Raw genomic sequence first — 57,671 nt, forward strand, 5'->3', positions numbered from 1 at the left:
CTATATCCATTAAATATATATTGTTTGTAAGCTCTCTTTTGTTTGTTATTTTATACATTTCTGTTCCCCCTATTTTTTATAAATATCTTTTAGTAAAAAAGTATATTTTATAAAAGAGTTTTATCTGGTGTTACTAAAATTTTAACATGTTTTTTCTTTTCTGGACCTGTTAATGCTCCAAATCCTTCTTCTACTATATCATCTAAATGTATTCTCTTTGTTATATATCCTTCAGCTTTTATTCTTCCATCATTCATTTGAGCCATAGTCGCTGGGAATTCATGTCTATAAGCTAATGTTCCAACTATTTTCTTTTCAGTAAATACTAAAGCATTAGGATTAAAATTAACTCCATTTTCCCATATACTTGTTATAACCATAGTTCCTTCAAATTTTAAGCTGTTAATTCCTGTATCAAAGCCTATTTGAGCACCTGTAGTTTCAAATGCAACATCAATACCTACTCCATTAGTAAGTTTCTTAACTTCTTCTGCTATATCAACTTCATTTGGATCTAATACTACATCTGCACCGGCTCTCTTAGCATATTCTTGTCTTATTGATTTTCTTTGTAAAACTACAACTAATTTTGCACCTGCTGCTTTTAAGCATTCTATAGTTGCTAATCCTATTGGACCTGATCCTAAAACTAAAGCTGTATCTCCTATTTTAAAGTTTGCTATTCTGATAGAATGTAAAGCTACTGCCATTGGTTCAACCAAAGCAGCTTGTTCATATGACATTTCATCTGGAATCTTATGTATAAATTCTTCTGGGAAAACTGTATATTCAGCAAGTCCTCCACCACTTCCACAAAGTCCGTGGAATCCTAATGATGAACATAAATTATATTTTCCTTCTAAACATGCTGGACATTTTCCACATGCAACTATAGGTTCAACTATTACTCTATCCCCTACTTTAAACTTAGTTACACCTTCTCCAATTTCTACAACTTCTCCTGAAAATTCATGACCTAAAACTACTGGTGCAGTTGTTCCACTTAATGGATGAGGTTGTCCTACTGGAATGAATATAGGTCCTCCTAAATATTCATGTAAATCTGATCCACAAATTCCACACCATTTTACTTTTATTTTTACGTTATTTTTTGTAACCGTTGGTTCTTCAATTTCCTCTACTCTAACATCTTTCTTTGCATACCATAATGCTGCTTTCATATAAAACATCCTCCCTAAATATATTGTTAATTAATTCACATACTTATATCAAGCAAGATTCATGCCAAAATTATAATTATGTTATTTAATCTTAACTTTCTTAATAATAATGAGTATTTTTTATTCTCAGTCAAAATCAAGGTTTACCGTGTGTTAAATAGTATATTATAATACCCACATCTCTTAATATATTTGAAATTACATAAACTTGATGAAATAAAAATGACTACATCATTTCTTAATAAACAATTTATAATTTTAAATTTTTTAATCTTAAGTTTTATTATATTTCTAAATTTTAAAGATCCTATAAATTTCTGCAAATAAAAATATGTATCAAAATGAAACATATTTTATTCTCATTTTGATACATATTTATTTAATTTCTCATTCTGATACACTTATATTATATTTTTTAATCTTTCTATATAATGTAGCTCTACCTATATTTAATAACTTTGATGCCCTTTGAAGATTTCCGTCACATTTTTTTATAGCGTCCTTTATAGCATTCTTTTCTAAACAATCTAAAGGTATTATTTTTATATCTTTTTCTATAACTTTGTATTCTATTAAATCTTCACTAATTTCTGCATAACTTATATTATTTACATTAATAAGTTCATCATCACTTAAATAATAATCTCTCTCAACTACATTTCTAAGTTCTCTTATGTTTCCAGGCCAATTATATTTTTTTAACTCATCTATATAAGAATTTTCTATTTTAATAATTTTATTTCTATTTTTTATGTTTAATTTATCTACAAAATACTTTACTAGTACATCTATATCATCAATTCTTTCTCTTAGAGGAATAGTTTTTATATTCATCACACTTAATCTATAATATAAATCTTCTCTAAAATTCTGTTTGTTAATTTCATTTTTTAATACTCTATTAGTGGCACCAATAACTCTCACATCTAGTTGCTTTTCATAAGTTCCACCAACTCTTATAAGTTTCCCATCATCTAACACTCTAAGAAGTTTACTTTGAGCATCTAATGGCAACTCCCCTATTTCATCTAAAAATATAGTTCCACCATCAGCCAATTCAAATTTGCCTGGATGACCTTCTTTTGATGCTCCAGTAAATGCTCCCTTTTCATATCCAAATAATTCACTTTCTACTAACTCTCTCGGAATAGAAGCACAGTTTACTGCAACAAAAGGCCCTCTTTCTCTTTCACTATAATTATGTATTGATTGTGCTATTAATTCTTTACCTGTTCCACTTTCCCCTTCTATTAATATATTAGAATCAGTTCTAGCAATTTTTTCAGCAAAAGCTATCATCTGCCTCATCTTTATATTTTCTGTTATAATATCTTCAAATTTGTATTGAGCCTTATATCCTACAAGTTTGTTTACTAATTTATGTACTCTTTTAACTTCAGTAAAAGTTATTACCATTCCAGTATTTTTACCAATTATATTTAATGGAATCATACTTGCTACACATTTTATCCTATTATTTCTTATATAAAAATCACATTCTATATTATTTAATTTTTTCTTTTCATTTAATAATTCATTAAATCGAATTTCATTTAATAAAGTATTTATATTCATTTTCATAGCTTCATCTAAAGATATATTTAATATTTTTAATGCTTTTCCATTAACCTTTTTTACTTTCATATTTTCATTAATAACTATCATACCTTCTGATATAGAATCAAATGTCACATTAAGTAATTTATATGAAAGAATTAAAGCCATTTGTTTTTGAATTGATTGAGCTGCTGCAGTTACTATTCCTAAAGTATGAGAATGTGCATTATAATAATTTCCAGACATATTTATACAACCTATTAAATTTCCATCTTCATCATGAATAGGAGAAGCTGAACAAGTCCAAGAATGTTGGCTTTTGCCATAATGCTCTCCTCCTATAGTCTGCATGGGTTTATTAAGATATAGTGCTGTACCTATAGCATTTGTCCCAACAACATTTTCAGTCCAAAGTTCTCCTTTTAAAAAGTTTAACTCATTAGCACTTTCCATTATATCTTGATCCCCTATTATCTCTAATAAATAACCATCTTTATCTGATAAAAATAAAGCAAAGCCTGAACCTTCAACCATACTATATATGCTTTCCATAATAGGTCTAGCCACTGAAATAAGTTCAATATTACTTCTTATTAGTTTATCTATATCTGGATGCTTAACACTTCCTTTTCCATTATTCGGATCAACACCATATTTTCTACACCTTATCCATGATTCTGCTATTTCACTTCTGACTTTTGAATCTACTTTTCCAGTAATAATAAAATTTTTCCAGGCACTATCCATAAAACTCATATAATTTTCCATATGTATTTCTCCAATACTTATATATTATTTTCTTTTTATTCTTTAGGTTTTATTTTTAATCTTTAAGCAAAAATATAATCTACGTTATCAGCCGATTTTTTAAAATATAATTTCCTAAAAAACACTACATTAAATATGTGTTCATTAATGCACTACATAATAATATTATACTTAATTTTTATATAAAAGTTTATGTTAGAAATATAAAAAATAAAGTAACTAAACTAAATTCTCTATACAGTTAAAAGGTATCTTAAAATAATTAAATATTATCTTAAGATACCCTATATTATTTTTTAATCTTCTTAATTACTAAATTTTATTAATTTATTTATAAAAAATTATTTATAAGATTATTTATAACATCCTCTTCATTATGATCTTTTTCTACAATATCACTAACAGATTTATACCCTTTTCTATCTATTAGTTTACTACCATTTGAAGTTACAACTAAATGTACTCTGCTTAAAGAAACATTTTCTAAAAACTTTCTAATAGCGGGTGTTATTTTACCTGCCCATAAGGGAGTAACTACAATAAGTTCATCATAATTACTTAAGTTATGATTCATCTTTATATCAACATTTTTATTTTTTAAAACATAATATCCACCTTTTATAAATCCTAAAAGCCCCTTCCAATTAAAATTATCTGTAATTTGTATATTTTCGCAATTAAGTTTATTTGATATCTCTCCAGCTATCCTTTTACTCCTCCCTGTTCTAGTAAAATATACAACCTTATAATTCACACAAACCTCTCCTTTATATACTTTAATTTCACAATATCCTATTTTTATTATACTTTAAAATTTTCAATTAATTCATTTAATTCTTCTGCAATAATAGCCAAACTTTCACCTGAATTTGCAATTTCTTCAATATTAGCTGATTGTTCTTGCATTGAAGCTGCTGTTTCTTCTGTACTTGCCGCTTGTTCTTCTGAAATAGCAGATAAATTCTGTGTAAGTGCTATAATCTCATTTTTGTTATTAATCATTAATTCAGCTGAGTTATTTAATTTTTTGATAATATCTCTTACTGAATCTATTGCCATTGATATTAGATCAAACTTATTTTCTGTATCTTTGACACTTCTTGCTTGAGAATCTACAATATTTCTTACCTCTTCCATAGTTTGAACCGCACCTTGAGATTTTGACTTTAATTCATCAATTACTACTTTAATATCATTTGTAAAACTATTTGATTGTTCTGCAAGTTTTCTAATTTCATCTGCAACAACTGCAAAACCACGTCCTGCCTCTCCTGCTCTTGCTGCTTCTATTGCTGCATTAAGTGCTAAAAGGTTAGTTTGATCAGCTATGTTTTGAATCATACTACTAGCATTTTCAATTTTTTCTGCACTCTCACTATTTTCTACTATAATTTCATATACTGACTTTGCTGACTCATTACTTTGATCTGTCTTATCTACTAGTTGTGTTAATATATTAAATCCTTCTTCTTTTTGAATATTTATATTAGTTACAGCCTTATTTAACTCTTTAATATAATTTGAATCTTCTTCAATTATTCTTCCCATTTCTTCTATATTTTTAGCAGTTTCTTCAGTATCTTTTGCCTGTGCACCTGCTCCATTTGCAATTTCTTCAATCGTCTTTGCAACATCTTCAGAAGTAGTAACAGCTTGATGTGATACAGCTGTTAATTCTTCAGATGAAGCTGCCACTTGCTGTGCCACATCTGAGGTTTTTATAATAAACTTACGTACATTATCATCCATTATTTTAATAGAATTTACCATATTACCGATTTCATCGTTTCTTGTTATATAACTTGTCACCTCTGATTTTTCATCAATAGTAAAATCTAGATTTGCTTGTTTATTTATAAGTTTTGTAATTACTGTTATTGGTTTTACAATTGACGTTCCTACAAAATAACTTATAACTGAAACTATTACTAACACAAGAAGTACTAGTAATGATACAGATTTAATTGTAGATGCTAACCCATTATTAATTATTGACTCAACAGACTCAATAGATTTACCCACAAAATAGATTCCAATAATCTTTTTATCTTTATCATACATAGGTGCATACTCTGTTATATATTGTTTTCCAAGAATATTTGCTTCACCAAAATATACCTTTCCTTTTGATACTTCTTCATATGCTTTTCCTTGATTATCTAATTTGGTACCAACAACTCTCTTACCATTCTCATCATTAATTGTAGTAAGTATTCTTGTATAATCATCTCCATTTTTAACAAATACAGTTGATACAATATCCATGCCTTTAGATAACTTATCTATATATTCAAATCTTCCCTCAACAGATTTTCCATAGCTATCCACTAATTTACCATCACCATTAATACTTAATGATCCAAACTGCTCATTAAGATATAATTCAAGCATATTATTTGCTGAAGTTAATTTATCCTCAAATTGTGCCTGAACAGTTTGTTTAGTTACATCAAATCCATTTATTACTCCTATAGTAACCGTTGCTAATGATGAAACTATAACTAAAACTAAGATAATACTTATAATTTTTCCTTTTAAACTTTTCATGTTTAAATTGCCCCCTTTTATAAAAGTTTTATTATATAAAAGCTATTGAATTAAATTTTAATTCTTTAATACCTTTATTCTAATATTTCTTATATTTTATATATACTAATTATTTTATTGTCGAATAATATACACTAATGTTTAATTTATTATTATAATTTTCTAATAAACTTAATAAAAATATTTTCTTTTTATTCTTTATGTGGCACTTATAATACCTTTATAAAAAAAGATATTCCAGAAGTTATCCTCAGATTTTAAAATATATAATTTTTTAAAGAATAAAAAGAACTAAGAGATTTTCCCTTAGTTCATAAAAAAATTATTCTACATTTTAAATAAATTATTATATCTACAAATTTTATCTGATAGCTAGGAGCTATAAATAATAACATCTTAACACTCATATACAGAATAATCCTTTAGTATATAACGAATTCTAGTCCTCTCAGTTAAGAAGAATCTTTATCTAGTGCTTAGAATTCTATTTATACTATAATATCAACATTATTTTAAACATAATCACTATTTTAAATTAAGCATTTAATATATATTCTTACTAAAGTATCTGTCTCCTCTATCTGGTAGTAAGGTTACAATGTTACCACTCTCTATTTTATTTGCTAGCTTAATAGCTGCTGCTACTGCTGCTCCAGAAGATGTTCCAACAATTAATCCTTCTTTTAAAGCAAGCTCTTTTACCATATAAAATGCCTCTTCATCATTAACTTTTATAACATCTTCCACATAATTCATGTCCATAGTTTCAGGAATAAAGTTATTTCCTATACCCTCTATATCATAACAAGCTTCTTCTCCACCTCCCATAGTTGAACCCTCCGGATCTACTAAAACGCCTTTTATATTAGAATCTTTTTCTTTAAAATACTTTAATATTCCAGTATAAGTTCCCCCACTACCTGCTCCAGAAAGGAAGTAATCTATTTTTCCATCTAAATCCCTATATATTTCAGGACCTGTAGTTTCATAATGAGCTAATGGATTAGATTTATTCTCAAATTGTTTTAGCGTTATAGAATTCTCTATTGTTACTAAAAGTTCATTAGCCTTTTCAACAGCTCCTAACATCCCTTTTTCTCTAGGAGTATTCACTATTTCTGCCCCAAGAGCTTTCATTAATGTCTGCTTTTCTATAGAGAATTTTTCTGGTACAACAAATATTACTTTATATCCTTTATTTATGGCTGCTAAAGCTATGCCTATTCCTGTATTTCCTGCTGTAGCTTCTATTATTGTATAGCCCTTTTTAAGCAATCCTTTCTTTTCAGCATCCTCTATCATATACATACCTATTCTATCTTTAACACTTCCACCTGGGTTTAAAAATTCTAATTTAGCAAATATATTTACCCCAGGCTTTATTCCCATATTATTTAGTTTTATAATAGGCGTATTTCCTATATGACTTCTAATGTCATCTATATATCTCACTACTAATCCCCTCTTCTAATACTAATTTAATATACTCTTTTGCTGCAAATAATGAATGATCTCTATAATTTCCACATTGAAACTTGTTTGCTGCTGGTATTTCTTCTATACCCAATATTTTATTTAATGAATAATTTAATGCTTCTATTACTTGATCAACTGATGGATTTCCCCATGCAACCATATAAAATCCAGTTCTGCATCCCATAGGAGATATATCTATTATTCCCTCTAATTTTTCTCTCATATATCCAGCTAATAAATGTTCCAATGTGTGCATTGCTCCTGTTGGCATTTCTTTTTCATTTGGTTGTAAAAACCTTAAATCAAATTTAGAAACTATATCACCATTATCCCCTTTTTCTGCACCACACTTTCTTACATATGGTGCTTTTACCTTTGTATGATCTAATTCAAAACTTTCTACCTTAACCATTAATTTTTCCCCCTTCTAATGCTTTTTCTAAATCCTTAATAATATCCTCAGCACTTTCTATTCCAACTGAAAGTCTTATTAAATTATCAACAATACCAACCTTTTGTCTTATTTCAGATGGTATTGCCCCATGAGTCATACTTGCTGGGTGGCATACTAAAGATTCAACCCCACCTAAACTTTCTCCAAAAGTTATAAATTCTAGTTTTTCAAAGAATTGTTTATAGTCATATCCATCATTTAATACAAAAGATATCATTCCACCATACCCTTTTGCCTGTTTTGATTGAATATCATATCCTGTATGCTCTTTAAGTCCTGGATAATAAACTTTATTTATTTCTGGTCTACTTTTTAAAAATTCTGCTATAGATTTAGCATTTGAATTATGCCTATCCATTCTAACTGCAAGAGTTTTTATCCCCCTTATAAGTAAGAATGAATCAAATGGTGATAGCACTCCCCCTGTAGCATTTTGTATAAAGTGAATTCTTTCTTTTAAGTCTTCACTATTAACTACTACTAATCCAGCAATTAAATCACTATGGCCTCCTAGATACTTAGTTCCACTATGAATAACTATATCAACTCCTAATGTTAGTGGTTTTTGTAAATATGGTGTCATAAAAGTATTATCCACTATTGTAAATAGATTATTTTCTTTAGCTATTTTAGCTACTTCTTCGATATCTGTTATATCCATTAATGGATTTGTTGGTGTCTCTATATATATTGCTTTAACAGTATCATCAATAGCTTCTCTAATTTGCTTTAAATCTGTTGTATTTACTATCTTATATCCTATATTAAAATTTTTAAAAATTTTATCTAATACTCTAAAACTTCCACCATATAAATTGTCTGAAATTATTATATTATCTCCTGATTTAAAAAGAGAAAATATTGCTGTTATTGCTGCCATACCTGAAGAAAATGCAAATCCAGCAACACCTTCTTCTAAATCAGCTATAAGCTTCTCAACTGCTTCTCTTGTAGGATTACCTGTTCTTGAATATTCATATCCTTTATTAATTCCTAAACCCTCTTGTTTATACGTAGATGTTTGATATATAGGCACATTTACCGCTCCTGTAAATTTATCTCCGTCAATTCCTCCGTGTATTAAAATTGATTCAAAATTCATAATATCTTTCTCCCTTCTTATAACTTTTTAGCACTTGCTATAAATATTTTTGTTTCTGTGTATTCACCTTTACTTGAATACCCTTTGCAATATAAATCTGTATTTTCTATTTCTATATTTTTAAAATTATATTTACTTAACCAATTAGTTATTTGGCTGTTTGAAAATCCTAACCATTCATCGTACATTTCCTCTTTTGCCCATTCACCATCATGTTCTGTTACATCTGAAATTACTATACTTCCACCTTTTTTTAATACTCTATAAATTTCTGATATAGCTTTTTCTATATTAACTACATGATGTAATGCCATATTTATAAATACAACGTCTACTGATTCATCAAATAATACGATATTTTCCATATCAGACCTAATTGGATATATATTGGTTATATCTCTTTTAGAAACTTCTTTTTTTAATTCCTTTAACATATTATTAGATTGATCTAATGAAAACACTAAGTTTGCTTTTTCTGATAAAGCTAAAGATATAAATCCTGTACCACATCCTAGATCTGCTGCAATTTTATTTTCTATTGATGCTTTAGATAAAACTTTATATTTTAATTGTTCCTCAAAATATTCACTTCTTATTACATTCCAACTATCTGCTATAGAATCAAAGTATTTTAATGATTTCATAATTAATCTTCCCCCTATTTTATAACTCTTAATTCTTAAATATTTTTAAATTCTTATACTCTATTGTTTGTGTAAATTCTCTGAAATTCAGATAAATATTAATACTATTTTTAAAAATTTTGTTTTAATTCTAGAATTATTTAATAAGCTTATATATTAAAAACGTATATACTTTTTATAAATTTTACATGTTTATATAAACAAAAAAACTCCTACCTCATTTAGAGGCAGAAGTTATATTCCGCGGTTCCACTCTAATTATTATATTTTTAAAAAATATAATATCTCTTGCTTTTATTGGTACAAACATACCTCAACGCTATAACGTGCGTACACGCTGTCGCCTACTAAAAATAAAAATGCATTATTTTTTCGGGACAGTGCTCAAAGATGCATTCTCATAAGTTACAACTAAAGTCTTTTTCAGCCTAGAAGACTATTCTCTGAAAGTTTCCCTTATGATACTATTTCTTTTCTTCACATATCACAATATACTATTTTTCCTCAAAACATATTATTCATATAAGATTACTCTGCTTTATATTTAATAATATATCCTCATCTTTTAAATTTGTCAACATCTTTTTAATAAAAATTAAAAGCACAATTTTTCCTATATAAGGAAATAATTGCGCTTTATTACTAATTCTCTCTAATTTAAATATACACTCAATTTACTTGAATATATTATTTAATATTAAACATTATTATTATATTACAGTTAATAAATTTAAACTTAATTTTTTCACTTAACTCTTTAGCTCCTTAATCCCCCGCAAATCTTATATACCCTTCTCATTTAGGAAATCCTTTAATAAATTAATACATACTCTTTTTCTATATTCTGCTGAAACTCTACCCCTTGTAGGAATAATTTTTTGTTTATATGCATTAATGAAATCTTCTTTTATCTTGCTTGCTTCTGGTAGTGTTTTACCTATCATCATTTTCTCTAATTCTTTAAACCTTAATACTGTACCTGATACTGCTCCAAAAGCAATTGCAATATCTTTTATTTTTTCTTCATCAATTTTTATTACTCCACCAAATGAAACACGAGATATAGCTAATGCATTTCTAGCTCCTACTTTTTTATAGTAATAATCTTCTATCCCTGTTTTAGGTAATAGAATTTCTATAATTAATTCATCTTTTCCTAAATCTAGCTCTTTTCTTCCCTTATAAAAATCCTCTATTTTAACTATTCTAGTTTTTGATGCAGATGCTAATACTAACTTTGCATCTGTAACATATTCAATTAATACAGAATCTGCCTTTGCTGAACCATTTCCTATATTACCCGCCATAGTTCCTGCATTTCTTATAGCAGGTGCAGCAATTTTTGAAACAGCTTGTTTCATAATTTCAGGAACAATATCAGATTCTAATACTTCAGTAAAAGTACATGAACCTCCTATTCTAATATACTCATCATCTTCAACAATCAATTTCATTTCAGGAACTTTATTTAAAAATAAATAATTAACATCTTTTTTTCCTTCAATCATTAAATCTGTTCCCCCACCATAAGGAACAACATCATAAGTAGAACGAATATCTAAAGCTTCTTTTAAAGATCCGGGCATAAAACCATTTACCATAACCCTTTTCCCTCCTCTGCTGAACTTTTAATTGCTTTTACAATAGCATTATATCCTGTACAACGACATAGATTTCCGGAAATCCCTTCCCTAATTTGTTCTAATGTAGGATTTGGATTCTTAGATAATATAGCTTCTGTTGCTAAGACCATTCCTGGAATACAATATCCACATTGTACTGCTGAAACATCCCCATAAGCTTTGTCAATTACTTTAAAACGCTCTGTTTCTCTAAAACCTTCTATAGTCGTAATTTCACTTCCCTCACATCGTCCCATGGCTACCATACAAGAATTAATTAGTTCACCATCCATAAGAATAGAACATGCTCCACATTCCCCCTCTTTACAACCGCACTTTACACCTTTTAAGTGATAATAATCACGAAGCACATCTAATAATCTATCAGTAGCATTTCCATCATATAAAACTTCTTTGCCGTTTAATTTGAATGTTATCTCATTATTCATTTTACTTCTCCTCCATTAAAACTTTTATTGTATCCTCTGCTGTAAATGGTACATGATTAACTTTTGCTCCATGTCCAAGTGCCTGTTCAATAGCTTCACCATAAGCCCCTGGTGCTCCAACTAAAGGTAACTCCCCTGCTCCCTTAGCTCCATAAGGTCCATAAGGATATTTTTCATCTACATACATATCTGCCTTAAGATTAGGTACATCAACTGCTGTTGGTATAATATAATCTGAGAAAGAATTGTTTCTAATACGACCTTTATCATCTGCTACCATATATTCTGTTGAAGCATATCCTATCCCCTGTAAAAATCCACCTTCCATTTGACCAACAGCAATGTTATAGTCCATAGGTGTTCCTATATCAAAGCATCCATATGCTCCTAGTATTTTTGCAAGTCCTGTATAAGTATCAACTTCAACTTCTATTGCATTAACTGCCCATGAATAAGTAGGATAAGCATCCCCTTGGAATTTATCAATATAAAATGGAATCATAAAATCTGGTTCCTTATAATGCTCTTCTATAATTTGATCTTCTCCTTCTATCCACTGACCACGAAGTTTTATAGCTGCACGACGTAAAAGTTCTCCAACAGTCATTAAACTACGAGAAGCAACTGTAGGACCTGAATCTGGCACTACATCAGTATCTGGATATTCATAAAATACCTTTTCTATAGGAAGATTTAGCTCTTTTGCTACTATTTTAGGAAAAGTTGTACGAAGTCCTTGTCCTATATCTGTATTTGAAGCAAGTATTTGAATTCTTCCATCAGGATATTTGTGCAATTTAGCTACTGCTTTAATAATGTCTCTTTCACCTGAACCTGTAAAACCTGCTCCATGAAAATACATGGATATTCCTATACCCTTTCTATATCTTCCATTTTGATCTTTAGAATATTCTTTATGTTTTCTTCTAAAGTCACAAGCTTTATCAACACGTTCAATCATATTTGGAATTGGTACTGGAAAATGATATTTACCAGAAGTTGAAGTGCTATCTCCTTGTTTTACTAAATGCATTTCTTTAAATTCTAAAGAGTCTTTTCCTAAATCTTTTGCAATATGATTCATCATCATTTCAGCTGAGAAAAAAGTTTGTGGTGCTCCAAATCCTCTATATGCTCCACTAGGAGTTGTATTAGTTTTTACAGCTCTTCCACGTACTTTAAGATTTGGAATGTTATAAATTCCATTTGAGCATATTATTCCTCTTTGAAGAACTACAGCTGATAAAGTTGTATAAGCTCCTCCATTGAATTTTATATCTATATCCATAGCTGTAACTTTTCCATCCTTCACAGCTACTTTATAAGTATTTAGTGAAGGATGCCTTTTTGATGTGAACTCTAAATCCTCTCTTCTATCAAAAATGCAACGAACTTTTTTTCCTGCCTTTTTTGCAGCTACAGCAACTTGACATGCTAAGATAGACGGAAATGCTTCTTTTCCTCCAAATCCTCCTCCTGTAGCATCTTGTGCGATTCTAACTTTATCTGGACCAAGGTTCATAGCTCTCATTACTGCACCCTTAACATAATAAGGACATTGCATAGAACCATGCACGTAAACCTTTCCATTTTCCATAATTTCAGCCATAAGTCCTTGAGTTTCTAAATAAGTTTGGTCTTGATAACCTGTTTCAAACTCTTCTTCATATATTTTATCTGCTTCTGAAAATGCTTTTTCAACATCGCCTTTTCCAAAACTATAATCAAAAAATACTGTATCAAAGTCTCTTATATTAATAATAGGTTTTAATTCTTCATAAACAACTTCAATTTCAGATAACATCTTATTCACGATTTCTTCATCAGGTCCACAAATCATACCTATAGGCTCCCCGATATACTCTACAGTATCTCTAGCATAAACAGGTGTGTCATCTTTAACTATATTTACATGGTTATCCCCTGGTACATCTGTTTTATCCACATAATAATATCCATCTGGTAATTTAGGTATTTTTACATTAAGAATTTTTGCTTTTGCCTTTGTAGACCTTAGCATCTTACCTATTAAAATATTATCTTCTTCATAGTCTCCTACGTAAATAGCTTTTCCTGAAATTTTTGAGTTATGGTCTCTCTTAACAACTGATTGACTAATCTTCTCCATATATACCTCTCCTTTGCCTTTTAATACCCTAACACCCTTGTCAATATATGTTAATTATATTTCAACAAAAAAATAGCATCAAATTCTTTTTCAAAAGAACTTGCTACTATTTCACAAAATGCTTATTTAAATTCTTCAAAAATATCATAAAAATGCTTAGATGCATATTCTCTAATATCATCTTCATATCTTTGATATTTTTTCAAGAAATTTTCTCCTTCTAAAGTTAAATTTGTCTTTCCTCCTCTACTTCCTCCATGTCGTCTTTCCACAACATTATATCCTAATGATTTCTCCATTCCATTTAACATGTTCCAAGCCTTTCCATAAGAAAGTGCCATATGTTTACATGCTCTTTTTACCGAATGTGTTTCTTGAATCAAAAGCAACAACAACTTTGCTCTAGAATTAAAAAATAATGACTCTTTCTCAATACTAATACGTATAAAAGGATGCAATAATTTGTCATTGTAATATTGTAAAACTTCATCTAATTTTTCTATTTCATCCACTTCCAAAATAATACCTTTATCTTCTACTTCTAAATATTCTTTTGTAATACCTATGCTGTTAATAGCTCCGCGCATTCCCCTTTTTCCATTGTATGAAACAAGCTTAGTAATTAAATTACTTTTTATAAGTAATGGATGCCCCGCTCTTCCTTTGTAGGATGGAACTATTAATTGTTTATCTATTTTTATAAGTTCACTCAAAGTATTTGAAGTATACATAGGAATTGTCGCTGATGTAAAAATAACTTGTTTACATTTATCTTTTAAAAAATTTAGTCCTATTTTAGCAGAATCAAATTTTTCAGTAGAATCATAATTATCATTCTTTAAAAATATAACTTCATAATCTGCTAAGTGCTGTTCAATCTCCAGTGACTGGTATCCTGTAATTACAACAATAGGAGATATCTTAGCTTGTTGAAATGTTAAAATAATGCGCTTTATAATCGAGATTGAACCTATTTGAAAAAGTGGAGATACTCCGCCATTATCATTTATTTTTCCTGCTGCCACAATGATTCCACCTGTATTATCCATCTTCTATCATCTCTTCTTTATATTTTATCTTTTTCAGTAGATAAAGTATCATTCAATTAACCAACCACTAAACCTACTTTATTTTTACTATTTTAACACAAAAAAGATGTTTTTTTCAAATTTACCATTAATGATATTTTCATCATAAATATCTATTAATTAAAATAAGGCTAGCTCATCACTACATATAAATAATATATTTTTATTAAATCTTAATATTATTAAGATGAATAGTGACAGTAGATAATTTTATTTTTTATACAAAATTATCTACTGTCAACTACCGTCCTATTTCTATATATACAGGTTAAATTCCATACTTATCGGATAATTTACTAGTTTTTATTTTATAAAAAAATTTAAAAACTATTTCTCTTTATTAATCTACAAACTTCTTTATTTTTTCATATATCCCTTGTGCATCTAATCCATATTTTTTAATCAATAAGTCTGCCGGACCTGATTCACCAAATACATCATTTATACCAATGCGAAGCATTTTTATCGGGCATTTTTCAACTAAAACTTCTGCAACTGCTCCACCAAGTCCACCAATTACTGAATGTTCCTCTACAGTAATAATCTTTCCTGTTTCTTCTGCTGCTTTTACAATTAAATCTTCATCAATTGGTTTAATTGTATGAATATTAATGACTCTTGCATTAATTCCATACACTTCCAATTTATTGGCTGCTTCTAATGCCTCTACTACACAAAGTCCTGTGGCAATTATTGTAATATCTTTTCCATCTCTTAAAATAACACCTTTACCAATTTCAAATTGATAATCTACACTATCATTAATTATAGGTGTAGCAAGCCGTCCGAATCTTAAATAAACAGGACCATCAAGTTCGTATGCTGCTTTTACTGCCGCTCTTGCTTCTATATTATCTGAAGGGCTGATAACTGTCATATTAGGAATCACACGCATCAATGCTAGATCTTCATTACACTGGTGGGTTGCCCCATCTTCTCCAACTGAAATCCCTGCATGTGTTGCTCCAATTTTAACATTTAGATGTGGATAACAAATAGAGTTACGCACCTGTTCATAAGAACGCCCAGCTGCAAACATTGCAAATGTACTAATAAAAGGAACATATCCACAAGTAGACATTCCAGCTGCAATTCCTGTCATGTTTGCCTCTGCAATTCCACAGTCAATATGTCTTTGTGGAAAAGCCTTTTTAAAAACACAAGTCTTTGTTGCTGCTGCCAAATCTGCATCTAAAACAACTAAGTCATCATGTTCTTTTCCAAGTTCAACAAGCGCATTTGCATAACTTTCTCTTGTTGCTATTTTCCTTACTTCTGACACAATGCTTCACCCGCCTTTTTTAGTTCTTTCATTGCCACTTTATATTCTTCATCGTTTGGTGCTTTTCCATGCCATCCTATATTATTTTCCATAAAAGATATTCCACATCCTTTTATAGTATGAGCAATAATTGCAGTTGGTCTTCCTTTAGTTTCTTTTGCTTCATCAAATGCCTTTTTAATTTCATTAAAATCATTACCATTAATATTAATTACATGAAAATTAAAAGATTCAAACTTTTGATCTATTGGATATGGGGAACAAACATCCTCTACTTTACCATCAATTTGTAGCCCATTATTATCTATAATAACACATAAATTATCCAGTTTTCGATCCCCTGCAAACATTGCTGCTTCCCAAATCTGTCCTTCTTGAATTTCACCATCTCCACACAAACAATAAACATGGTAATCTTTCTTTTTCATCTTACCAGCTAATGCCATTCCAACTGCTGCTGAAAGTCCTTGTCCTAATGAACCAGAAGACATGTCCACTCCTGGTATGTGTTTCATATCTGGATGTCCTTGTAAATAAGAACCGATATGACGCAAAGTCAAAAGATCTTCTACTGGAAAATATCCTCTCTCTGCTAAAGTTGCATAGAGTGCTGGTGCTGTATGACCCTTTGATAATACAAAACGATCTCTATTTTCATATTTTGGTTTTTGTGGATCAATATTCATTTCTTCAAAATATAAATAAGTAAAAATATCTGCTGCCGAAAGAGATCCGCCTGGGTGTCCAGCTTTTGCACTGTGTACTGAAGATATAATTCCTTTGCGGATTTCAACAGCAGTTTTCTGAAGTTCAAGCTTATCCATAAATTTTCTCCTTTCTTTTATTAGATCTTATATCTTATTCTGCCAATGACTGAAATAATTCTTTCATTGCAGGATAAATCTGACGGAATTTCTTATACCGTTCATCATATTTTTTTACTAATATTGGTTCAGGTTTTACAGTATCAACTATCTTTACCAGTTTACCTGTGGCTTCTTCTACTGAAGAAAATTCACCACATCCAACTGCTGCAAGAATAGCACCCCCATAACCGGGACCTTCCTCACTTTTGACAACATCAACTGTTAAATTAAGCACATTTGCAATTATCTTTTTCCATAGTGGACTTTTTGCTCCACCACCACAAATTTTTGTACTTTCAATTTTAATCCCAAGACTTCTTGCCACTTCCAACGAATCTCGTAACCCAAATGCAACACCTTCTAATACTGCTTGTGTCATTTCCTCTCTATTAGTATCCATTGTCATTCCAACAAAAGTTGCCCTTGCATTTGAATCATTATGTGGTGAACGCTCTCCCATCAGATACGGTAAATAAAATACCTTATTTTCACCAAGTTTTAAAATTCTTTTCTGTTCTTCTTCATATTCCTTAGTATTAAGAATTTCATCCATCCACCATTTATTACAAGAAGCAGCACTAAGCATACATCCCATTAAATGATAATACCCATCAGCATTAACAAATGAATGTAGTGCATTATTATTATCCACACTAAAAGTTTTACTAGAAATAAAAATTGTTCCTGAAGTTCCTAATGAAACATTACACATGCCATCACCTACTGTTCCAGTTCCAACAGCAGCTGCTGCATTATCTCCAGCTCCTGCAATAATTTTTACATTTGATGAAAGCCCCAACTTTTCTGCAATATTATGTTTTAATTGTCCCACAACCTCATAGCTCTCATATAATTTAGGCAACTGATTTTCTGTCACACCGCATATTTTCATCATTTCTTTTGACCAACATTTATTCTTCACATCAAGTAATAACATTCCAGAAGCATCTGAATAATCTGTACAATGAACACCACTTAGGCAATATGCTAGATAATCTTTTGGAAGCATAATTTTTGATATTCGTTCAAAATTTTCTGGCTCATGTTTCTTCATCCAAAGAATTTTTGGAGCAGTAAATCCTGCAAATGCAATATTTGCCGTATATTCAGAAAGTTTCTCCTTTCCTATAACTTTATTCAAATATTCTGTCTCACTTTGACTTCTTCCGTCATTCCATAAAATTGCTGGACGAATCACCTTATCATGCGCATCTAAAACAACTAAGCCATGCATTTGCCCTCCAAAGCTAATACCAGCAATTTCTTCCTTTTTACAATCCAAAATTAGCTCTTTAATTCCTGCCAAAGTCTGTACATACCAATCCTCTGGATTCTGCTCTGACCAACCTGTATGTGGGAAATACAACGGATATTTCTTAGAAACAACATTATGTATTTTCCCTGTTTCATCCATTAATAATAATTTCACAGCTGATGTACCAAGATCAGCTCCAATATATAACATATAATACCTCCAAAAATAAGAAACCAGGGATTTAGAATATAATTTAACTAAATTATTCTTAACCGATTTCCGTCTTTCTCTGTAAAATTTTACTCCAAATCTTAATTTAGCAAGCACATTTACCAATTAATATAAACTTTATATGTCTTTAATTTATATTATAATTCTATTTATAATCACAAATTAATTTACTTTTAGTTTACGGTAATCCTTTTCAAAGAGCACCTCTGAAATTCTCACAAAGTCATTCCAAAGGTGTTCTTAAAAAATAGAATATTATTTCTACTTTCCTTCAGAAATACGAATAACTGCCTTTACAATATCCGCTTTGTTATTTACACTATAATCCATTGCTTTTTGGGCTTCATCCAATGTGAATATATTTGTCACAATCCCTTTTAAATTTACCTTTCCAGCTGCAACTGCGTCAATTGCCATTGGATAAATATGACGATAACGGAATACAGTTTTAAATGTCAGTTCCTTATCCAATGCTAGACTCATTGGCAATGTCATTTCTCCTGTCTTACTATAACCTACAAGTACAATAGTCGCATCTTTCTTAGTCATGTGCATAGCCTGTATTGTTGTAGTCTGTGTTCCTGCTGTTTCAATTACCAAATCACAACCTTTTCCATTAGTAAGTTTCATAATTTCTTCAACAGTATCCTTTTTACTTCCGTTAATAATAGCATGTGCTCCTAATTCTGATGCTTTCTGAAGACGTTTTTCCATGATATCCACAACATATACCTTTGAAATTCCCATTGCCTTTAATGCCATCATTGTAACTAAACCTATACATCCAGCTCCCATAACTACCGCTATTTGTCCTGATTTAGCATTTCCCTGCATAGCAGCATGGAATCCTACTGCCAAAGGTTCTATCAATGCACCTTCCATCGTACTTACATTATCAGGTAACTTAAAACAAAGACTAGCATCATGAGCAACATATTCTTGAAAAACACCATCTATTGGTGGAGTAGCAAAGAATTCCACGTCTGGACAAAGATTATATCGTCCTGTTTTACAGAATTCACAATGTCCACATGTTTTTCCTGGTTCCAACGCTACCCTATCTCCAACTTTTAAATCCTTTACATTTTTTCCAATCTCTATCACAATTCCACCTGGCTCATGTCCAAGAACAAATGGTGGTTTAACCACATAATCACCAATAGCACCAGTCTCATAATAATGCAAGTCACTTCCACAAATACCTACATATTCAAGTTTTACTAGAACTTCATTATCTTTTGCTTTAGGAATTTCACGTTCCTCAAATTTCATCTGACCAATTCCAGTCATAACTGCAACTTTCATTTTTCCTTCCATAACCTTTCCCCCTTTTTTACTTTTAAAAATACTTTTTAAAACACTTTTATTATGTGTTTATATTTTATTATATACACACATATTTGTCAATATATAGAATTACAGATTTTTTGTATTATGTCACCTTACATATAAACAGTTAATAAACTATTAAAATTTATAAAGTGTCTGCGCCACGTTTTAATTGACAGTTGACAATTATGCTTGAAAGCCTTTGACTTTCTAAAAAATATATATTTTAGAAATCACAAGGTGATTCCATCCTAAATTGTGAATCATCCATTGTCCATTGTGAATTCACAATATCTTATTTAGCTTAAATTTTATCAGCCTTTTAAGCTTAAGAAATTCTATACTTTCCTCGTATTGGAAAATACAAGACCAGTTATAAAAAAAAATTGAATTTTTTTATAACTGGTCTAAACATGAAAAAAGAGTTCTCTGTTACGAGACCTCTCTTTGAGCACATTTTAACATTATACCTGTTTAACAAATGATTCTATTACTTTTAACGCAGCCCCAAAAGCTGCTGCACCAACTTTAAAATTACACGTTTTTACAAACATACCATCTTCCGAAAATGTATTTCTTTGTAACACTTTCTGTCTTATGTCATTAATATGATTTTCTAAATAACTTCCTACGTATCCTCCAAGGATAATATCACAATCTAAAACCATATGAATATTATTAATAGCTACTGATAGATAGGTGGTATACTTATCCCATATATTAAGGATTTCTTTTTCTTCTTGTTCTAATCCTGTAAAGAAAAGTGACAATTTACCCTCTGTAACATCAGACAGATTTTTTGCTGAGCAATATACATCTAAACAACCTAATTTTCCACAATAGCATGGTACTCCATCTTGAATAACCGTCATATGTCCAACCTCTCCACATCGGAAATTATCCCCATGGATTAGTTCATCACAATTAAAAATAGCTCCTCCTACTGTGTTGCTTAATGATAAATAAAAAAATCTTTTTTTTAATTCCTTATTAAGCCCTTCCGCATATGCTCCTGCATTAGCATCATTAAGAAAACAGCATGGATAAGAAAAGAATTGGCTTACTTCTGCGAATGATAACGCTTGTAATCCCAACATATGGGAATATGAAATAATCTCTTTCTCTAAGTTTACAATCCCTGGAAAAGAAATTCCAATTCCAAGAATTGTTTCCCTATCTCTAAGATTCTTCCCCAAAAATTTCTCTATCTTTTTGTCTATCTCACAATAATAGAGTTTTTCATTACTATATTGATAATCGAAACGTTCATATCTCAAAATTTCCCCTTTAAGATTTGTCAACAATAACCCAAAATGATTTTTTGTAATATCCAAGCCGACTGCTAATCTAGAATCAGAAATAACAGAAAATGCTTTTGCTCTTCTTCCTCCAGTAGACTGAAACTCTCCTATTTCTTTAATCAAGCCACGCTCCATTAACTCTTTAGTATTCTGTGCTACTGTAGGCAAACTCATCTTAAGTTCATAAGCAATTTCAGAATTCGAAGTCTTATCACATTTACAAAGATATCGAAAGATACGATTTCTATTATTCTTTTTTACTTCCATATTATTAACTTGTTTTTTAATCATCACACACCTCTATACTTTATAAAAGTAGTTTCTTTAGTATAGCATTTCTATATTTAAAGTGCAATTTATATTAACTAATGTCCATTTTTCATTAAATCAATTACAACAGGATCTTTTGATGATACTCTTTGTATCTTTAACTCATTAATCTTTTCTTTAAATTGTGGAAGATATTTTTCATCTGCAACCAACAATTCATCAAGTACTTGCTTTGCTTTACTTCTATGTTGAACTAATAAATTTATTGTAAAAGCTTGTAGTGCCATTCCATAATCACCTAATAATATTATTATCTTTATATACACTATAAAAACGTTAGATTTAGTTAAATAATTTTTATTTATTATTTTTTATAAAAATTACTACAAGAATTTTTTCTTGTAGTAATTTTCATCTCAAGCTTGGCTATTCTTTTACACTTTAGACAAATTTATAGATGATCTTGGAATTCAGAATTTTTTAGAAAGATATTTTTTTACACTATTTATATCCTTATTGTTTCCTGAATTATTTATTTCATTGTCCAGATTAGTGTCAATAGCAAACTGAGATATAAAAGACGGTATAAATTTATATTTTACACTTTCTATAAATACATATGATTTATAGAGATTTAATTTATAAGCAAGCATTTTTTACCATAATTATTGTTTTTTCAATTATTATGGTAATATGTATATTAATACAAAATAAAAAGGAGAACTCATTATGTTGGAAATTCAAAGTGACCCACGTGGGGTTAAAGAACTATTGATAGATTTAGTTGAAAATTATAAATTTGAATTAATTTTTTTAAGTAAAATTACAGGTGTTAATATAAATTCCTTAGAAAATCTCTATACTGGTCAAACTGATTTGCTAGAATTAGCTTTACCTATTGAACAAATGTCTAAACTTATGAATACTATCTCAATGTTATCTACAGGCATATCAATGGTAGACGATGACGATAGAGTACAGGGAGTAATTAAATATCTAACAATTCAAGGGGTTAATCTTAATTTAGAAACCATTGCTATTTACGCTGGAATTTCTATTGAAGATTTAGAAAGTTTCATGAAAGATACTAGTTCAATTTCATATGAAAAAAGATATAAACTAGCGACCAAAAGTCTATTTCTACATTTTCTATTTAAGGAAGTATCTCAAGGTAAATAGCTTTTTATAACATAATAAATTATATGGGAACACCTAAAATTTAACTATAATCTTTGTGGCTACTGATAAAGTTTCAGTAGCCTATTTATTTGCTAAATTCATAAAATGTACATGTATTATCTGTATATCATTTATACTCTATTCCCTTCTTGTAATTTCAATTATTATAATCAATTAACCCCCTTGAGTTTCCAAGGGGGTTAATTATATTATAATTAAAACAATCATTTTTTCGGCACTATCTCCCAAAATTAGGTTAACTTAAGAACTTACTGTTTCCTAACTCTGTTTTACGAAACATATATAATTTTTTTATTTGCTAAACCAATCAATTTCAACACATTAGCTATGTTTCCTTTGTAGCTTAACTACAGTCTCAACATGACTAGTTTGTGGAAACATATCTACAGGCTGTACTTCTACTGTTTTATAACCTTGTTCTTCTAATATCTTTAAATCTCTAGCTAATGTACTTGGATCACATGATACATATACCACACTCTCAGGTTTTACTCTTCCTATTGATTGTAGTAATTTTATATCACATCCTTTTCTAGGTGGATCAACAACTATAACATCTGCCTTGATATTTTTATCTATAAGTTCAGGGATGATTTCTTCAGATTTACCCACAAAAAATTCTGCATTACTCACATTATTAAGATTTGCATTTTCTCTTGCATTAATAATTGCTGGTTCTATTATTTCAACACCATACACTTTTTTAGCTTTTTGAGATAAAAATAAAGTTATTGTTCCTGTTCCACAGTAAGCATCAAAAACAGTTTCATTTCCTGTTAAATTTGCATATTCCAATGTCTTATTATAAAGGACTTCTGTTTGAATAGGATTAACTTGAAAAAATGATAATGGAGATATATTAAATTTAAAGTCTCCTATGTAATCTTGAATAGTATCTTCACCATATAATGTTATACACTTTTGTCCTAAAATCACATTTGTATTATTAGGATTTATATTTATTACTATACTTTTAATATCATCTATGTTTTCTAAGATTATATTTTTAAACTCATCTAAATTAGGAATATTTGAAGTAGTAGCAACAAGTACCACCATTACTTCTCCTGTTTTAAAACCTCTTCTTATCATTAAATGTTTTAAAATTCCGTTAGTGTTAAACTCACCATCAATTGTTGATGGTTCTATATTATTTCTTTTAATCCACTCTTTAGTAAGCTTTGCTACTTGATCTGCAACTTTATCTTGAATTAAACAATAATCTAAATCTATTATGTTATGGCTTCTTGGTGCATAAAATCCTAATACAATTTCTCCATTTACTTTACCTATCGGAAGTTGAACTTTGTTTCTATATCTATATGGGTTAGATTCCATACCTATTGGATAATTCACTAATTCTTCTGATAAACCTCCAATTTTTGATATGCAGTCTTTTACTCTCTCCCATTTAAACTCCAATTGTTTTTTATAATTCATATGCTGGATTGAGCATCCTCCACATCTTTTATAATTTGAACATTTAGGTTCTTCCCTATCATTAGACACATTTATTATTTCTTCAATCTTTCCATAAGCATAACTTTTTTTAACCTTTATAATTTTAGTTTTAACAGTTTCACCTTTTAATGCACCTTGAATAAATATAGGATAGCCATCTATTTTAGCTACGCCTTCACCTTCATATCCTTGTGATAATATATCTAAAACATATTCTTTATTCTTTTCTATCAACTTAAAATCCACCTTTTTTATTATAACTTCTATAAATTATATCATAAATTTAATATGACAACATCAAGTGATTCTTATACTTAGGATCATTTAACAATAAAAATTTTATTTTCATTTATATATTAACTTAGGTGATTTTAATTATTAATTTTTATCATTTTATAAAAGTTTCACATTTAGCCTTAAATGCTTCATTTGAATCTAGTATAATTGAAACATTTCTTGCATGACAACTTCCATATAAATTATAAGAACAATTTTGGGCATGACAATTAATTTCTGGATTCATTCTTACCTCGTCCATAGAATAAAATGCTTCACTTAAACCACTTATATAATTAGTATTTTCTATTGCTTTCGCCTCATTTTCATCTGTACTTTCTCTATAATTTACACAATAAGTTTGAGAAGTAGTTTGAGATTCTTGACTTTCAATTAGAATATATCCTGCCTTGCACATACCAAACTGATTATGTACACAATTCATAGCAGTACAATTTAAGTTAGTCATAATTATCACCCTTTTCTATATTTTTCTTAATATTAACCAATAAACTTTATTAGAACTTCTATATTACTTATTCTGTTCAATATAGAAAAAAATATACTTAATTCAAAAAATATATAAATAAGGTTTTTATTCCAAATTAACTACTATCAATTTTTGCTTAAAAATAAAAAAAGCACCCATTTGGGTGCAAATACAGAATCAGTTGCCAATTAATTCCTTATGTTAATTATTGCTCATTACAATAAATAATATACATTCTATCTTAACATAAGATATTTATTTTGTGAATTATTTATAAATAATTTATAAAATTGATTATCAATTTTATAATAATATGACATTTTTTCATTATATTATAGAAAATATATAAATTCCAATAAAGGAGAACGTGTCTATGCCATATTTCAATTGACAATTGACAGTTGATAATTGACAATTAAGATTAAAAGCCTTTGGCTTTCTTAAAATTATATATTTTAGAAATCACACAGTAATTTCATCCTACATTGTCAATTGTCCCTTGTCTATGGTAAATTTAAAAATATAATTTTTAAAGAATAAAAAAACTCTCGATTAAATCGAGAGTTTTTATTAAGTACTATATTATTCGCCTACTACGCTTACTTTTAATAAGTTAGTTGTTCCAACTTTATCAACTGGAACTCCAGCAGCGATAACTACTGTATCACCATTTTCAACGTATTTATGTTCTTTAGCTATTTCAACTGATTTTACCATCATTTCATCTGTTGATGCCATTTTTTCAGCTACTATTGGGTATACTCCCCATGAGAATGCTAATTGTTTAGCTACTACTTCGCTTGGAGTAACAGCTATAATTGGACATTCTGGTCTGCATTGAGAAATTCTCTTAGCAGTTGCACCACTTTGAGTTGATGATATTATAGCAGCTGCATCTAATTCGTTAGCTGCATTACAAGCTGCTCTTGAAATAACTCCTGACATTGCAGGTATGTGAGATTTAGCAGTTGAAACTGCAACTTTATGAGTTAATTGCTTTTCAGTTTCTTCAGCAATTTTAGCCATAGTGCTTACTGCTTCTACTGGGTAAGTTCCGTTAGCACTTTCTCCTGATAACATTATTGCATCAGTACCATCTAAGATTGCATTAGCTACGTCTGAAACTTCTGCTCTAGTTGGTCTTGGGTTTCTTATCATTGAGTCTAACATTTGAGTTGCTGTAACAACTGGTTTTCCAGCAGCATTACATTTTTGAATAATCATTTTTTGAACTGCAGGTACTTGTTCTATTGGAATTTCAACACCTAGGTCTCCTCTAGCTACCATTATAGCATCTGAGATTTCTAAGATTGAATCTATGTTATCAACACCTTCTTGATTTTCGATTTTAGGGCAGATTAAGATATTTTCTCCACCATTTTCATCAAGAACTTTTCTTATAGCTTTTACGTCTGCTGCTTTTCTTACGAATGAAGCTGCTATCATAGTAACACCCATTTTACATCCGAAGATTAGGTCTGCTGTATCTTTTTCAGTTAAAGCTGGTAATTGAATTGAAACTCCTGGTACGTTAACTCCTTTATGAGTTCCAACTAATCCAGTGTTTTGAACTTCACATTTAACTGCGTTTCCTTCTACTGATTTAACAGTTAATCCTACTAAACCATCATCTATTAAGATTGTGTTTCCTGGCTTAACATCATTAGCTAATCCTTCGTAAGTAACTGCACATTTTGTAGTGTCTCCAACTACTGACATGTCTCCTGCATATACTGTAAATTCTGAACCTTTAACTAATTCAACTTTGTTTGGTTCGAATTTTCCTGTTCTGATTTCTGGTCCTTTTGTATCAAGAATAATAGCGATTTCTTTGTTAAGTTTCTTTGATAATTCCTTAACTTTTTCTATTCTTCCTCTATGTTCTTCGTGATCTCCATGTGAAAAATTATGTCTTGAAGCATTCATACCTGCTAACATTACTTTTTCTAATATTTCTTTGTCTTCACTTGCTGGTCCAATAGTACAGATCATTTTAGTCTTTCTCATGCACTTAACACTCCTCTTTGTTTTAATTGATTCATAAAAAATTTATATAAATAAAAAATTTATTAACGTGATAATATGTCAGCTACTTCATATAATTTTTCATCAAATTTGCTTTCAATAGCTAAAGCTTCATCTATATCTTGATCTATAATCTTATTATCTTTAATTCCTATAACTTTTGAAGTTTCTCCTTCTAAAAGTACTTCTATAGCTCTTGATCCTAATCTTGAAGCTAAAACTCTATCTGATGCTGATGGTGCTCCACCTCTTTGAATATGTCCTAAAATAGTTGCTCTTGTTTCTATTCCTGTTAATTCTTCAACATATTTTGCTAATTCAAAAGCTCCACCAATTCCTTCTGCAAGAATTACTATGCTATGCATTTTTCCATTGTTTTTTCCTTCTAATATTGTTCTGCAAAGAGCATCTTTATCAAAGTCTCCCATTTCTGGAACTATGATACTTTCTGCACCACATGATAAACCTGCATGAAGAGCTAAATCTCCACAATCTCTTCCCATAACTTCTATTATTGAAACTCTTTCATGTGAAGTTGAAGTATCTCTAATTTTGTTTATTGCATCTACAACAGTATTTAATGCAGTATCAAATCCTATTGTAAAATCAGTATAAGCTAAATCATTATCAATAGTTCCTGGTAAACCAATTGTTTTAATTCCAAGCTTTGATAATAACTTTGCACCCATGAAAGATCCGTCTCCACCAATAACTACTAAAGCATCTACACCATAAGCATTTAATATTTTAGCAGCTCTTTTTCTAACTTCTTCTTCCTTGAATTCCGGACATCTGGCTGTTCTTAGTATTGTTCCACCTCTTTGAATTATATCTGATACTGAAGTTTTGTCCATTGCAAATAGTTCACCATTAAGTAGTCCACTATATCCTCTTTGAACTCCCATAACTTCAAGACCATTAGCAATTGCAGTTCTTACAACCGCTCTAATAGCAGCGTTCATTCCTGGTGCATCTCCACCACTTGTTAAGACAGCTATTTTTTTCATAATATATTCCTCCTCAAACAACAACTAGGACACCAAAAGTCCTACTTGTGCAAAATTTATCCACATCTCATTAACCAATAATAATTGTACATAAAAATTTGATATTTATCAATCATATTTAGATAAGTTTTGATATTCCTCTATCAATATCATGAAAATTCATAAAATCTTTCTAAGGGTTTTAGACAATTTTCTAGTTAATATCTATATTTTTATAATTTAAATTTATTACATAATAAATTTGTATGGTTTAAATAGATATTAAATAATGCACAATATATATTATAACCAACTAACTTAAAAATCATATAAAGTTCTTATATTTTTATAATTTTAATTATTGTAATATTTTTCATTTACTTAATTAATATATAGTAATAGGTATTCTTGTAAAGATTATATGAAAATCTTAAATTTTCAAATTATAATTCAACTATTTTTACATTTTCATCTCCCAAATAATTCCTTAACCTATTCATCACCTCACTTTCCAATGATACCCATCTATCTCTAGGAACTCTAAATTGTTGTCTTTGTTCTGCTGCAAAAATATAGATTGGTGTATCTCCTTTACAGTCATTAATTAAATTTTTTAAATTATTGTTAAGTTCCCTAGCTTTGATTGTATTATCTACCTTTAGATATATTTTAGAACTATTTACTTTTTCTAAAGGTTCTATACTTTCACATATTAGTTTGGGCAATTCTTCAGCTTTTAAACTTATTCTTCCCTTAATTATAACTAAGCTATCTTCTATACATAAATTTCTAACTCTATCTAATGTTTTAGGAAATACTATTACTTCTATTGTTCCTGACAAATCCTCCAACTTTAAAAATGCCATAATTGTATTATTTCTAGTTACTTTTTTATCCACTTGTGTAAGTATTCCACCTAAAATAACTCTATCATTATCTTTTATTCCGACTTCATTATTTATTAAAATATCTTCATTCATATCTAGTTCAATTGGTGAATCTAAGCTTTCATGAGTTGAGAATATTTTTCCAATTTCATTTGATGTTTGCATTTTAAGACTTTGAGCATAATCATCTAATGGATGACCTGATATATACAATCCTGTCATTTCTTTTTCCATCGTTAAAAGACTTCTTTTGTCAAATTCATTTATATTAGGATATTGTATCTCTGGTTGTTTTAAATCATCTGATCCAAAAAGACTTATTTGTCCATCAATATTTCTCTTTCTATCATTTGAAACATTATCCATCACTTTTTCATATACTGCTAAAAGCTTTGATCTATAAATTTTGAAACTATCAAATGCACCTGCTTTTATTAAACTTTCTGTTGCACGTTTATTTATTGCTGATAAATCAATTTTATTTATAAAATCTACTAATGACTCAAACTTTCCTTTAGCTTCTCTTGTATTAACAACACTATTTATTAAGTTTACACCTACATTTTTTATAGCTGCTAACCCAAATCTTATAGTATTATCTTTAACAGTAAACTTTGAAAAACTCTCATTTATATCAGGCGGAAGTACTTGTATTCCTAATTCTTCTGCCTTAGAAATATAATATACAACTTTTTCACTAGTTCCCATAAATGAATTAAGCATTGCTGCAATCATTTCTACTGGATAATATCTCATTAAATAAGCTGTTTGATATCCAACAACTGCATATGCTGCTGCATGTGATTTGTTAAATGCATAAGATGCAAAATCCATCATTGAATCAAATATTTTATTTGCAGCTTCTTCACTTATTCCATTTCTTACGCAACCTGGTACTACTACTTCATCATTTTCAACAATTCCATAAATGAAATTTTTTCTTTCCTCTTCCATAACTTTATGTTTTTTCTTTGACATAGCTCTTCTAACTAAATCACTTCTACCCATAGAATATCCTGCTAAATCTCTAACTGTTTGCATAACTTGTTCTTGATAAACTAAACAACCATAAGTTACTTTTAATATTGGCTCTAGTTCTTTTGTAATATAAGTAACTTTTTCAGGATTTCTTTTTCCATCTATATATTTAGGTATTTCAGCCATTGGACCTGGTCTATATAAAGATATTCCTGCAATTATATCTTCTAATGAATCTGGCTTTAAATCCTTCATGAACGATACCATTCCTGGAGATTCTAATTGAAATACTCCTGCTGTCTTACCTTCACCGATCATCTTATAGACTTCTTTATCAGCAAAATTTATTTTATCTAAGTCTATATCTACGCCTCTATTTTCTTTAATTATCTTTATAGCTTCATTCATAACAGTTAATGTTCTAAGACCTAAGAAGTCCATTTTAAGCAATCCAAGTTCTTCTAACTCTCCCATTACAAATTGTGTTACTATCATTTCATCATTTTTTTGAAGTGGCACATATTCAACCAATGGATTAGATGAAATAACAACTCCTGCTGCATGAGTTGAAGAATGCCTTGGAAGTCCTTCTAGATCCTTTGACATGTCTATTAATACTTTTACCCTATCATCAGTATCATAGATTGCTTTAAGCTCTGGATTAAGCTCTAAAGCCTTTTCTATTGTAATACCTAAAACTGTTGGTATCATTTTAGAAATTTTATCAACTTCGCTATAAGTGTAATTCATCGCTCTACCAACATCTCTTATGCAAGCTCTAGCTGCCATTGTTCCAAATGTTATTATTTGAGATACATTGTCTGCTCCATACTTTTCTACTACATAATCAATTACTTCTTGTCTTCTTTCATAGCAAAAATCGCTATCAATATCGGGCATAGAGACTCTTTCAGGATTTAAAAATCTTTCAAACAGCAAACTATAATTTATTGGGTCTATCTTTGTAATTCCTAAAGTATATGCAACTATTGAACCTGCTGCCGATCCTCTTCCTGGGCCTGTTGGTATTCCTTTTTCATTTGAAAACCTAATAAAATCCCAAACTATTAAGAAATAATCAACATATCCCATTTGCTTTATAATTTGTAATTCGTATTCTAATCTATCTATATAATTTTTCACATTTTCATTTGATTCTTTTAAATTATTAAGTTTATCATAATCTAAAGATTTTTCTCTGAACTCTTTAAATTCCTCATATCTATCAATCAATCCTATATAACACGTGTCTCTAAGATATTCATATGGATCTTGGCCTTCTTCTAATGGGAATTTAGGCAACTTAGATTTATGAAATTCATACTCATAATTGCACTCATCTGCAATCTTTATAGTATTTTCTAACGCTTCTGGTATGTACGAGAACATATCCCACATTTCCTCAGGAGACTTTAAATAAAACTGATCTGATGGGTATCTTCTTCTATTAGTATCATCTACAGTTTTTCCTGTTTGAATACACATTAATATATCATGAGATTTTGAATCCTCTTTTTTTATGTAATGAACATCATTTGTTGCAACTAATGGAATTCCAGTTTCTTGTGACATCTTTATATTCAGTTCATTTACTTTTCTTTGTTCATCCATTCCATGATTTTGTATTTCTAAATAAAAATCTTCCTTAAAAATATCTTTATATAATAATGCAACCTCTTTAGCTTTATCATAGTTTCCTATAAGTTCATAATGTTGTACCTCTCCTCCAAGACAAGCACTTAAAGCAATTAATCCCTCACTATGTTCTCTCAAATACTCATGATCAACTCTTGGTTTATAATAAAATCCTTCTATAGATGCTGCTGAGACAATTTTCATTAAATTTTCATATCCTGTTTCATTTTTAACTAATAAAACCAAATGATGTGTAGAATTATCTTTATCCGGTTGTTTTATTTTCATTGATTTAGCCGCAACATAAATCTCACATCCCAGTATTGGTTTTATATCATTTTCTACAGCTGCTTTATAAAAATCAACTAATCCATATAAAACTCCATGATCAGTAATAGCTATACTTTTCATGCCAAGTTCTTTTGCTTTTTTAATAATTTTTTCTACCTTACCAGAGCCATCTAGCAAACTATATTCAGTATGAAGATGAAGATGGCAAAATTCTTTTTTATTCAAAGTGTCTCACCCCCCAATTTAATTAAATAAAGTGGCTATGCCACGTTTCAATGAACAGTTGACATTTGACAATGGACAATTGTGGTTGAAAGCCATAGGCTTTCTTTAATATATATTGTTTACAAATCAATTTGTGATTTTATCCTAAATTGTACATTATAAATTTAAAAATTCTCTAACCCTAAAATTAAAAACATAATTTTATAAATTATCCACAGAATTTTTAGGCACATTAAAGAAAATAACAAGTCCAAAATGCGATGTATATTTTGCGTCAGGCAAGGAAGCATAATGGTTTAATAGCGAGCTATTAGGTCATTATTCTAACGTAAAATGACACAAAATAGACTAGCATATTAATTTGTTATTTTTTTGAATGTGCCTTATCACCTCTAACATATGTGTTAATAATATGTGATTATAGCTTATATACTACTTCTAAAACTTTTAAAAATAGTGTTGATATTGTAGTATAAGGGCGAACTGGCATTGAAATTTTCTTTTTAGAACTCTTAATGAAGATTTGTACAATTAATTGCTTGTCAAAAGTAAGAATCCAAATTTTATATTTGGTTCTTCGAACTTTCACAGCGTACAATCTTGGATTGAGAGCATGCATTAATTGGACTAATATTTATTTTAGAGTTCTTAAAGAAAATTTCCCTGTTCATGAGCTTTATACTACAATATTAACATTCACTTATTAAAAATCTAGTGATTTACTGCACTCTAAATATGGCGCTATAACTTTCTTAACCTTCTCTACATGAAATTCATTTACATCATATGCAAGACAATCTTCCTTTGAATCAAACCTTGTTATAATTCCAATATCAAAACTTCTCTCACTTCTTATTACATCTATTCCCACTTCTAGTTCTTTTAATTCCTCTATGTTACCATTCATGCTTAATAAAGCTTGTTCTACAAATTTTATATTCTCCTTTGTGGGTTCCTTAAGTTTAAAAAATACTATGTGTGTAAACATAATCCCATCTCCCTATCTTCAAATTAGATTATATTTTTAGTATACTGTTACTATTTTTGTATAAGGGCGAATTGGAATTAGAATTTCCTTTTTAGAACCCTTAATAAAGATTTGTACAATTAACTGCCTGTCACAATCTTTGATTTGGAACATGCATTAATTGGACTAATATTTATTTTAGAGTTCTTAAAGGAAATTCCCTGTCCATAAGCTTTATACAAAAATAGTAACATTTATTTAAAATATAATCTTTTATTAAAAGTACTTTCTAGTTCCCTGTTCTTAGTTCCTCAGCTATTTTTTCTATTTTTCTTAATCTATGATTTATTCCCGACTTTCCAACTGGAGGATCTAACATCTCCCCTAATTCTTTTAAAGATTCTTCAGGATAATTAAGTCTTAATTCTGCAACTTCTCTAAGATTTTTAGGTAATCTTTGAAGTCCTATTTTATTCTGTATTAATCTTATGCTTTCAACTTGCCTTACTGCCGCATTAACTGTTTTTGATAAATTAGCAGTTTCACAGTTAACAAGTCTATTTACATTATTTCTCATTTCCTTCATTATTCTTATATTTTCTAGCTCTAATAATGATGAATGAGCTCCTATTATATTAAGTAAGTCTACAATTTGTTCACCTTCCTTAATATATATTATGAAACTACTTTTTCTTTGAATAACTTTAGAATTCAGCTTAAAAGTATTTATAAGATCTTTTAAATCAAGTGCGTACTCTTCACTATGAGTTACAAATTCTAAATGATACGTTCTTTCAGGATTGCTTATACTTCCACCACCAATAAAAGCCCCTCTTATATAAGCTCTTTTCTCTTCTTCAGTTTTAACCATATCTTGATTAATTCTATAATCAAGATTCATAACTCCATCAATTTCTGTTAATATACCTGTTTCATGTAATAAATCTTTGACGCCCATATCTGCTGATATTACTACCATGTAAATATTATTTTTCTTTAAAGAGTTACTTTTTTTAACCATCAATTTTGAGTGAATATCAAAATGTTCTTTTAAAAGAGTAAATATAAGTCTTGCACTTGATGGATTTTCTGTGGTCATCTTAAAGCTCAATCCACTTCCACTAAAAGCTATTGTTCCACTTACCTTCATTATGGCGGATAATTCTGCTAATGCTTCTTCTTTGGTCATATCTGAATATCTACATATCTCGCCTTTAACTTTAGATGAAAATGACATCTTATTTCCCCTTATCTATAAATTTATTTTGGTGCTGTTTCAAAAATATATTTATTTGCTACAATATCAATAATATTCATTTAATTTGAAACAGCACAGTTTTTAAATTTTTGTTTCCATTCTATTTTTTTCTTCTCTAACTCTCTCACTTATACGTTGAGATAAATACATATATTCTATTATCTTCTTCTTGTCATATAAAAGTTTCTTTTCCATAATTGTTTCAACTAAAACCTTTGCTAATTTATCAGCATCATGTTTTATGAAACCTTCTTTTATTTTTACTAAATTATATCCAACAATTTTTACGCCTAAACTATTAATATTTTCTTCATCTAATTTTACTAGTTCAGCGCCTTCTAATTGATATTTTTCTTTTAATTTATCAGGGATTTTTCCTATATTTGCAATAACATAGTTTACTATATCCTTACCACCATATTTTGTTAAAACTTTTAAATGATCAGAAACATTAAACCCTGTTGTTTCACCAGGTTGAGTCATTATATTTGAAATATACATTTTAAGTGCATCACTTTTTCTTACTTCTTTTGATATATCTTTTACTAATAAGTTGGGTGTTATACTAGTATAAAGACTTCCTGGCCCCATAACTATAGCATCTGCTTCACGGATAGCCTGTATTGCTTCTTTTAAAGCTTTTGCATCTTCTGGTATTATTCTGAAATTTGCAATTTTAGAGTTTTGTTTTATTGCTTCTTCCGGAATTTGAGATTCACCCTTAATAATGCTCCCATTTTCTAAAGTAGCCTCTAATTCCATATTATCTAAAGTTACAGGTACAACTTTTCCAGTAACTGCTAATACAGAACTCATTTTTTGTACTGCTTCTTCAAAATTATCTGATATTCCATCCATAGCTGCTAAAAATAAATTACCAAAACTTTGATTTTTTAATCTACCATCTTTAAATCTATATTGTAATAAATTCTCCATAATAGGTTCTGTATCTGCTAATGCTAAAATACAGTTTCTTATATCTCCAGGTGGTAACATCCCTAAATCTTCTCTTAAGTCTCCAGAACCTCCACCATCATCAGCAACTGTTACAATTGCTGTTATATTAGAAGTATAAAATTTTAATCCTCTAAGCATAGTAGAAAGCCCTGTTCCTCCACCAATTACTACAATTTTAGGTCCTTTTATAAGCAATCTTTTTTCTTCTATAAAACTTTCTATCTTTTTGCTATCAAAAGATACCTTTATATACCCTCTATTTACCAATGCAATTATTGATTTCATACTTTCTGTAATTGCAATATATAATACAAATAAACCTGTAATATTTAGAAATATATAAAATATTTTATAATATAAATCATATACTCTATGAGTTACTAATTCTGTAAAACCGAAAGCTATTAATAATATTCCAAATATACCAAATGCAAGCCATCTTTTAACTTTTATACCTGGTTTTATCCAATGCTTAAGCTTCATAGTTTCTTTTCTCCTCTATGAAGATCTTCACCAACATCTCTATGCTCAATTTTAGCTTTATAGTTTTCATTATTTAACCTAGTATAAACTTCATTAGCAATGGCTACAGAACGATGTCTTCCACCAGTACATCCTATTGATATTATAAGTTGTCTTTTTCCTTCTTTAATATAATTCGGAATTAAATATCTAAGCATATCTTGTAGTTTATCTATAAAAGTAATAGTCTCTTCTTGCTTTAAAACATAATCTTTTACAGACTTATCATTTCCTGAATATTGTTTAAGCTCTGGAATGTAAAATGGATTAGGAATAAATCTAACATCAAAAACTAAATCCGAGTCTACTGGTATTCCATATTTAAACCCAAAACTTAATACAGTAATTGATAATTGCTTTTCAATTTCAATATGTTCACCATAATTTTCATTGATTTTTTCTCTTAAATCTCTTATTGCATATTTAGATGTATCTATTATTATATCAGCTCTATTTTTAAGTTCTCTTAATTTACTTCTTTCCTGAATAATTCCATTTAAAACTCTTCCATCAGGAGATAATGGATGACTTCTTCTAGACTCTTTAAATCTTTTTATAAGAACTTCATCTGATGAATCTAAAAATAATATTTCGTATTTAAATTCATTCTCTTTTAAATAATTTAATGTCTCAAATAAATCATCAAAGAAAACTCCTCCTCTAATATCAATAACTAAAGCTACTTTTTCAATCTTTCCATCACTTTGAGAACATAACTCTGCAAATTTATTAATTAATTTTGGTGGAAGATTATCCACACAAAAATATCCTAAATCTTCTAAACTTCTTGTTGCTTCTGTTTTACCTGCACCTGATAATCCTGTAACTATAACAAATCTCATTACAAACCCTCCTTATTTAATTTATGTTTATTAAAACACTGCCTTTTATCTAAAATTCTTATTAAATTTCTAAATGACTTCACTTTAAAATTATAACATATCAGTATTATATTTTAGCTTCAAACCATATATTTTAATTTGAAAAATAAAAACCCAAAAGTTTAATTCTTTTGAGTTTTTACATTGATATAAAAAGTAGTTTTAATCTTCACCTATTATCCTTACTTCAGGATATAAATCCACATTAAATTGTATTTTAACTTCTTCTTGAACATGCTTTATAACTGCTAAAATATCTTTAGCTGTTGCATTTGATTTATTTATTACAAAACCTGAATGTTTATCAGAAACAGCAGCTCCGCCAATAGTAAATCCTTTTAATCCAGCATCTTCAATTAATTTTCCTGCAAAATGTCCTTCTGGTCTTTTAAATGTGCTTCCAGCTGATGGATACTCTAAAGGCTGTCTCTCTTCTCTTCTTTGAGTTAAATCTGAAACTCTACTTTCAACTTTTTCTTTTTCTCCATCTTTAAGATCAAATGTTGCACTTAAAACAACATAACCTTTTTTCATAACTATAGAAGTTCTATAACCCAATTCTAATTCATCTTTAGATAAAGTAATAATTTTACCCTCATCATTAATAACTTCTGCTTCTTTAATAACAAAAGATATTTCACCATCATAAGCGCCTGCATTCATAAATACAGCACCACCTACACTACCTGGAATTCCACATGCAAATTCAAATCCTGTTAATGATGCATTTAATGCTTGATTTGAAACATCTTTAAGCAACGCACCACACTCTGCTTTTATTATATTATTGTTTCTTTCTATATTATTAAGATCACATAACTTTATAACAACGCCTCTAATTCCTGAATCTTTTACTAAAATATTAGATCCATTTCCTATAACGTAAAAAGGAATATTGTTAGACTTACATATTTTAATAGCTTCTACTATTTGTTCTTTAGTATTTGGAGTTAAAAGTATATCTACTGGTCCCCCAACTTTAAAATGTGTATGTTCACTCATTTTGGCATTCTGTTGTATCTGTGTCTCTTTGTATAAAGTGCTAAACAAACCCTTATATTTTTCATTTTGATCCATTCTAAAACTCCTCAAATACTGATATTAATTTTATTAAAGATAGTATAATTATTTCATCTTCTAAAACAATTAATTATTATTTCCGTATTATTATAGCATAATTTATTTATTCTGTTCATTTTTTTTAAAATAAGATAAAATGCTATTTGCAGACTTATTATCTATAGATTCAGTTTCTAAAAGTTCCTCTAATGTAGCTTTTTTTATATTATCAATACTTCCAAATTTCATAAGCAACGATCTTCTTCTTTTTTCTCCAATATACGGTATATCTTCTAATACAGAATGTAGCGTTTTTTTATCTCTTAGTGTTCTATGATATGTTATTGCAAACCTATGTACTTCATCTTGTATTCTTCTTATCAATTGCATAAGATTAGAACTTCTATTTATAATAATCTCTTCGTTATTATATATTATTCCTCTTGTTGAATGATGGTTATCTTTAACTAGACCACATACTGGTATCTCTATACTTAATTTATTTAAAATCTCTTTAGCTACGTTAATTTGACCTTTTCCTCCATCCATCATAATTAAATCTGGGAAATTAGAGAATTTTCCATTAGAAAATTGTAGATTTCTATCTTGAATTTGTTTTATCTCCTCTAATCCACGAAGGAATCTTCTTTCTAATATTTCCCTCATACTATCATATTCATTTCCATTTTTTACTGATTTTATGCCAAATCTTCTATAATCACTATTTTTAGCTTTACCTTGCTCAAATACTATCATAGAGCCTACAGAATCTACACCTTGTATGTTAGAAATATCATATGCCTCTATGCGCATTGGTATATCATCTAAAGCTAGTAATTGTTGTATTTCTTCTAAACACAGTCTATTATTTTTTTCGTCTTTTAAAATTTTTTCTTTAAATTGTTCTAATGTAACTTTAGCATTACTTTTTACTAATTCAAGCATTTCTTTTTTACTTCCTTTTACAGGAACTTTAACCCAAACTTTAGATCCTCTTTTTATTGTCAAAAACTCTTCTAAAATTTCAGTATCATCAGTTTGAGGAATATAGATATTTTTAGGTACCTTAGATGTTCCTTTATAAAATGAAATAATAAATTGTGATAAAATACTTGAATCTTCTTGATATGTACTATTTTCAATTATAAAATGTTCTCTTCCAGTTACTTTTCCATCTCTTAAAAAGAATACTTGAACACAACAATCTTTATCATCTTTATACAAATTGATAAAATCTTCATCACCTTCTTGAGATTTAAAAATCTTTTGCTTTTCAATTATATTATCTATAGCAATTATCTTATCTCTTAATGAAGCTGCTTTTTCAAATTCTAATTGAGATGAAAATTCATCCATTTCTTTTTTTAACTTACTAACAATAGTTTTATCTTTTCCACTTAAAACATCCATAACTTCATTTATCATATTTCTATATTCATCAATAGAAACATATCCTGCACAAGGTGCATTACATTTTTTAATATGATAATTTAAACATGGTCTTGTTGGTACTCCCCCATCAGTTATAGCTTTTTTGCATGTCCTTATTGGAAATATTTTTTTTATTAAGTTCATTGTTTCATATACTGATGAAACGTTAGTATATGGTCCAAAATATTTATTTCCATCCTTAGCATATTTCCTTGTAATAAAAATCTTTGGAAAGTCTTCATTTACAGTTACTTTTATAAAAGGATAAAATTTATCATCTTTTAAAAGTATATTATATTTAGGACTATATTTCTTTATTAAATTACATTCTAAAATTAAAGCTTCCATTTCAGAATCTGTAACTATATATTCAAATTCCGAAATATTTTTTACCATTGTTTTAACTTTCTCTGAATGATTTTTAGAGTTTTGAAAGTATTGTCTAATTCTATTTTTTAATATTTTAGCTTTACCAACATATATAACTTCACCAAGTTCATTTTTCATTAAATATACCCCTGGCTTTTCTGGTAAAATCTTTAATTGGTTTTTAAAATCAAAAATTTCAATCACCTCCAAAGTATTTTAGGCACATCAAAGAAAATAATGGTTCAAAGATGTGCCTTAAATTTATTTTAAATCATTCTAGAGTAAGTAGTTATTTAGATAAAGCTGTCTTAATAACTCTTCCAGCAGTTTGAGCTGCTGCCCCTGCTCCAAATCCCCCATTTTCTACTATAACAGCAACTGCTACTTTGGGATCCTTTTCTGGAGCAAATCCTATAAACCATGAATGTGGAGTAGCATCCTGCCCATTAGAAAGTTTATAATCTGCTGTACCTGTTTTTCCGCAAGTATTGGTTCCTTGAAAAATACTCCAACTACCATTAACTCTAGAATCAACTAAGTTTTTCATATACTCTGTTATTATTTCAGCATCTTTTGCAGACATAACTTGTTTATTTACTTTTGGATCTATAGTTTTAACAGTATTTCCATTTTGGTCAATTATAGTATTTACTAATTTAGGTTCCATCATTTTTCCATCATTTGCAATAGTACCTGCTACTAATGCCATTTGCATTGGCGTTGCTAAAATACTACTTTGACCTATTCCAGTTTGAGCTATGCTACCAACCTCAGCTTTTTTCAATGTTGGAAACTGGCTTTTTTGTATTGTAAATCCATTTGCTTCAATAGAGTTGTTAAAACCAAATTTTTCTGCTGTTTCTTTTAATTTATCGTTTCCTAATTCCATAGCTAAACCACCAAAAACTACATTACTAGATACTCTAAATGCTTCTTTAAGATCTAACGAACCATATGCCGCTCCACCAGCGTTACTTAATGACTGCTTTTCATTAAAAACTAATTTACCATCATCTTGAAATGTTCTGTTAGTAATTCCAGCTATATTTTCTAAAGCACTTGTAAGTGTTATTGTCTTAAATGTTGATCCTGGAGGATACAATCCATATGTAGCTCTATTAATTAATGGTGTATCCTCAGCTTTTCCTTCATTAGCTGCTTTCATAGAACCCGCTAAATCATTAGGATTATATGTTGGTTTAGATACCATTGCTAATACTTCTCCCGTTTTGGGATTTAAAGCAACAACTGCCCCTTTATTATTTCCTAATGCATCATATGCAATTTTTTGAATATCTGGATCTAAAGTTGTTATTATACTATTACCAATCTTATTATTATCTTCACTTCTATTTTTAAACAAATCTTTTAATTTATCAAAACTAAAATCTTTAGTTAAATTTATTAATTCACCATTGATAGAACTATCTGTTGTTAATTCCTTGCCATAGGAATCTTCAAGTCCTGTCCTCTTGTAAACTGGATCTACATATCCTAGAACATGAGTATATAAATCACCATAAACATATTCTCTCTTTTGTGTAAGAGCATCTTTTCTTTCACTCTTCGTTAAAGCATTTTTATTTCTATCATATATGGTTCCTCTTAATACTTTATTTTGTTCAGCCCATATTCTCTTATTTCCTTGTTGCTCTGCAATATCTGGAGCTTTAAATACTTGAAAATAAGCAATATATGATATAAGACCTACAAAACAAAATAAAAAAACAACCATTACCTTTTTTACACTATTTGAAATATCATTCATTGCTTATCCCTCCTCTGATATCTTCTGAAGTATAGCAAGTGAAAAGAACATAGTTATAACTGATGAACCTCCATAACTAATTAGAGGTAATGTAATACCTGTTAATGGTATTACTGCAAATACACCACCAATAATAACCAAAACTTGGCATGCTATCATTGAACTAAATCCTATTGTATTTAACTGAGAAAATCTATCTTTAATAATAAATGCTGATCTCATTCCTCTATAAAACATTAAGAAATATATAATCATAACTCCAAGTCCAATAATTATTCCAAGTTCTTCACAAATTACTGCAAATATAAAATCTGAAGTATTAATTGGAACAAATCCTGGATATCCTTTTCCTAATCCGCTTCCAAAAAGCCCCCCAGATGAAATAGCATACATTCCCTCTACTATTTGATATCCTTGACCAGTTGGATCGCTCCAAGGATTTCTCCATATTTGTACTCTTTGTCTTACATGACCGAATAAATTGTAAGCAACAAAAGCTCCTGCTAAAAACAAAACTAAACTTATTATTACATATTTCTTTTTTCCTGTTCCAACATAAAGCATCGTAACTGCTATTCCAAAAAATATTAAAGCTGATCCCAAATCTTTTTGAAGAACCATACAACCTAATGAAAACATAACTACTAAAGCAGGTTCCCAAAGTTGTTTAAAATCTTCTATAATATTGTTTTTATCTTCATAACCTTGAAGTGCTGCAGCAAGATACAACACAAATGCTACCTTACCAAATTCTGATGGTTGGAATCCTGTACCGCCAATAAATATCCAGTTAGTTGATCCATTTACTTCTCTACCAAATATTAAAGCTAATGGCATTAGAATTAATGTTATTCCCATGAATACCCATTTATATTTCCCAAATTCTCGTATGTCTGGTATTGATAGAATAATAACCATATAAATAATAATACCTGCTGTCACCCAAATTAATTGTTTGAATGCAACATCACTATCTAATCTATATAACACAGCTATACCTATAACTGACAATATACATGAAAATATAAATAAAAACCTATCACCATTAGGATAAAATTTTTTCATTAAAACTTTAGCCACAGTGATTAAAATACATATCATTAATCCCATATATATTGCACCTTTATCTATAGGATCTTTTAATATAGCTAAATTAACAAAAAGTGCCATACACAATAAGTAAGTTAACACCATTAACTTGCTATCACCATTTTTCGTCCTCACGATTTCACCTCATCCGCTAATCTTTTAGCTTAAAACTTTAAAAACAGAAGTTCCTATTCTTATTTCGTCTTTATTAGATAATTTTTGTTTACCTCTTATTTTATTTCCATTGACATAAGTACCGTTAGTACTTTCTAAATCTTCTATTATCAATCCCATATTCCGTACAATTATTTTCGCATGATTTCCTGATACATGTTGATCAGATAATACAATTGAATTATTATCTTTTCTTCCTATACTAATATCCATTCTTACTGGAATAACTGAGCCTTCTTTTAAGTCAGCATTAACACCACATCTTAATATTTCTAGTCCAAAATTTCCTCTAGAATGATTAATAGGTTTTCTTCTTTTTGAACCACCTTTAATATCTTTATACATTATTTTTAGAGCATAATAAATAATTACATATAATACAATAATAAAAATTACTCCAAATATTCCAGTAGATACTTTTGAAAAATTCATAACTTCACCTCAATATCTATTTCCTATATCATAATAATGATTATACAACAAAAAAATTAATTAGGCACATCAAAGAAAATATTAGTTCAAAAATGTGCCTTATATTTTTTGGGATCTATTTTTTTATTTAAATCATAATAATTTTTTTAAATACTTACCTGTATACGACTCTTTTACTTTACATAGTTCTTCTGGTGTACCTGTTTTAATAATAGTACCACCTTTATCTCCACCTTCTGGTCCTAAATCTATCAAATAATCTGCACATTTAATCATATCTAAATTATGTTCGATTACTACAACCGTATTTCCTGCATTTACTAATCTTTGCAATATCTGAATTAATCTATTAACATCATCAACATGAAGACCAGTTGTAGGTTCATCTAAAATATATAGAGTCTTTCCTGTACTTCTTTTTGAAAGTTCTGTAGCTAGTTTTATTCTTTGAGCTTCTCCTCCTGATAGTTGAGTAGAAGGTTGACCTAATCTTATATAACCTAGCCCTACATCATTTAATGTTTTTAATTTATTTTTAATCCTTGGTATATTTTCAAAGAATTCCAAAGCTTCTTCAACTGTCATTTTTAATATATCATCTATATTTTTACCCTTATATTTAACTTCTAAAGTTTCTCTATTATATCTTTTTCCTTTACATACTTCGCAAGGTACATAAACATCAGATAAAAATTGCATTTCAATTTTTATTATTCCATCTCCAGAACAAGCTTCACATCTTCCTCCTTTAACATTAAAACTAAATCTTCCTTGCTTATATCCTCTCATTTTAGCTTCATTAGTTTGAGAGAAAAGTTCTCTTATTATATCAAATGTTCCGGTATATGTAGCTGGATTAGAACGTGGAGTTCTTCCTATAGGACTTTGGTCTATATCTATTATTTTATCTATGTTTTCATATCCTTTTATTTCTTTATACTTTCCTACTGGGTTTTTACTCTTATTTATTATTCTATTTAATCCTTTATATAGTATTTCATTAACAAAAGTACTCTTTCCTGATCCAGAAACTCCTGTAACTATAGTAAAAGTTTCTAATGGAATAGATACATTTATATTCTTTAAATTATTTTCTTGTGCTCCAGTAACAGTTATTTGTTTTCCATTACCTTTTCTTCTTTCACTTGGTACATCAATAAATTTTTCTCCTGTTAAATATTGTCCTGTAATTGATTCTTTACATTCTTTAATCTCATCAACAGTTCCTACTGCAACAACTTCTCCTCCATGCTCTCCAGCTCTAGGGCCAATATCAACAATACAATCTGCTTCTCTTATAGTATCTTCATCATGTTCAACAACAATAACAGTATTACCTACATCTCTTAAATTCTTTAAAGTTTTTATAAGTCTATCATTATCTCTTTGGTGAAGTCCTATACTAGGTTCATCTAATATATATAAAACCCCCATTAATGAAGATCCTATTTGAGTTGCTAATCTTATTCTTTGAGATTCTCCACCTGATAAAGTTCCTGATTTTCTTGATAGATTTAAATAATTAAGTCCAACATCAAGTAAAAATTGAAGTCTATTTCTAATTTCCTTTACAATTTGTTCACTAATTATCTTATTCTTCTCAGAAAATTCTATGCTATTTAAAAAATCTAATTCTTCATTTATTGGCAAATTGGTAAACTCATATATATTTTTTCTACCAACTTTAACTGCTAATGCTTCTTTTTTTAATCTTGCCCCTTTACATTTAGGACAAAAATTATCACTCATATATTGCTCAATTTCGCCTTTTATATAATCTGAATTAGTTTCTCTATATCTTCTTTTTAAGGCATTTATTTCACCCTCAAATGCATAATTGTAAGTAGCTTTTACACCTTCTTTAGTATAAGTTACTTTAAGCTTCTTTCCATTAGTTCCATATAATAATAAATCAATTTCTTCTTTAGTTAAATCCTTTATTGGTACATTTAAATGTAACCCACACTCTTTCTCTAATGCTTTTAATATTGCATATGTCCAAGAATCTTCTTTTAGTCTACCTGATCCCCAACTTGCTACTGCACCATCCATTATACTAAGGTCTTTATTAGGAATAACTAATTTTTCATCAATCTCAAATAATGTTCCTAATCCGTCACAGTAATCACATTTTCCAAATGGTGAATTAAACGAAAATAACCTAGGTGCAAGTTCATCTAAGCTTATTCCGCAATCTGGACAAGAAAATCTTTCACTAAATAAAACATCCTCTTTTCCTATAATATTAGCTATTACTAATCCTTCTCCAAGTTTTAAAGCAGACTCAATAGATTCTGACAATCTTCCTGCTATATCCTCTTTTATAACAATTCTGTCTATAACTGCTTCTATATTATGTTTTTTAGTTTTTTCTAATATAACTTCTTCTTCAGTTAAATCATATATTTCCCCATCTATCCTAGCTCTAATAAAACCATTTCTTTTTATGTTCTCTAATATCTTTTCATGATTACCCTTTCTTCCACGAACTACTGGTGCTAATATTTGAATCTTAGTTTTATCCCCATAAGACATTATTTTATCTACTATTTGATCCACAGACTGTTGTGAAATCTCTTTGCCACACTTAGGACAATGTGGAACACCAACTCTTGCGTACAATAATCTTAAATAATCATAAATTTCTGTTATAGTTCCAACTGTAGATCTTGGATTTTTGCTTGTAGTCTTTTGATCTATCGATATTGCTGGAGATAATCCTTCTATGTATTCTACATCTGGTTTATCCATTTGACCTAAAAATTGTCTTGCATAAGAAGATAATGATTCTACGTAACGTCTTTGCCCTTCAGCATATAATGTATCAAAAGCTAACGAAGATTTTCCTGACCCTGATAACCCAGTAAATACAACTAACTTATCTCTGGGTATTTCTAAACTTACATTTTTTAAATTATTAACTTTTGCTCCCTTAATTACTATCTTATCGTTCATACTACCCCTCTTTTCTAATATGCTTTAAAATACCAGTTAATTATTATACTAAATACTAATATTGTTCTAAAACATAATCTTAAATTTAATTTTCAATACACTTAATATAAAAATTCTTTAACTTAATATATTAGAAATATAAAAATAAGGGAATCATTGTATCTTCAACTTTATTATAAGTAATATTCAAAAAAATAATAAATCTATATATTTAATCTAATATTCTTTTATCTGTCTAAAGCCTTATCATTTAATAATACTGCAAATAATATAAATTATTATGAATATATTATTAAATTAATCTTACAACTGTATTCCCTATTTAGGCATATTCAAAAAATAATAAGTTAATCTCTTGGTCTATTTTGTGTCATACTTCGTCAGCGAACTCTCGCAATAGCCCGACTATTCCGAGGCTTCACTCCCTTGTCTGACGCAAAATATCCTCAAAATCTTTGACTTATTATTTTATTTCATATACCTTAATTATTTTTTTAAATTTTCTATTAAATCCCTTAATTCAGCCGCTCTTTCGAATTGTAAATTCTTTGCAGCTAATAACATTTCTGATGTATAATCTTTTATCAACTTATCTTTTTCCTTCTTTGTAAGTTTCTTATTTTCTTCAACCCTATATTCTTCAACTTCCTCTGAAACTTTAGTAGCTTCTATAACATCCCTAACTTCTTTATTAATAGTTGTTGGAGTTATATTATGTTTTTCATTATATTTTATTTGAATTTCTCTTCTTCTCTTTGTTTCACTTATTGCTTTATCCATAGATTTAGTAATATTGTCTGCATACATTATTACCTTACTCTCTGCATTTCTAGCAGCTCTTCCTATTGTTTGGATTAATGATGTCTCTGATCTTAAAAATCCTTCTTTATCTGCATCTAATATTGCCACAAGAGCAACTTCTGGAATATCAAGACCTTCCCTTAAAAGGTTTATTCCAACTAAAACATCAAACTCTCCAAGTCTTAAATCTCTGATAATTTTCATTCTTTCAATTGTATCTATATCTGAATGCATATAAGTTGTTTTAATTCCTAGTTCAATTAAATACTTAGTTAAATCTTCTGCCATTCTTTTGGTTAATGTAGTTATTAGAGTTCTAAAACCTTTTTCTGATGTTTCTTTAATTTGCGCATATAAATCATCTATTTGTCCTTTAACAGGTTTAATTATAATTTCTGGATCTAATAGCCCTGTTGGTCTTATAACCTGCTCTGCTATCTCTTTTGAATGTTCCATTTCATATAGCGCTGGTGTAGCACTTACAAATACCACTTGATCAATTTTCTTTTCAAATTCCTCAAACTTTAATGGTCTATTATCATAAGCACATGGAAGTCTGAATCCGTAATCTACTAAAGTATTCTTTCTTGACCTATCACCTGCATACATAGCCCTAACTTGTGGCAAGGTAACATGACTTTCGTCTATAAACATTAAAAAATCATCTGGAAAATAATCTATTAAAGTTTTAGGTGGAGTTCCTGGACTTCTACCATCTAAAATTCTTGAATAATTCTCTATACCACTGCAATAACCCATTTCTTTCATCATCTCAATATCAAAATTAGTTCTTTGTCTTAATCTTTGAGCTTCTAAAAGTTTTTCTTGTGAATTAAGTTCTCTTAATCTATCCTCTAATTCATCTTCTATTTGCACAATAGCTTTATCTACTCTTTCCTTTGATGTTGCAAAGTGAGATGCAGGAAATATAGATACATGATTTCTTTCACCAATTATTGTTCCCGTTAATACATCAAATTCTCTTATTCTATCTATTTCATCTCCAAAAAACTCAATTCTAATTCCTTTACTTGAAGTTGAAGATGGAATTATATCTAATAAATCTCCTCTAACTCTAAAAGTACCTCTAGAAAAATCTATATCATTTCGTTCATACTGAATTTCTATAAGCTTCTTTATAATCTCATCTCGTTCTTTTTCCATACCTTTTCTTAGGCTTATAGTTAATTTTTTATATTCGTCTGGATTACCAAGACCATAAATGCATGAAACAGATGCTACAATTATTACATCTCTTCTTTCAAAAAGAGCTGATGTAGCTGAATGTCTAAGTTTATCTATTTCATCATTTATAGAAGCATCCTTTTCAATAAAAGTATCAGTTTGTGGTACATACGCCTCTGGTTGATAATAATCATAATAAGATACAAAATATTCAACTATATTCTCCGGAAAAAATTCCTTAAACTCAGAACATAATTGAGCCGCTAATGTCTTATTATGTGCCAAAATTATTGTAGGTCTTTGAAGTCTTTCTATGATATTAGCCATAGTAAAAGTTTTACCTGACCCAGTTACTCCAAGTAATGTTTGCCCTCTATTATTATTTTTTATAGATTTTACTAGTTTATTTATTGCTTCTGGCTGATCTCCTGTTGGTTTAAATTTTGAATGTATTTTAAAATTCCCCATATATAACACCTCATTTTTGCGAACAAATATTCGTATGTATTGTATTTATATTTTACTTTTCATTATAAATTAAGTCAACAATTCATTAAATATTATTAAAAGAATAAAAAAAGAGATAAAATATAAAAATTCTATCTCCATAATCTCTTAATTCTTTTTATCGTTATTTAATTTATCAGATTCTTTTAGTTTATCTAGTATTTGAGAAAAGTCATTCTCTTTAATCATTACTTTATCTTTTGCTTCAACAGCTCTAGGAACTAAAAGCATACCAATATTTGTACCCTTACTAATTCTTATAGGTAAACTACTTATTGTTCCATTCATATCTTTAATTTTCAAAGTAATATTATATAAATTCTCTTTTATAATAGAATACATTTCAGCTTGTGAATTTATTATTTTGTCATTTACTGAAAGCAGTTTACTTCCTGCTTTTATACCTAAATCATAAGCTATAGATTTAGGTAATACATCTAATATTACTAATCCTTCTTCATCGCTCATAAACTTAGGTTCTAATATATCTTCTCTATTTTTTTGAGTTCTTATCATTAATTCATGTCCAAGTGGCGCAAATATTATTAATAATAATTCTCCTACAATTCCAAATCTAGCCACTTGAGAAACCAAAGTTAACAGTAATCCATAAGCTATAATATATTTACCTGAAGATAAAGCTTTTTCTCTTTTATTCTTAGTGAAAGTAACACTTGAATAACCTAATACTGCATAAAGTGGCATTATTGATATCATTGTAAAAGATAATAAATTAATATCTCCACTTCCATGAATAAAAGGCCAACTATTAGGAGTTTGTATAGCTGTTGTTATGTAATTACCAGCATCCTTATCTGCCATAACTGATATTAATATAGCTATAGATAAGAGCCAATATCTATTAAGTGCAAAACCACCTATTATTTTTCCTCCCTTATTGGCAAATACCGGTATAGATCCTCTATCACCATCTATCATAACCAATAAACCTTCAATAATATGTAACACTCCTACAAAAGTCATAAGATACATTATATCAATCTTAAAAACCATATTCTCTTTTATTCCAGGTATAAAATTACCTAATAAAGTTATACCTACACTTATCAAACCTAATATAGCTCCTGAATATGAAAAACAGATAAATCTAGGTTTTATAAACATTAAAACTATTGAAATTCCAAATAAGTAGAATATACCTGAATTTTCTCCGAATCTTATTCCAAGCATACTATTAATAACACTTACCATTGTTCCAGCTAGTATTCCTAAAACAATTTGTGAAAGTGTAAGCTCTAGAGGAGTATTTACACTTTCCCCTAAAATCATTTTCTGCATTATAACTAATTTTCTATTTTTTAGATATAAAATTACGCCTAAAAGAATTAATATTAACATTAAAGTAGGTTCAACTATTGCCTCTGCAACACCTCTTAATGTGTATAGTAATAAATCCATTATTAATCCCCCTGATTTATCTTTCCATTTATAACTTCTAGAGCTTTAGTAAATTGTGGATCTTTCGCTCTACTATAAACTTGTTCTGATAATTCTTTTGGTATTTGTACTTCATAATCTGGTTCTATACCCTTTTTATGAATATTCTCTCCATTTGGTGTATAATATTTTGAAACTGTAACTTTAAGTCCACCAATATCATTTGAAAACTTAACAGGTTGTTGCACAATTCCTTTTCCAAATGTAGTAGTACCTATAATAGTTGCTACTTTATAATCTCTTAATGCCCCTGTTACTACTTCTGAAGCACTAGCACTTCCACCATCTACAAGTAAAACTAAAGGTAATCCTTGTTCAATACCTCCAATTGATGGTGAATCAGCCCTATTTTCATATTTATCTATTGTATATGTTATTGTCTTCCCTTCAGGTATAAATTGTGATGCTACTCCAACTGCTTCTGAAAGAAGTCCTCCACCATTTCCTCTTAAATCTAAAATTAACCCTTTCATTCCAGCATTCTTTAATTCAGTTAATTTACTTTTAAAATCATTTGTAAGATTCTCATCCATAAAAGAAGTTAATTGAATATATCCAACTGAAGAATTTATCATTTCTCCCTTTATAGACTCTACTTTTATCACATCTCTCATTATTTTAATATCAAAAGGTGCACTATTTGCTCTTAAAATATTTAGTTTAACTTCAACCTTTTCTTTTCCACTAAGCATTGATACCGCTTGCTCAAGGTCATTTCCTTTTAATTCTACATCATTAACTTTTAAAATAACATCTCCTGCTTGTAACCCTGCTTTTTCAGCTGGTGATCCTTCCATTGGAGAGATTACTGTTATTTTTTCATCTTTTACCCCTACTTGAACTCCTATCCCCATAAAACTTCCAGTAGTTTGTTCCATAAATTTATCAAACTCTTTTTTGTTCATAAAAACAGTATACGGATCCTCTAAAGAAGCAGTCATTCCTTTCATTGCTCCTTCTAATAAAACATTATCATCAATTTCTCCATCGAATCTAGATATTAAAGCATTACGTACTTCAAACAATGCTGAATATTTATCTATATCCTTAATTTGTTTTAGCTCACTTGAAACTTCTGTTGATGTTTTAGTTAATAAAATGCCTTTAGTAGCTAAATAATTTCCTATAAATAAAAATCCACCTGCTGTAATAAAAAATATAGCTATTATAATTATAATAAAAAAGGATTTACTCATTTTGAAATTATTACTTCTTTTTAAATTCTTCACATTTAAAGACTCCCTTGCATATATTCTGTTAAAAAAAATAATAAACCATTATTCATATATATTTTGTTGAATTTACCTTATTAAGATAAACTAATACTATTTTAGTTTATCCTAACTTACACTCAAATACAAAATATATTAAGAACTTTTGGTCCATTATTTTATATATATAAATTAATTTTATTCTTATTAACAGAAATTATACTACTAAGAATTTTCTTAATGCAGATATACTAGCAATTCCCCCTACTAAAATTCCTCCTAATACAAACTCTAATAACATCGCTTTTAATATGTACGTTGGAGGTACAAGAGATACGAACATTAACATTGAAGAAATCCAGCCAAATAATGCTTTGTATGCAAAAAATAATGTAACACATGCTAAAGATGAACCAAGTACTCCTATTACCATTCCTTCTATAATAAATGGCCATCTTATAAACCAATCAGTAGCACCAACGAATTTCATTATACCTACTTCTCTTCTTCTTGAATAAACAGTTAATTTAGTTGTATTCATTATTAAGAAAATTGAAACACCGACTAAAATTATAAATAACGCTCCACCAACGATATTTACACCCTTAACAAACTTTACAATTCCATTAACAACTTGTTGTTGGTCATCTATTTTTTCAACTCCTGTAAAACCATTTAAAGCTTCAGTTATGTTTTTTGCATATTCTGGACTTTCTAATTTAACAACAAAAGCTGCTGGGAATGGATTATGTTCTAATGAGTATCCCTTTAATAATCCTTCATTTTCATTTGTTGTTTGTTGTACAGTTTTATAAGCATCTTCTTTTGATTGATATGTTACATCTTTAACGCCATCAACTTCTCTTAATTTTATTTCGATTTCTCTTTGATCAATAAGTTTTATATCATCTTGAAGAAAGACCTTAAGATCAACCTTATCTTCTACAGTGCTGATAGCTTGGTTAACATTATTTGCAAGTAATATAAATATTCCTAAAACGAAAAAAGTTATAAGTACTGTAAGTATTGAAGCAAAGCTAATAGTCCTATTTCTTTTTAAACTTTTAAATGCATCTTTTATAAAATATGTAATTGTATTAATTTTCATCTTTATACTTACCTCTCTTTTCGTCTCTTACTATTTCTCCTCTTTCTATAGCTATAACTCTCTTTTTCATGTAATCAACAATTTCTTTTGCGTGAGTAGCCATTAAAACAGTAGTTCCTGATTTATTTATGTCATCTAATAGTTCCATTATTTCTCTTGCTGTCTCTGGGTCTAAGTTACCAGTAGGTTCATCAGCAATTAATACTGAAGGATTATTTACTAATGCTCTAGCTAACGATACCCTTTGTTGTTCCCCTCCTGATAATTCATTAGGAAACATTTTATATTTATGAGATAAACCAACTAGTGAAAGTACCATTGGAACTCTTCTTCTTACCTCTCTTTGAGATGCTTCTACAACTCTCATAGCAAATGCAACATTTTCATAAACGTTTAAAGTTGGTATTAATCTAAAATCTTGGAATACCATTCCTATTTTTCTTCTATAATAAGGAGTTTGTTTTCTATTAATTGTAGATAAATCCTTTCCACCAACAATTATTTTGCCATTTGTAGGTTCAACCTCTTTTAAAAGCATTTTTATAAAAGTAGATTTACCTGAACCACTTGGTCCTACTAAGAATACAAACTCACCATTTTCTATTTCAACATTAATATCACTCAAGGCTTTTACATTATTATCATAAATTTTCGATATATTTTTAAATTCAATCATGTTAACTCTCCTTTTTAGGTAAAATTATACAATTCATCTGTAAAACTTACAAAATTATTATATCATAGAAGAGTTTTGAATGTCATTTAAATTTCTTAATTGTAAGAAACTTATAATTTATTCTTGTTGAATGTCTTTAAACCCTTCTCCTAAAACTTCATGCACCTCTCCAACTGATATAAATGCCCTAGAATCTATAGATTTTATGAATTTTTTTAACTTTATAAATTGATTTCTACTTAAAACAGCATAAAGTACAGTAGTATTATTTCCACTAAACCCACCAATTCCCTTTAAAAATGTACATCCTCTTTCTAAAACATCCATTATATATTTACTTATTTCTTCATTTTTTTCACTTATAATTACAACTTGCTTACAAATGTTAAATCCTTCTATAAATTTATCTATAACTGTTCCAAGAATTAAAACGCTTAACATAGAATAGAATCCTATATCTATAGTAAATACTAAAGCTGCTACAAAAGTAATTATAAAATCAACTATCAATAAAGATTTACCTATATCTATATGAAAAAACTTATTTAGTATTTTAGCTAATATATCTGTTCCACCAGTAGAAGAATTTTCATTAAAAACTAGAGCCATACCAAAAGCTGAAATTAAAGTTCCAAAAATAGTTGCTATTATTAAATCAGTTGTTATTGCTAATGGATTAAAAAACTTTTCTATAAACCACATAATTATTGATAACCCCAAGCTAGCATAAATAGTTTTAAGTCCAAAATCTCCACTTATAAACATAAATGCTAAAACAAGCAGGATAGCATTTAATACAAAAGTCACTCCACCTACAGATAAATTAGGAAAGAATTCTTTTATAATAATTCCTACCCCTGTTATTCCTCCACCTGCAAGATTATTTGGTATAAAAAAATATTCTGTTGCTAATGCAACTAAGATAATACCTATTGTTATTATTCCATATTCCTTTAAATTTTTCATTTTAAAATATCCCCCTTTTCATTGATGATTAGGACAAAGTAGCTACTCCACGTTCAATTGACAGTTGACAATGCACAATTTTGGTTGAAAGCCACAGGCTCTCTTTAATATATATTATTTAAAAATCACAGAGTGATTTTATCCTAAATTGTCAATTGTCCATGATCCATTGTCAATTCAAAAATATAATCTGAGTTATTCACAAATTTAGCTACATTATAATTTCCTATATAATAAAAAATATACAAATACAATGTGGAATTAAGAATAAAATACATCTTTATATTTCCACTTTTATTTATTATTATTCCTTATATTTAGTAGCCCTCTTATATTTTGCCATTATTTTCTTAAAAGTGTCAATGATTCACGATAGCAATTTATTATTTTTGATAAACCACTAAATTTTCTAAATAAAAGATGTATAAATTTATCTATTTACAATTTTATAGCTTTGACTTTTAGTCAAAAAAAGATAGCAGCATATACATACTACTATCTTATAAGAAATATTGTTAAACTATTTTTTTAATTCTAAAGCCTTCTTTGCTTTTTCTACTATATGTTTAGTTGTTAATCCATATGCTTCTAATAATTGATTTGGTTTACCACTTTCTCCAAATGTATCATTAATACCAACTTTTAATACTGGTACTGGAAGTTCTTCTGTTATTACTTCTGAAACTGCTGATCCTAATCCGCCAATAACATTATGTTCTTCTGCTGTAACTATTGCTCCAGTTTCTTTAGCTGCTTTAACTATTAATTCTCTATCAATAGGCTTAATTGTATGAATGTTTATTATTCTAGCATTAATTCCTTCTTTAGCTAATTCTTCTTTAGCTTCTAATGCTAATTCAACCATCATTCCTGTAGCTATTATAGTAACATCATTACCTTCAGATAATGTAATACCTTTACCAATTTCAAATTTATAATCCTTATTATCATTTATAACATTTACGCCTAATCTTCCTAATCTTACATAACAAGGACCATTGTATTCAGCAACTGCTAAAATTGCTGCTTCTGTTTCAACAGCATCTGATGGATTTATAACTGTCATCTTAGGAATACTTCTCATTAATGATATATCTTCAACAGATTGATGAGATGCTCCATCTTCTCCTACAGTTAATCCAGCATGAGTTGCACATACTTTAACATTTAAATATGGATAGCAAATTGAATTTCTTATTTGTTCAAAAGCTCTACCTGCTGCAAACATTGCAAATGTACTAACAAAAGGAATTTTTCCACAAGTTGAAAGTCCTGCTGCAACTCCCATCATGTTTGATTCTGCTATTCCCATATTGATAAATCTTTCTGGTGCAACAGCTTTGAAATCTGCTGTTTTAGTTGATTTTGATAAATCTGCATCTAGTACTACAACATTCTTATTTATGTTTGAAAGTTTTACTAATGCCTTACCATAAGCTTCTCTAGTTGCTATTTTATTACCCATTAGTTTTCCCCTCCAATTTCTTTTAATGCTTGATCACGTTGTTCTATGCTAGGAGCAGTTCCATGCCATCCTGCTTGATTTTCCATGAATGAAACGCCTTTTCCTTTTACTGTATTACATACAATAACAGTTGGCTTTCCTTTTGTATTCTTAGCTTTTTCAATTGCATCTAAAATTTCGTCATAATTATGTCCATCTATAATTAATGTATTCCATCCAAAAGCTTCAAACTTTTTATCAATTGGTGATGGATTCATAACATCTGTTATATTTCCATCTATTTGTAAACCATTATAATCTACAAAAGCTGTTAAATTATCTAATTTATAATGTGCAGCTGACATTGATGCTTCCCAAACTTGGCCCTCTTCAAGTTCTCCATCACCTAATACTGTATACACTCTATATTCTTTATTATCTAGTTTTCCTGCTAATGCCATTCCTACTGCTGCAGAAATTCCTTGTCCTAATGACCCTGTTGACATATCAATTCCTGGTAAATCATTCATATTTGGATGCCCTTGTAATCTTGAACCAATCTTTCTTAATGTGTTTAGTTCTTCTACATCAAAATATCCTCTTCTTGCTAAAGCGCTGTATAATGCTGGTGCTGCATGCCCCTTTGATAATACAAATCTATCTCTGTTAGAATCCTTTGGATTCTTAGGATCTATATTCATTTCATTAAAAAATAATGTTGTCATTATATCTGTTACTGATAACGAACCACCCGGATGACCTGATGCTGATTCAGTAAGCATACATACTATATCTTTTCTTATAAGCTTTGATATTTCTTGAAGCTTTTCTTTATTATTATTCATAATACAATCCTCCTATGATTAAATTACTTACCTAGAACATATTTTTTCCTTTTTCAACAATATTTATTCTATCACGATTTTTTATGTTTGTATATACCAATAATTATATTGTATACTTCATTTATTTATACTGTATACGTTTTTTGCTTTTATTGTATACATTATTTATTTATATGATATACTTTTTATTTTAAAAATTATAGAAATAATTAATATATGCCATGAATAAATGGTTCATGGCATATACAGCTTAGAAACTGTCTTAAAAATATATTTTACATTTAAGAATTTTCTATTCATTAAGTTTTAAATAAATATTGATATTATGCACATGAAAATAAACTCCTCTATCCATATAGTTTATATTACACTATCAAGATTATTTTAAATTATAGTTTATGTATCGTTGACAGTCTCTTTATTATATAGATTAATAGTTATTTATTTAAATAGGATTTAACATTAAGGGTTTATTAAGGCACATTCAAAAAATAATAGATCAATAAGCTCGTCTATTTTGCATCAGCAAATTTAGTTAATAGCTCACTATTATCTGAATTTATTTCCTTGTCTGACACAGAATATACAATTCCTCTTTGGTTTATTATTTTATTTCATGTGTCTCATTAGAATATACCTAAGGCTCCTAAAATTGCTCCAGCAGCTATAAGTATACCCATTATTTTAATTGGAGAAACCCCTTTTTTAACCATTTGTAATACAATTACCGTTAAAACAAAAGGAATTAATCCTGGCATTAATTTATCTAAAAGGTCTGTTTGCAAACTAAAATCAACTTCTCCCATTTTAAAGCTTATATTAGTTTGTAAATTAACAAATCTACCAACAAGACCACCCATTACAAGAGTACCAAGTACAGATGCAGTTTCAATTACTTTATTTATTTTTCCACCTTGTAATATTTGTTCTACAGCTTTTTTACCAAGGTTATAACCACTCATCCATAGAGTAAATGACATACCACCCATTATAGCCAATTGTGATATTAAAAATATTATCGGTCCAGCAATATTTTTTGTATTAGTAATACCTATACATATTGCAAGTAAAATAGGTGTAATAATCCCTTGCGTTAATGTATCTCCAACACCTGCTAAAGGTCCCATTAATCCTGTTTTTATCGCGTTAAATCCTTCATCACTTATTGGCTTACCATTAGCTTTTTCCTCTTCCATAGCTATAGTTATACCATGAATTACAGATCCACAAATAGGTTCAGTATTAAAGAATGCTAAATGTCTTTGTACTGCTGATTTTCTATCCTCTTTATCTTTATATAACTTCTTTACTATTGGTAACATTGAATGTGCAAAAGCAGTAGCTTGCATTCTTTCATAATTATAATTTGATTGTGCAAACATAAACCATCTAATCCAAGATTTTATTACATCTTTTTTACTTAAAGATTTAACCTCATTATCTTCAACTGGCTTATTTGTAGGCATAACATTTAATTCTGACATATATACTTCCTCCTCTCAAACCCCTTTATGTATTAGAAGTAGAATTACTATTTTTTATAGAAGTTACAGTTAACGCGATTACCATTCCTACTATAGATATAATAACTATATCTAGTTTAA

At 28.9% G+C, this 57,671-nt stretch carries 44 protein-coding genes and 1 other annotated feature (1 of these 45 running past the window's edge); of the genes, 1 reads left to right on the forward strand and 43 read right to left on the reverse strand.

The window, feature by feature from the left end:
* Positions 1-107: 107 nt before the first annotated feature.
* The 18 genes from KYD98_RS15030 to KYD98_RS15115 form a co-directional block, all read right to left on the reverse strand.
* On the reverse strand, positions 108-1,181 hold the full coding sequence (locus tag KYD98_RS15030; RefSeq protein ID WP_219780871.1) for a 2,3-butanediol dehydrogenase: 1,074 nt from the start codon (positions 1,179-1,181) through the stop codon (positions 108-110).
* Positions 1,182-1,568: 387 nt separating this feature from the next.
* Positions 1,569-3,506 (reverse strand): sigma-54-dependent Fis family transcriptional regulator, encoded by a 1,938-nt coding sequence (locus KYD98_RS15035; RefSeq protein WP_219780872.1) that lies wholly within the window; start codon positions 3,504-3,506, stop codon positions 1,569-1,571.
* 331 nt (positions 3,507-3,837) lie between these two features.
* On the reverse strand, positions 3,838-4,260 hold the full coding sequence (locus tag KYD98_RS15040; RefSeq protein ID WP_219780873.1) for a flavodoxin family protein: 423 nt from the start codon (positions 4,258-4,260) through the stop codon (positions 3,838-3,840).
* Between the two features lie 47 nt (positions 4,261-4,307).
* Positions 4,308-6,053 carry a methyl-accepting chemotaxis protein gene (locus KYD98_RS15045; protein ID WP_258049858.1) on the reverse strand — a complete coding sequence of 582 codons (1,746 nt, stop codon included), beginning with the start codon at positions 6,051-6,053 and terminating at the stop codon, positions 4,308-4,310.
* Between the two features lie 543 nt (positions 6,054-6,596).
* Positions 6,597-7,505 (reverse strand): PLP-dependent cysteine synthase family protein, encoded by a 909-nt coding sequence (locus KYD98_RS15050; protein WP_219780874.1) that lies wholly within the window; start codon positions 7,503-7,505, stop codon positions 6,597-6,599.
* Positions 7,489-7,941: an S-ribosylhomocysteine lyase gene (locus KYD98_RS15055; protein ID WP_219780875.1), complete on the reverse strand. Its 453-nt coding sequence runs from the start codon at positions 7,939-7,941 to the stop codon at positions 7,489-7,491. The genes KYD98_RS15050 and KYD98_RS15055 overlap by 17 nt, the downstream gene beginning before the upstream one ends.
* Positions 7,934-9,085, reverse strand: coding sequence for a trans-sulfuration enzyme family protein (locus KYD98_RS15060; RefSeq protein WP_219780876.1), 1,152 nt, complete (start codon positions 9,083-9,085; stop codon positions 7,934-7,936). Before KYD98_RS15060 ends, KYD98_RS15055 begins: the two co-directional genes overlap by 8 nt.
* Before the next feature lie 17 nt (positions 9,086-9,102).
* A complete protein-coding gene (locus tag KYD98_RS15065; protein WP_219780877.1) occupies positions 9,103-9,729 on the reverse strand; it encodes a class I SAM-dependent methyltransferase in 627 nt (208 codons plus the stop codon).
* 220 nt (positions 9,730-9,949) lie between these two features.
* Positions 9,950-10,216 (reverse strand) — a binding site (T-box leader).
* A gap of 295 nt (positions 10,217-10,511) precedes the next feature.
* Complete coding sequence (locus KYD98_RS15070) at positions 10,512-11,330, reverse strand: FAD binding domain-containing protein (RefSeq protein WP_219780878.1); 819 nt, start codon at positions 11,328-11,330, stop codon at positions 10,512-10,514.
* Positions 11,324-11,800: a (2Fe-2S)-binding protein gene (locus tag KYD98_RS15075; protein ID WP_219780879.1), complete on the reverse strand. Its 477-nt coding sequence runs from the start codon at positions 11,798-11,800 to the stop codon at positions 11,324-11,326. The genes KYD98_RS15070 and KYD98_RS15075 overlap by 7 nt, the downstream gene beginning before the upstream one ends.
* A gap of 1 nt (position 11,801) precedes the next feature.
* Complete coding sequence (locus tag KYD98_RS15080; RefSeq protein WP_219780880.1) at positions 11,802-13,928, reverse strand: xanthine dehydrogenase family protein molybdopterin-binding subunit; 2,127 nt, start codon at positions 13,926-13,928, stop codon at positions 11,802-11,804.
* Between the two features lie 122 nt (positions 13,929-14,050).
* Positions 14,051-14,977: an NTP transferase domain-containing protein gene (locus tag KYD98_RS15085; protein ID WP_219780881.1), complete on the reverse strand. Its 927-nt coding sequence runs from the start codon at positions 14,975-14,977 to the stop codon at positions 14,051-14,053.
* A 379-nt stretch (positions 14,978-15,356) separates the two neighbouring features.
* Positions 15,357-16,298, reverse strand: a complete 942-nt coding sequence (locus KYD98_RS15090) for a transketolase family protein (RefSeq protein ID WP_219780882.1) — start codon at positions 16,296-16,298, stop codon at positions 15,357-15,359.
* Complete coding sequence (locus KYD98_RS15095; RefSeq protein WP_219780883.1) at positions 16,286-17,122, reverse strand: transketolase; 837 nt, start codon at positions 17,120-17,122, stop codon at positions 16,286-16,288. The genes KYD98_RS15090 and KYD98_RS15095 overlap by 13 nt, the downstream gene beginning before the upstream one ends.
* Before the next feature lie 34 nt (positions 17,123-17,156).
* Positions 17,157-18,629: a xylulokinase gene (xylB, locus tag KYD98_RS15100; RefSeq protein WP_219780884.1), complete on the reverse strand. Its 1,473-nt coding sequence runs from the start codon at positions 18,627-18,629 to the stop codon at positions 17,157-17,159.
* Between the two features lie 282 nt (positions 18,630-18,911).
* Entirely contained in the window at positions 18,912-19,967 is a 1,056-nt protein-coding gene (locus KYD98_RS15105; RefSeq protein WP_219780885.1) for an NAD(P)-dependent alcohol dehydrogenase, read from the reverse strand.
* 476 nt (positions 19,968-20,443) lie between these two features.
* Positions 20,444-21,571: an ROK family transcriptional regulator gene (locus tag KYD98_RS15110; RefSeq protein ID WP_219780886.1), complete on the reverse strand. Its 1,128-nt coding sequence runs from the start codon at positions 21,569-21,571 to the stop codon at positions 20,444-20,446.
* Positions 21,572-21,645: 74 nt separating this feature from the next.
* Complete coding sequence (locus KYD98_RS15115; RefSeq protein WP_258049859.1) at positions 21,646-21,837, reverse strand: hypothetical protein; 192 nt, start codon at positions 21,835-21,837, stop codon at positions 21,646-21,648.
* Positions 21,838-22,279: 442 nt separating this feature from the next.
* Here KYD98_RS15115 and KYD98_RS15120 point away from each other — a divergent pair, with 442 nt between their 5' ends.
* Positions 22,280-22,729 (forward strand): HTH domain-containing protein, encoded by a 450-nt coding sequence (locus KYD98_RS15120; protein ID WP_219780887.1) that lies wholly within the window; start codon positions 22,280-22,282, stop codon positions 22,727-22,729.
* Positions 22,730-23,071: 342 nt separating this feature from the next.
* On the opposite strand, the gene rlmD is transcribed toward KYD98_RS15120, so the two are convergent.
* The 25 genes from rlmD to KYD98_RS15245 all read right to left on the reverse strand — a co-directional run.
* Positions 23,072-24,445: a 23S rRNA (uracil(1939)-C(5))-methyltransferase RlmD gene (gene rlmD, locus KYD98_RS15125; RefSeq protein ID WP_219780888.1), complete on the reverse strand. Its 1,374-nt coding sequence runs from the start codon at positions 24,443-24,445 to the stop codon at positions 23,072-23,074.
* Positions 24,446-24,599: 154 nt separating this feature from the next.
* Positions 24,600-24,956 carry a DUF1540 domain-containing protein gene (locus KYD98_RS15130; protein ID WP_219780889.1) on the reverse strand — a complete coding sequence of 119 codons (357 nt, stop codon included), beginning with the start codon at positions 24,954-24,956 and terminating at the stop codon, positions 24,600-24,602.
* Positions 24,957-25,559: 603 nt separating this feature from the next.
* Complete coding sequence (gene pyk / locus KYD98_RS15135) at positions 25,560-26,984, reverse strand: pyruvate kinase (protein WP_219780890.1); 1,425 nt, start codon at positions 26,982-26,984, stop codon at positions 25,560-25,562.
* 62 nt (positions 26,985-27,046) lie between these two features.
* Entirely contained in the window at positions 27,047-28,009 is a 963-nt protein-coding gene (pfkA, locus tag KYD98_RS15140) for a 6-phosphofructokinase (RefSeq protein WP_219780891.1), read from the reverse strand.
* Positions 28,010-28,431: 422 nt separating this feature from the next.
* Positions 28,432-32,004, reverse strand: coding sequence for a DNA polymerase III subunit alpha (locus tag KYD98_RS15145; protein ID WP_219780892.1), 3,573 nt, complete (start codon positions 32,002-32,004; stop codon positions 28,432-28,434).
* 703 nt (positions 32,005-32,707) lie between these two features.
* Positions 32,708-32,992, reverse strand: coding sequence for a Dabb family protein (locus KYD98_RS15150; protein ID WP_219780893.1), 285 nt, complete (start codon positions 32,990-32,992; stop codon positions 32,708-32,710).
* Positions 32,993-33,260: 268 nt separating this feature from the next.
* Positions 33,261-34,208: a DNA-binding protein WhiA gene (gene whiA / locus KYD98_RS15155; protein WP_219780894.1), complete on the reverse strand. Its 948-nt coding sequence runs from the start codon at positions 34,206-34,208 to the stop codon at positions 33,261-33,263.
* A 102-nt stretch (positions 34,209-34,310) separates the two neighbouring features.
* Positions 34,311-35,669: a gluconeogenesis morphogenetic factor MgfK gene (gene mgfK / locus KYD98_RS15160; RefSeq protein ID WP_219780895.1), complete on the reverse strand. Its 1,359-nt coding sequence runs from the start codon at positions 35,667-35,669 to the stop codon at positions 34,311-34,313.
* The gene (rapZ, locus tag KYD98_RS15165) at positions 35,666-36,550 is read right to left on the reverse strand and encodes an RNase adapter RapZ (protein ID WP_219780896.1); all 885 of its coding nucleotides are present in this window, start codon (positions 36,548-36,550) and stop codon (positions 35,666-35,668) included. The genes mgfK and rapZ overlap by 4 nt, the downstream gene beginning before the upstream one ends.
* A gap of 201 nt (positions 36,551-36,751) precedes the next feature.
* On the reverse strand, positions 36,752-37,666 hold the full coding sequence (gene murB, locus KYD98_RS15170) for a UDP-N-acetylmuramate dehydrogenase (RefSeq protein WP_219780897.1): 915 nt from the start codon (positions 37,664-37,666) through the stop codon (positions 36,752-36,754).
* Positions 37,667-37,768: 102 nt separating this feature from the next.
* Positions 37,769-39,643 carry an excinuclease ABC subunit UvrC gene (uvrC, locus tag KYD98_RS15175; protein ID WP_219780952.1) on the reverse strand — a complete coding sequence of 625 codons (1,875 nt, stop codon included), beginning with the start codon at positions 39,641-39,643 and terminating at the stop codon, positions 37,769-37,771.
* A gap of 94 nt (positions 39,644-39,737) precedes the next feature.
* Positions 39,738-41,216: a peptidoglycan D,D-transpeptidase FtsI family protein gene (locus tag KYD98_RS15180; RefSeq protein WP_219780898.1), complete on the reverse strand. Its 1,479-nt coding sequence runs from the start codon at positions 41,214-41,216 to the stop codon at positions 39,738-39,740.
* 3 nt (positions 41,217-41,219) lie between these two features.
* The gene (locus KYD98_RS15185; RefSeq protein WP_219780953.1) at positions 41,220-42,410 is read right to left on the reverse strand and encodes an FtsW/RodA/SpoVE family cell cycle protein; all 1,191 of its coding nucleotides are present in this window, start codon (positions 42,408-42,410) and stop codon (positions 41,220-41,222) included.
* Positions 42,411-42,464: 54 nt separating this feature from the next.
* Positions 42,465-42,911 (reverse strand): FHA domain-containing protein, encoded by a 447-nt coding sequence (locus KYD98_RS15190; RefSeq protein WP_219780899.1) that lies wholly within the window; start codon positions 42,909-42,911, stop codon positions 42,465-42,467.
* A 132-nt stretch (positions 42,912-43,043) separates the two neighbouring features.
* On the reverse strand, positions 43,044-45,866 hold the full coding sequence (gene uvrA, locus KYD98_RS15195) for an excinuclease ABC subunit UvrA (protein ID WP_219780900.1): 2,823 nt from the start codon (positions 45,864-45,866) through the stop codon (positions 43,044-43,046).
* A 486-nt stretch (positions 45,867-46,352) separates the two neighbouring features.
* Positions 46,353-48,320 carry an excinuclease ABC subunit UvrB gene (gene uvrB, locus KYD98_RS15200; protein ID WP_219780901.1) on the reverse strand — a complete coding sequence of 656 codons (1,968 nt, stop codon included), beginning with the start codon at positions 48,318-48,320 and terminating at the stop codon, positions 46,353-46,355.
* 147 nt (positions 48,321-48,467) lie between these two features.
* Positions 48,468-49,778: a PDZ domain-containing protein gene (locus tag KYD98_RS15205; RefSeq protein ID WP_219780902.1), complete on the reverse strand. Its 1,311-nt coding sequence runs from the start codon at positions 49,776-49,778 to the stop codon at positions 48,468-48,470.
* Between the two features lie 2 nt (positions 49,779-49,780).
* Entirely contained in the window at positions 49,781-51,013 is a 1,233-nt protein-coding gene (locus KYD98_RS15210) for a S41 family peptidase (RefSeq protein ID WP_219780954.1), read from the reverse strand.
* A 232-nt stretch (positions 51,014-51,245) separates the two neighbouring features.
* Complete coding sequence (ftsX, locus tag KYD98_RS15215) at positions 51,246-52,136, reverse strand: permease-like cell division protein FtsX (protein ID WP_219780903.1); 891 nt, start codon at positions 52,134-52,136, stop codon at positions 51,246-51,248.
* The gene (ftsE, locus tag KYD98_RS15220) at positions 52,126-52,812 is read right to left on the reverse strand and encodes a cell division ATP-binding protein FtsE (RefSeq protein WP_219780904.1); all 687 of its coding nucleotides are present in this window, start codon (positions 52,810-52,812) and stop codon (positions 52,126-52,128) included. The genes ftsX and ftsE overlap by 11 nt, the downstream gene beginning before the upstream one ends.
* A gap of 117 nt (positions 52,813-52,929) precedes the next feature.
* Positions 52,930-53,778, reverse strand: coding sequence for a YitT family protein (locus tag KYD98_RS15225; protein ID WP_219780905.1), 849 nt, complete (start codon positions 53,776-53,778; stop codon positions 52,930-52,932).
* Positions 53,779-54,298: 520 nt separating this feature from the next.
* Entirely contained in the window at positions 54,299-55,243 is a 945-nt protein-coding gene (locus KYD98_RS15230) for a transketolase family protein (RefSeq protein ID WP_219780906.1), read from the reverse strand.
* Positions 55,243-56,067 (reverse strand): transketolase, encoded by an 825-nt coding sequence (locus tag KYD98_RS15235; protein WP_219780907.1) that lies wholly within the window; start codon positions 56,065-56,067, stop codon positions 55,243-55,245. The genes KYD98_RS15230 and KYD98_RS15235 overlap by 1 nt, the downstream gene beginning before the upstream one ends.
* Positions 56,068-56,693: 626 nt before the next feature.
* A complete protein-coding gene (locus tag KYD98_RS15240) occupies positions 56,694-57,551 on the reverse strand; it encodes a PTS system mannose/fructose/sorbose family transporter subunit IID (RefSeq protein WP_219780908.1) in 858 nt (285 codons plus the stop codon).
* 25 nt (positions 57,552-57,576) lie between these two features.
* Positions 57,577-57,671: the 3' end of a PTS mannose/fructose/sorbose/N-acetylgalactosamine transporter subunit IIC gene (locus tag KYD98_RS15245; RefSeq protein WP_219780909.1), read on the reverse strand. It continues 664 nt past the right edge of the window; 95 of the gene's 759 nt are visible here — the last part of the coding sequence; the start codon falls outside the window, past its right edge — the gene reads right to left on this strand; it ends in the stop codon at positions 57,577-57,579.

Source organism: Clostridium weizhouense, from assembly GCF_019431045.1.
Lineage (GTDB): Bacteria > Bacillota > Clostridia > Clostridiales > Clostridiaceae > Clostridium > Clostridium weizhouense.

Excerpts from the sequence above, each read along its gene's own strand:
- KYD98_RS15035 (WP_219780872.1), bottom strand. The coding sequence starts at position 3,506 with ATGGAAAATTATATGAGTTTTATGGATAGTGCCTGGAAAAATTTTATT.
- ftsX (WP_219780903.1), bottom strand. The coding sequence starts at position 52,136 with ATGAAAATTAATACAATTACATATTTTATAAAAGATGCATTTAAAAGT.
- KYD98_RS15240 (WP_219780908.1), bottom strand. The coding sequence starts at position 57,551 with ATGTCAGAATTAAATGTTATGCCTACAAATAAGCCAGTTGAAGATAAT.
- ftsE (WP_219780904.1), bottom strand. The coding sequence starts at position 52,812 with ATGATTGAATTTAAAAATATATCGAAAATTTATGATAATAATGTAAAA.
- KYD98_RS15070 (WP_219780878.1), bottom strand. The coding sequence starts at position 11,330 with ATGGTAAATGGTTTTATGCCCGGATCTTTAAAAGAAGCTTTAGATATT.
- whiA (WP_219780894.1), bottom strand. The coding sequence starts at position 34,208 with ATGTCATTTTCATCTAAAGTTAAAGGCGAGATATGTAGATATTCAGAT.
- uvrB (WP_219780901.1), bottom strand. The coding sequence starts at position 48,320 with ATGGGGAATTTTAAAATACATTCAAAATTTAAACCAACAGGAGATCAG.
- KYD98_RS15235 (WP_219780907.1), bottom strand. The coding sequence starts at position 56,067 with ATGAATAATAATAAAGAAAAGCTTCAAGAAATATCAAAGCTTATAAGA.
- KYD98_RS15060 (WP_219780876.1), bottom strand. The coding sequence starts at position 9,085 with ATGAATTTTGAATCAATTTTAATACACGGAGGAATTGACGGAGATAAA.
- KYD98_RS15120 (WP_219780887.1), top strand. The coding sequence starts at position 22,280 with ATGTTGGAAATTCAAAGTGACCCACGTGGGGTTAAAGAACTATTGATA.
- KYD98_RS15065 (WP_219780877.1), bottom strand. The coding sequence starts at position 9,729 with ATGAAATCATTAAAATACTTTGATTCTATAGCAGATAGTTGGAATGTA.
- murB (WP_219780897.1), bottom strand. The coding sequence starts at position 37,666 with ATGGATCAAAATGAAAAATATAAGGGTTTGTTTAGCACTTTATACAAA.
- KYD98_RS15045 (WP_258049858.1), bottom strand. The coding sequence starts at position 6,053 with ATGAAAAGTTTAAAAGGAAAAATTATAAGTATTATCTTAGTTTTAGTT.
- KYD98_RS15210 (WP_219780954.1), bottom strand. The coding sequence starts at position 51,013 with ATGAGTAAATCCTTTTTTATTATAATTATAATAGCTATATTTTTTATT.
- KYD98_RS15080 (WP_219780880.1), bottom strand. The coding sequence starts at position 13,928 with ATGGAGAAGATTAGTCAATCAGTTGTTAAGAGAGACCATAACTCAAAA.
- KYD98_RS15230 (WP_219780906.1), bottom strand. The coding sequence starts at position 55,243 with ATGGGTAATAAAATAGCAACTAGAGAAGCTTATGGTAAGGCATTAGTA.
- KYD98_RS15130 (WP_219780889.1), bottom strand. The coding sequence starts at position 24,956 with ATGACTAACTTAAATTGTACTGCTATGAATTGTGTACATAATCAGTTT.
- xylB (WP_219780884.1), bottom strand. The coding sequence starts at position 18,629 with ATGTTATATATTGGAGCTGATCTTGGTACATCAGCTGTGAAATTATTA.
- KYD98_RS15055 (WP_219780875.1), bottom strand. The coding sequence starts at position 7,941 with ATGGTTAAGGTAGAAAGTTTTGAATTAGATCATACAAAGGTAAAAGCA.
- pyk (WP_219780890.1), bottom strand. The coding sequence starts at position 26,984 with ATGAGAAAGACTAAAATGATCTGTACTATTGGACCAGCAAGTGAAGAC.
- KYD98_RS15095 (WP_219780883.1), bottom strand. The coding sequence starts at position 17,122 with ATGGATAAGCTTGAACTTCAGAAAACTGCTGTTGAAATCCGCAAAGGA.
- KYD98_RS15225 (WP_219780905.1), bottom strand. The coding sequence starts at position 53,778 with ATGAAAAATTTAAAGGAATATGGAATAATAACAATAGGTATTATCTTA.
- rapZ (WP_219780896.1), bottom strand. The coding sequence starts at position 36,550 with ATGAGATTTGTTATAGTTACAGGATTATCAGGTGCAGGTAAAACAGAA.
- KYD98_RS15105 (WP_219780885.1), bottom strand. The coding sequence starts at position 19,967 with ATGGAAGGAAAAATGAAAGTTGCAGTTATGACTGGAATTGGTCAGATG.
- KYD98_RS15110 (WP_219780886.1), bottom strand. The coding sequence starts at position 21,571 with ATGATTAAAAAACAAGTTAATAATATGGAAGTAAAAAAGAATAATAGA.
- KYD98_RS15150 (WP_219780893.1), bottom strand. The coding sequence starts at position 32,992 with ATGTTTACACACATAGTATTTTTTAAACTTAAGGAACCCACAAAGGAG.
- KYD98_RS15180 (WP_219780898.1), bottom strand. The coding sequence starts at position 41,216 with ATGAATGATATTTCAAATAGTGTAAAAAAGGTAATGGTTGTTTTTTTA.
- KYD98_RS15190 (WP_219780899.1), bottom strand. The coding sequence starts at position 42,911 with ATGAATTTTTCAAAAGTATCTACTGGAATATTTGGAGTAATTTTTATT.
- KYD98_RS15075 (WP_219780879.1), bottom strand. The coding sequence starts at position 11,800 with ATGAATAATGAGATAACATTCAAATTAAACGGCAAAGAAGTTTTATAT.
- KYD98_RS15085 (WP_219780881.1), bottom strand. The coding sequence starts at position 14,977 with ATGGATAATACAGGTGGAATCATTGTGGCAGCAGGAAAAATAAATGAT.
- KYD98_RS15030 (WP_219780871.1), bottom strand. The coding sequence starts at position 1,181 with ATGAAAGCAGCATTATGGTATGCAAAGAAAGATGTTAGAGTAGAGGAA.
- pfkA (WP_219780891.1), bottom strand. The coding sequence starts at position 28,009 with ATGAAAAAAATAGCTGTCTTAACAAGTGGTGGAGATGCACCAGGAATG.
- KYD98_RS15205 (WP_219780902.1), bottom strand. The coding sequence starts at position 49,778 with ATGGATTTATTACTATACACATTAAGAGGTGTTGCAGAGGCAATAGTT.
- KYD98_RS15185 (WP_219780953.1), bottom strand. The coding sequence starts at position 42,410 with ATGGTGTTAACTTACTTATTGTGTATGGCACTTTTTGTTAATTTAGCT.
- uvrA (WP_219780900.1), bottom strand. The coding sequence starts at position 45,866 with ATGAACGATAAGATAGTAATTAAGGGAGCAAAAGTTAATAATTTAAAA.
- KYD98_RS15115 (WP_258049859.1), bottom strand. The coding sequence starts at position 21,837 with ATGGCACTACAAGCTTTTACAATAAATTTATTAGTTCAACATAGAAGT.
- mgfK (WP_219780895.1), bottom strand. The coding sequence starts at position 35,669 with ATGAAGCTTAAGCATTGGATAAAACCAGGTATAAAAGTTAAAAGATGG.